We start from the raw sequence: 56122 nt of genomic DNA, 5'->3' as shown, positions 1-56122 counted from the left end.
GCGGCGTCACCGGCGAGGAAGACGCGGCGGTCGCGGAAACGGGTGGCGACGCGATTGTGGCCGCCGTTCAACCGCCGCAGCACGTGCGGCCCGGGACCGGCGGGCGCGGCGAGCGGCACGTCGACGCCCAGGACGCGGCGGACGCTCGCGCGCAACTCGTCGAGGCTCATCGGATCGTCGTTCTCCGGTCGGTCCCATTCCGCGGTGCTCACCAGAGGCGGATGCCCGGGGAAGGGCGCGTAGGAGAACGTCCCATGGTCGGTCCGGTGGGCCAGGAACGGCGGGACCGCGCCGTGGCCGGGGATGTCGAGGCCGCCGGTCGCCGGATCCACCCACTCCTCCGGAACGGTGGCGTGGGCCGTCCGCGTGGTCACTCGGTCATAGGTGATCCCGGGGAAGCCGATGCCGGCCAGCTTGCGGGTCGCGCTGTGCGCTCCGTCCGCGCCGACCAGGTACCGGGCCCGCACCTGGTAGGTCCCGTCCGGGCCTGCCACGTCGGCGGTGACCGTGTCGTCGTCCTGAGTCAGTCCGACGAGCCGGTGCTCGCGCCGGATGTCCACGCCGAGTTCGGCGGCGCGCTTCTCGAGCACCTGCACGAGGCGGTGCTGCGTCACCGGCAGGCCGTAGACCGAGTGGTCCTCCAGCACGCTCAGGTCCAGGGGCAGCGCGGCGAACATGAAGGCGGGGCTCGGCCGCGGCGGTCCCGGTTGCCCCGACAGCGGCTCGTACAGGCCGCGGTGGTCGACCATCCGTACCACCTGGCCGAGCAGCCCGTTCGCCTTCGGCTCCGTGCTGGGCTCCGGCAGGACCTCCAGCACCACCGGACGGACCCCGGCCAGACTCAGCTCACAGGCGGCCATGAGTCCGGTGGGACCGCCGCCGACGATGACGACGTCGATGGACATGGGAGTACTCCTTCACATGCGAAAACAGGGTACGGTACGTACCGTACCCTATATTTCCCATTGCGAAGCCGACGTTGGGAACAGTTCGGGTGCCTCAGGGCCTCTGCTGTTTCAGGGGCCCGGATCGCCGAGGTCGTGCGCCGGCCCCGGCTGGTTCGAGTTGTCAACGCGTTGCCCGGCTCCGTCCCCTCGTCGGACCGGCCAACGCGGTTCGCGCCAGATCGCGGAGCCAGACATGTGCGGGGTCGGTGTCATAGCGCTGATGCCATGACAGGAACACCAGGGCCGGCGGAAGGTCGACCGGCAGTGGGAGCAGGACCAGACCGAGATCCGCGGCCACCGAGCGCGTCGTGGATTCGGGGGCCGTGACGAGGAGGTCGGAGCCTCTCACGAACTCGAGCGCGGCCCCTTCGGTAGGTGCGGTCGCCACCACACGTCGGGTGAGGCCGAGCCGCTGGAGGGCGTCGTCGAGGGCGTTGCCGAGCCTTCCGCGCCGCGAGACGGTGATGTGCTCGGCGGCGGCGTACTGCGCGGCGGTGACGGTCTTGACACGGGTGAGCGGGTGGCCCCTCCGTACGACGACGACGTGATGGCTCTCAGCCACCCGATCGGCGCGAATCTCGGGCGCGGTCGGGCGGTCCGCGTTCGCGGCGAGGTCGACCTCGCCGCGACGCAGCTCGGGGGTGTCGATGCTCGATTCCGCGATGAAGCGCAGACGCACCCCCGGCGCCTGCTTGCGCACGGCTGCGAGAAGCGAGGGGCCGCTGAGGGCGACGAGTGCATCGTGCCAGCGGAGTGTGAAGGTGCGCTCGAGCGTCGTCAGGTCGAGTTCGCGGCTCGGCGCCAGCACGCCCTGGACTTGCCGCAGCAGGTCGTGCACCTGTTCCCGGACGGCGATCGCGTACGGCGTCGGAGTCATCGTGCGCCCTGTGCGCACCAGAATCTGGTCCCCCGTCGTGCGCCGGATCCGGCCGAGGCTTCGGCTCATCGCGGGGGCGGTGACGTGCAGGCGCTCGGCCGCTCCGGCCACGCTGCCTTCCTCCAGGAGGGCGTCGAGCGCTGCGAGCAGATTCAAATCCAATTGCATGAGAGTCATCCTAGGCATGCTTTACATGCACTTGAAGTTAATGGTGGGTCCTCCTACCTTCGAGATGCGGATGCGAAAGGCCCACGGTTTCCCGTAGTTCGGCCTCATCCCCCCTGCTCAGATGGGAGTACCGCCATGCCCGAGTCGATTCAGAACCCCGGTATTGCCGCAGCCGCCGGGTCCGCGTCCGACGCCGACCTGCTCGCGCAGACCGCGAACGCCGTACGCGCGGCGGGTTCGGCGCTGCGGGAGCGCTTCGGCGACGTGGCCCGCCATCGGACCCGCGAAGAGCTGATGCGTGCGCTCGCCGCCAACGACGCCGTCGCCCTCGACATCCTGCGCCCCCGCCTCGCACCCCTGCGCCCGGACGCCCGCTGGGTGGACGAGGAGCTCGACGGCGGGGCCCTGCCCCCAGGCGAATGGTGGGTCGTGGATCCGGCAGAAGGCAACGTCAACCACCTACACGGCCTGCCGGAGTGGGCGGTGACCGCCACCCTCGTACGCGAGAACCAGCCGGTGCTCACCGCGGTCCACCTGCCGTTGACCGGCGAGACCTGCACTGCGCTCGCCGGCGGCGGCGCCCATCTCGACGGCCGGCCGCTGCGCGTGTCCCAGACCACTGACCTCGGCCTGGGCCTCGTGGCCACGAGCCAGGCCAGGCCGGACGAGGACGAGAAGGTCGTGCGGCGCATCGGCTCCTCGATCACCGCGATGCTCCTCGACGCGCTCGTGGTGCGCGCCTCTGTGCCCGCCACCCTGCACCTGCTGAACGTGGCCGCGGGCCGGATCGACGCCTTCTGGCAGTTCGCCGGGGCCCGTGCGGACCTGCTTCCCGGAGCACTGCTCGTCGCCGAGGCCGGCGGACGGATCTCCGACGCCGAGGGCCGCCCCTGGACCCCGCAGAGCGAGAGCTTCCTGGCTGCCGCGCCCGGCGTGCATGCCGACGCCGTCGCCACGCTCTCCCGATGACCACCCACGACGACCACACGCACCAGAAGGACTGAAGCAGCATGACCAAGATCACCGTCCTCGGCAACGGCCGCGTCGGCGGCAGCCTGGCCACAGCCCTCACCCGGGCGGGGCACGAGGTGACCGTGGCGGACCGCTCGCCGGGTTCTGCCGCCGACGCTGCCCGGACAGCGCAGCTCGTCATCAACGCCACGCCGGGCGCCGGCTCGCTGGAGCGGCTCGGCGCGCTGCGCGAGGAGCTGCAGGGCAAGATCCTCGTGGATGTCTCCAACGCCACCGTCGACGGACCGGACGGACTGCCCGCCGACCTGCTCTACCCCGGATCAAGCCTCGCGGAGCAACTCCAAGATGCGCTTCCCGGCACGCGCGTCGTCAAGACGCTGAACACGATGCTCTACCCGGTGATGACCGCGCCCGCCACGCTCGCCCAGACGCCGACCGCGTTCCTCTCGGGCAAGGATCCGGAGGCCAAGCAGGTCGTCCGCGAGCTTCTCACGGACCTCGGCTGGCGCCAGGAGTGGATCACGGACCTCGGCGGGATCGAGACGGCGCGGGCTGCCGAGGCCGTGATCCTCTTCGTACCGCACGTGATCCGATCCAGCGGATTCGCGCCCTTCGCCATCTCGATCGCCCGTTGATGGCCCGACGCGCCTCTTCATGACGCAGGACCGTATGACATGGCGAGCCAGTAGACCTGAACAACGTCGTGCGAGGGCTGGAGAGCCTCCCGATGGAAGGTGTCGAGGTCGGCTGACGAACAGCCGGAATCCCTTGTCCTAATGCAACCGTGCTCAGTCGGCCTCGCTGTGCAGGGCGGCCGCCCGGGATCGGGCGGACGCCATGGCCTCGTGGTAGCGCGTCTCCCAATCGGGAGCGTCCGCCGGGATCTCGGCGACGACCTGACGGCCCAGCTCCCGCCCGCCGGCGACCTGCCGGACGAGCACGACGGTGACGCCGTCCCGCAGTTCCGTCGCGGGCTCCCAGTCCGGTCCCCGATCCGGGTCGGGCCGGCGGAACGCGGCGATGAGAAGCGCGGCCAGCAGGACCGCGAGCAGGAGTACGACGGGGAGCGCCAGCACGCGCATCATGAGCCTCCTAGCCGGTCGGGATCGCCACCCGGTCGTTCCCCGGGGCGTACACCGTGATGCCCTTGGGCAGCGCCTTCAGCTTCTCGATGTCGGCGCACGTCGGGCACTTGTTGTAACCGTCCTGGCGGGCCCGGTTGGCCTCCGCCTCCGCGCGGGCCTGCGCGACCTGCGCCTGCGACTCGGTCACCTTCGCGAACGCCGCCTGCGCGCTGTCCACGGCCTGCTGCACCGAGGCGGGCAGCGTGATGCGCGCCAGGTTGAAGTGCAGGTTGGTCAGGAAGGGGAACCCGAGGGTCTGCTGCAGATCCTGCTCCAGGCTCGTGTTGATCGCGTCCTGCACCTTGGCGATGTTGGCGTTGTTGCTCTGCGCCCTGAGAGACGTCTGCTGCTGCTTGCCGCCCGAGTTGTTCTGCACGAGCGCGCAGGAGGACACCAGCTCGGCACAGCGGAAGCTGTTCACCTGCGTGCGCAGGTCGTTCTCGATCACGGGCCGGATGATCTGGTCGAGGAACGCCGACCACCCCTGATCGCCGTCATAGGCGTAGCGGGCCTTCCCGTCCGCGCCGGTGAACTTCCGGGTGCCGAACTTGTCGTCGAACTTCCGCAGCGTCGCGTGGTCGAGGTTCAGCGTGAAGTAGAGCGTGCCCTCGATCCCCATGTTGACGCCGTCGCTGCTGGGCACCGTCACGACGTCCACGCCCGTACGGTCCCCGCGCCCCGCGTCGGAGGTGATCGTGTAGAACCGCTGCTGTGCGGGGTACTTGTGCATGTGCGACCACCACCCGATCCACGTCAGGCCCGACCCTGGGTCGATGACCTGGCGGATCTTGTTGTTGTCGAACATCCCGCCGTTGCGGACGACCGCCACCTCGCCCCCGGAGGTGCGCTCGAACGCCCCGAAGAAGCCGTTCAGCGTCGGCACCGCGACGACGAGGAGCACCACCGCTGCCACGATCGCCTTCGGACGGCTGACGCGTCCGGAGGGCCGCGGAATCTTTTTCGAACCGGCCACCGACACTCCTGCACAAAGCTGGAAACGGAATAAATGCGCAACTAAGACGTCCCGCCCCAGAACGCGGTTCCGAAAGGTGCCCTCCAGCCGCCGGCGGGCAGGGGTGAGCAGGTGACCGCTTGTGGCCTGAGTCGGCCCGATCTACCTCGGGGTGTCTTAGGTGATCAACGGCTGGTGCGTTGGGAATCTGGCTACGGCATGTAGATCGAGAGACAGGGGCGTCATGGCGGTCACAGTTACCCGTGATGGTTTCACGCTGTGGTACGAGGTGAAGGGCGACGGCCCGGCCGTCATCTTCCCGTCGAGGATGCGCAGCGAGCACGTCACGCTCGCGGACGCGCTGGCGACAAGTGGGTATCGGGTGGTGCGCTACAAGCCCCGGCAGGTCGTCGGCGTGATGGAACCCGAGAGCGAGGCAGGCGGCCCGTGGGAGCCGACGAACTGGGACCGCTTCCCTACGGACGTCGAGATCGCTGACTTGCACGCCATGGCGGTCGCCCCACGACTGACGGCCGCGCTGGCTGCGGCAGCCTGGTGAGGCATCCGGCGCGGCCGGCCGTCGCCCCCGCCGGGTCACCTGCGCCGCCGGGACGGTCACCGTACGGCCATCACCTCGCCGTCGTTCTTGACGCCGCAATGCGGAGCCGACCGCGAGTGCCTGTCGCCGCGTGAACACCCCACCCTGTGCCGCGGCCAGCTCCGCCAGTTCCTCTCGCACGGTCACAGCATCACCTTGGCCGGCGGGCTCCGGGGGCGGAGAAGCGGAGATGTGGACAACCATCAGCCGGGCGCTCCGCGCCCGCCCGACGCCACCCTGCCGTCGGCATTGTCGTCACTATCCCGTCGAAACGGGCAGTGTGGGGTCCACCTCGACGGCAATGAGTCAACGCCGACGGCAAGGTGACCACAGCGACGGCGAAGGTGGGGAGCAAAGCAGGAGCGGCTGCTCCCCTCAGTGTGGTCGGCGGCTTAGAGGATCTTGGTGCCGTACATCTCGCCTAGCGGGTCGGCCAGCAGTTCGATGCGGGCGCCGTCGGGGTCGCGGAAGTAGAGGGACGACTCGCTCTCGGCCTGGTACGGGACGCCGGCGGCGTCGAGCCTGTCGCGGAGGCGTTCCCAGGTGGGGCGGTCGACCGAAATGGCGAGGTGGTGCAGGCCGCCCAGCACCTCGGCGTACGGGCCGACGTCGAGGCCGGGGAAGTCGAAGAAGGCCAGCAGGTTGCCGTTGCCCAGGTCGAAGAAGAAATGGGTCGAGCCCTGGTAGTCGCGGTTCTCGATGACCTCCGTCAGCGGGAACCCCAGGATCTCCTGATAGAAGCGGACGGTCGCTTCGACGTCCGAAGACAGCAGCGCGACGTGGTGCACGCCGGACGCCGCACTGGCCGCCCGGTCGGCGTGCAGGTACGCCTCGCGGATCCGCGCCCGTTCCGCCTCGATCGCGGCCAGGTCGACCATCGTCCACCTCACACGTTGAGAACTTCCACCATCGAGCGATCTACCCGGAGCCGTCCACCGGACACACGCCTTCGGGGTGTCTGGTGGATCTTGTTCGTGGCGCCGCCGGACGAAGATCCATCGGACACCCCCTAAAATCCGGCGTATGCGGCGGACGAGCAGCACTGTGGTCGTGGTCGCGGGGGAGGGCGCGGACAAGGTCGTGTCCGGGCTCGCGGCCCTGCACAACGTACGCGCCCTCGTCGCGGGGGACCGTTCACCCGCCGAGCTGGCCCAGGCCATCTCCGGCGCCGGGACGACGTATGTCGTGCACGACGCCGATCCGCTCGCCGAGGTCCGCGACGCGTGGGTGGACTTCTTCGATCAGGCCGCTCCGCACGGCGGTCTCGAAGTCGCCATCGAGTCCACGGTCAGCGGGCTGGCCGCCGAGCGGCTGCTGCTACCGGACTACTACATGGTCCTCGATCCCCAGGCGATGTCGCCGACCCGGCGGCACTGGTGGCTGGGCGTGCTCGCGGGCGCGGCGCCGAGCCGGGTGGTCCCGGCCGACGCGTCCGTCGCCGCGGTGAGCGACGCGCTGGCGCATCTGTCCACGGGCCGCTGGTGGCCCGCGGATGTTCCCGGGTGGCTGCGCGGCCTCCCGAAGGCCGTCCCCGACCGAGTGGGCCTGCCGTCCTCGCCGCCGACGTGAAGGTCGTCCCCGACTGAGTGGGCCTGCCGTCCTCGCCGCCGACGTGACGGACGACGGCCGGGCCGGTCACTCGGCGGTGGCGCCGGCCGGCTCCCGCAGGCACGGGCGGAGGTCGCGGGGTGATCTGACGCCGCCGAGGAACACCGAGAGGGCGGCGACGAGGAGCCCACACAGGGTGGCGAGCAGGTGGCCGAGGGCCCAGATGGTGTGGTTGGAGATCACCGGCCAGACCACTCCGACGGCCAGCGCCGTGATGCCGGCGACGAGCCACCAGCCGCGCATGAGCAGCACCGCCGCGACGCAGCCCGCCACCATCATGTAGCTGACCCCCACGTCGGTGGTGTGGGCCAGCCGATGCGGCGCCCGTCCCGACTCGATCGCGTGGAGCTCCACCAGGGCGGTGAGCAGGGTGCCGAGGACGTGGCCGGAAATGCCGATGAGGATGATGCGCGGCGGGCCGTACCGTCGTTCGGCCCAGGCGACCACGGTGGCGAACACCAGGACGTACAGCGAGAGTCCCGCGCCGCGGTTCGCGACCCACAGGGCGCTGTCGGCGAGCACCGACATCGGGGTGTGGCGCAGGCGGGACAGGCTGGTGCTGTTCACGCGGGTGAGCACGTCGATCAGGCGCGGCGGGGTCGTCTGCTGCACGAGCGTGAACGCGGTGAAGATCGCGATGTAGGTGAACGTCGCCGGCGCCGACAGGATCCAGGCGTGCAGCCATCGCGTGTACGGGGACAGGCGGGCCACGGCCCGGCGCGGGCCGTCCCCCAGCAGGCTCAGCCAGCACAGGAAGTACCAGGCCAGCGCCAGGATGAGCGCGACCAAGAGGATCATCGGTGCCTCCCGCGTACGTCCGCCGGGCCGCCGTGCCGTCGGCGGAACCCGTCTCCCGGCCCCAGCGTCTCGCAGGTGCGCGCGCCGTCCCGGGAGCGGGGTCGGCGGCGGGCCGGGAGCGCGGCCACATGCGCGACATGCCGCAACCCTGTCACGATCACCCCCGATGATCTGCTGCAATCACATATGTGTCAGCAGCGTCCTATCGCCTCGTGCGCCGCGCGGGTCCCGCGCAGTCGCCGCCCCCGGTGCTCGACGAGCACCAGCGGCGGGTCGTCGCGCACGCCGGCGGGCCGCTGCTCGTGCTGGCCGGGCCGGGCACCGGCAAGACGACCACGATCGTCGAGACCGTCGTCGACCGTATCGAGAACCGCGGGGTCGACCCGGAGCGCGTGCTGGTCCTGACGTTCGGGCGCAAGGCGGCGGGGGAGCTGCGGGAGCGCATGACGGGCCGGCTGCGGCGCACCACCCGGACGCCGCTGGCGCTGACCTTCCACTCCTACGCGTTCGCGCTGCTGCGCCGCCAGGCCGCTCTGGACGGCGATGAGCCGCCGCGGCTGCTGTCCGGCCCGGAGCACCTCCTCGAGGTCCGCCGGCTGCTCGGCGGCGAGGTCGCCGACGGCGCGCGGGACTGGCCGGCGCGCCTGCACGAGACGCTGAAGACGCGGGGGTTCGCCGAGGAGCTGCGCGACTTCATCCTGCGTGCCGCCGAGCGCGGTCTCGGACCGCAGGACCTGGTCACCCTGGGGCGCGGCCACCACCGCGACGACTGGTACGCGTCCGGGCGGTTCCTGCACCGGTACGAGCAGCGCTTCGACGTCGACCCGATCATCGCCTACGACTACGCGGAGCTGGTCCGGGCCGCCGCCGGGCTGCTCACCGACGAGGACGTACGACGGCGGGAGCGCGCGGCGTACGACGTCATCCTGGTCGACGAGTACCAGGACACCGACCCGGCGCAGGAGTACCTCCTCCAGCAGCTGGCCGGGGGCGGGCGGGACCTCATCGTCGTCGGCGACCCCGACCAGTCGATCTACGGCTTCCGGGGCGCGGACGTACGCGGCATCCTGGAGTTCCCCCAGCGGTTCCGTACGGTGACGGGGGAGGAGGCGCCGGTCGTCTCGCTGCGGACCTGCCGCCGGATGGGCCCGATGATCCTGGAGGCGTCCCGCCGGGTGGCCGGCCGGCTGCCGCTCGGCGCGCTGGCCGGCGAGCACCGCGAGCTGCTGCCGGTCGAGGCGGCCGACGACGAGGCCGCGGACGCGCGTGCGGTCCGGGTCGTCGAGGCCGACAGCGCCAGCCAGGAGGCCGCGCTGGTCGCCGACGAGCTCCGCCGCGCCCACCTGCTGGAGAACATCCCCTGGTCGCGGATGGCGGTCCTCGTACGGTCCGCCGTACGCCAGGTGCCGCCGCTGCGCCGCGCCCTGGCCGCCGCCGGCGTGCCCGTCGTCGTGGCCGGTGACGAGGTGCCGCTGATCAACGAGCCCGGCGCGCGGCCGTTCATCGTGCTCCTGCGGGCGGCACTGCGGCCCGCGCTGCTCGACGAGGAGGCCGCCGAGGAGCTCGTGCTCGGCCCGTTGGGCGGCGCGGACGCCCTGGGCCTGCGCCGGCTCCGCCGCGCCCTGCGCGACCTGAGCTCCCTGTCCGGTGAGGACACCGGCGACGGGCTGCTCGTCCGGGCGCTGAACGACCCGCGCGAGCTGCTGCTCATCAACCCGAAGGTCCGTGAGCCGGCCGAGCGGGTCGCCCGGCTCATCGCCCTCGCCCGCGAGACCGTCCAGGGCGGCGGCGGGGCCGAGGACGTGCTGTGGGCGGTATGGCAGGAGAGCGGCCTCGCCGACCGGCTCCTCGAACAGAGCGTCCGGGGCGGTGCCCGGGGCGCGGCGGCCGACCGCGACCTCGACGCCGTGGTCGCGCTGTTCGACATGGCCGCGCGGTTCACCGACCGGCTGCCGCAGGCGGGCCCGGAGGTCTTCCTCGACGACCTGGCCTCGCAGGAGATCCCCGGCGACAGCCTGGCCGAGCAGGCGCCCCAGGGCGAGGCGGTGCGCATCCTCACCGCGCATCGCTCCAAAGGGCTCGAATGGGACCTCGTCATCGTCACGGGCGTGCAGGAGGGCGTCTGGCCCGACCTGCGACTGCGCGGCTCGCTGCTGGGCAGCGAGGAGCTCATCGAGGCCGCGACCGGCCTCGCCGACCCGGACAACACCGGGGCGTCGCTGGCCGCCAAGATGATGGAGGAGGAACGGCGGCTGTTCTACGTCGCGGTGACTCGGGCCCGGCACCGCCTCATCGTGACCGCCGTCGGCGGGGAGGACACCGAGGATCGGCCGTCGCGGTTCATGCGGGAGCTGGTCCCGGACGCCGCCGAGCACGCCCAGCTCGACGAGCGCACGCGCTGGCTGTCCCTGCGGGCCCTCGTCGCGGACCTGCGCTCCGCGGTCAGCGACCCGAAGACGCCCGCGCCGCTGCGCCGGGCCGCGGCCGGGCACCTGGCCCGCCTGGCGCGCGCCGGGGTGCAGGGCGCCGACCCGCGCGACTGGTACGCCCTGACGGAGTTGTCCGATCCCGGCCCCGCCTTCCGCGAGGACGAGAAGCTCGTGCTCTCGCCCTCGCAGGTCGACACGTTCGAGAAGTGCGGGCTGCGCTGGCTGCTCGCCTCCTGCGTGGGCGCGGAGGACGGCGGCGCGGGGGAGTTCGCGACGATGGGCCGGGTCATCCACGCGGTCGCCGAGCTCGTCGGCACCGACGAGAACGTGAACGACATCGACATCGCCAAGCGGCTCGACGAGATCTGGGACGACCTGGACTTCCGCAGCGTCTGGTACTCCGAGAAACAGCGGAGACAGGCCGAGGAGATGGTCGCCAAGTTCATGGCCTGGCACGAACGCGCCGACGCCCGTGAGATCGTCTCGATCGAGGAGCCGTTCAGCATCGACCTGGGCCGGGTCGAGATCCGCGGCCGGATCGACCGGGCCGAGCGCGACGGCGACGGCAACGCCTGGATCGTCGACATCAAGACATCCAGCGCCGCCGTACGCGACGACGACCTGGCCCGCCACCCGCAGCTCGGCGTGTACCAGCTGGCCGTCATGCTCGGCGCGTTCGCCGACAAGGGCCTGATCGAGCCGGGCGGGGCCGAGCTCATCCAGGTCGGCAAGGCGTCCTTCGCGGCCCGGGTGCGCGTCCAGACACAGCCGCCGCCGTCGGCCGACGAGGACCCGCAGTGGCCGCGCAAGCTCGTCGACCGCGTCGCCGAGGGCATGGCGAGCCCGGTCTTCGAGGCCCGCCGCGACGACCACTGCCGCTCCTGCCCCGTACGCGGCTCCTGCCCCGCGCACGATGACGGCGGCCAGGTGACGCCGTGACCGCCCCGTACGACCTCGGCGCCGCGACTCCGCGCCGTCGGGAGGCTGCGACCGGCCCGTTCGGCGGCGGTGCCGTGACCCGGCGTCGCCGGGGTGCCGTGGGCGGCCCGTTCGGCGGCGGTGCCGCGACTCCGCGCCGTGGAGATGCCGTGATCGCCCCGTACGACGCTGGTGCCGTGATCCGGCGTCGCCCGGGTGCCGTGGGCGGCCCGTTCGGCGGTGGTGCTGCGACCGGGTGTCACCGAAGTGTCGTGGCCGGTCCGTACGGTGGCGGTGCCACGATCCCGCACCGCCGGGTGCCGTGACCGGACCGAGGGGCGGGGGTGTGCGGTGATCAGTCCGCAGGAGCTGGCACACCGGCTCGGTGTGCCCGAGCCGACTCCTGACCAGGCCGCCGTCATCGAGGCGCCGCTCGGCCCGATGGCGGTCATCGCCGGGGCGGGGTCCGGCAAGAGCGAGACCATGGCGGCCCGCGTCGTCTGGCTGGTCGCCAACGGGCTCATCCGGCCCGAGCGCGTGCTCGGCCTGACGTTCACCCGCAAGGCCGCGGCCGAGCTCGCCGACCGCGTACGCCGTCGGCTCGACCAGCTGCGCGAGCACGAGGATCTCATCGACCCGCAGATCCTCGACGGCGAGCCCACCGTGTCGACCTACCACGCGTACGCCGCGCGGCTGTTCGGCGACCACGCGCTGCGCGCCGCGCTGGAGCCCACGATGCGGCTCGTCACCCCGGCGGTGGCCTGGCAGATCGCGGCGCGCGCCGTCGACGCGTACGACGGGCCGATGGACGCCGTCGAGTGGGGGCCCGACACCGTCACCAAGGCCGTCATCGGGCTGTCCGGGGAGTTGTCGGAGCACCTGCGCACCCCCGACGACGTACGGCGGCTGGGTGGCTGGCTGAACGAGCGATACGCCGAGGTCAAGAAGCCGACCAAGAAGCACCAGGGCTCGATCACGACCGCGCAGGCGGTGCGCGAGCAGCTTATGCCGCTGGTCGAGGCGTACCAGCGGGCCAAGGCCAAGCGGGAGGTGCTCGACCATGGCGACCAGATGGCGCTCGCCGCGCGGATCGCGGCCGAGCACCCCGAGGTCGGCCAGATCGAGCGGTCCCGCTACGCCGCCGTGCTGCTCGACGAGTACCAGGACACCAGCCACGCCCAGCTCGTGCTGCTGAAGTCGCTGTTCGGCGGCGGGCATCCGGTCACGGCCGTCGGCGACCCCTGCCAGTCGATCTACGGCTGGCGTGGCGCGAGCGCCGGTAACCTCCTCGGCTTCGTCCGCGACTTCCCGTACGGCGAGCGGCCCGCGCCGATGCGGCAGCTGTCGACCAGCTTCCGCAACGGCGAACGGGTCCTCGACTCGGCCGCCCGAATCCAGGGCGAGTTGCGCGAGGAGGCCAAGGACGTGCCCCGGCTGTGGCCGGGTCCGGCACAGCAGGCGCGCGGGCGCGTCGAGTGCGGGCTGCTCGACACCGTCGAGGACGAGGCCGAGCGGCTGGCCGACCGCATCGTCCGCCTGCTGCGACAGCCGAAGGACCTCGCCCCGGACGGCGACGCCTGGGAGAAGACGAGCCGGCACGGGCCCGGTCTCCAGCCGTCCGACATCGCCGTCCTGGCCCGCAAGCGCGCGCAGTTCCCGCTGATCCGGGCGGCGCTGGAGGCCCGTGGCGTCCCCGTCGAGGTCGTCGGCCTCGGCGGGCTGCTCACCGTGCCGGAGGTGCAGGACGTCGTCGCCACCCTCAAGGTCGTGCACGACCCGACGGCCGGAGCGTCCCTGGCCCGCCTGCTCACCGGCCCGCGCTGGCGCCTCGGCCCGCACGACCTGGTCGCTCTCGGCCGCCGCTCCCGCGAACTCGCCCGCGAGGGCGCCCGCGACCTGGATCCCGATGCCGGGTCGCCACTGGACGCCGGGAACGGCGACCAGACGAGGGCGGAAGACGGCGCGTTGGGCGACCGCTCACAGCGCTCGGAGTTCGACACCGCCGACCCGCTCCGGCAGGTGGTCCAGGAGCTGAATGACGAGAACGGCAGCCTCGTCGACGCCCTCGACGACCCCGGCCCGGCCGAGAAGTACAGCGACGAGGGGTACGCCCGGCTCGAACGTCTCCGCGACGAGCTGCGGGTGCTGCGCCGCCACGTCGGCCTGCCACTGCCCGACCTGGTCACCGAGGTCGAGCGCACCCTCGGCCTCGACATCGAGGTCGCCTCCCGGCCCGGTCTGGACCCGGTGACCGCCCGCGCCGACCTCGACGCGTTCGTCGACGCCGCCGCGTCCTTCGCCGGCGACGCGGAGGATCCGACGCTCGGGGCGTTCCTCGCCTACCTGAAGGCCGCCGAGTCCGAGGAGTTCGGCCTGGAGGCGGGCCGCGTGGGCGAGACCAACAGCGTCAAGCTCCTGACCGTGCACGCCGCCAAGGGCCTGGAGTGGGACGTCGTCGCCATCCCCGGCCTCGTCTGGAGCCCGACGAAGGACGGTGCGCCCGGCGCCGGATCGGTCTTCCCCGCCCGGCCGCAGAACTCCTCCCGGTGGACCACGAACGCCCGCGTCCTGCCGTACCCGCTCCGCGGCGACCGCGCGGACCTGCCGCCGCTGAACGGCCTGCAGAAGGACGACGTCGAGGAGTTCAACGCCGCCACCGCCGACCGTGACCTGCGCGAGGAGCGCCGCCTCGGGTACGTCGCGGTGACCCGCGCTCGGCACCTGCTGATCGCGACGGGGTACCGCTGGGGCACCGCGAGCCGCCCGCTGCAGCCCTCGCCTTTCCTGGAGGAGATCCGGGAGGCGTGCGAGGCCGGCGCGGGCCAGGTCGGCTACTGGGCCGACGAACCGGTCGGCGAGGAGAACCCGCTGCTCGCCGAGCAGGACACCGCCTCATGGCCCGCCCTTCCAGAGGGGGAGCGGTACGACGCGGTCGCCGAGGGCGCCCGGATGGTCGACGACGCGATCCACGGCCGACTCCGCCTGGGCTACCTCCCGCTCGCGCCGCGCGACCGCCGCCGCGCCTCCGCGTGGGCCCGAGACGTGGAGCTCCTGCTGGCCGAGCGCGACCGGGCACGCGGCGTCGACGGTCTCGCCGTCGAGCTGCCCGCCCACCTGTCGGTGTCGTCGCTGGTCACGCTGGCCCGCGACCCGGCGGCGCTGGCCCGCCAGATCCGCCGGCCGCTGCCCCGGCCTCCGGCCCCGTACGCCCGGCGCGGCACCGCCTTCCACCGCTGGCTGGAGTCCCGCTGGGGCCAGCAGCGGCTGCTGGACCTCGACGACCTGCCCGGCGCCTCCGACGAGGGCGCGAGCGCCGACACCGAACTCGACACGCTGCAGGCCGCGTTCGAGCGCAGCGCCTGGGCCGACCGGGAGCCGCACGACGTGGAGGTGCCGTTCGAGACCATGGTCGGCGACCGGCTGATCCGGGGCCGGATGGACGCGGTGTTCCGCACGGACGACGGCGGCTACGAGGTCGTCGACTGGAAGACCGGCCGCCCGCCCACCGGCGAGGAGGCCCGAGTCGTGTCCGTGCAGCTCGCGGCCTACCGCATCGCCTGGGCACAGCTCGCGGACGTCCCGGTCGACAAGGTCAGCGCCGCGTTCCACTACGTCGCCGCGGACCGGACGATCCGCCCCGCAGACCTCCTCGACGCCGCCGGTCTCGCCGCCCTCCTGGAGAAGATCCCCACGGCCTGACGAGATCTCTTCCGTCCCACCTGTAGTCCGGGGTGACTCGCCGGACATAGGCGGGTGCGAGGCGATCCGACGCCGTGTGGAGGGAAGTGGTGATGGATCCGCATGACAGATTCGCCAGGGTTTACGACGAGCACTATCCGGCGGCCGCCGACGGCACCAGCGCTGGACGGTCGTCGCCGCGATGGTGCTGGTCCTGGCGGGCGCGGGAGCCGCCGCCGACGCCACCGGTCTCATCCCCACCGGTGTCGTTCAGCATCTCCGGAAGGGTAGCGGGGGGAACCTCCACGCGTACTCGGGCAAGGCCAGGATGCGCGCCGAGACCCGTACCGCCGACGGCGACATCGTCCAGTACTGGGACGCGCCGAACCGAAGCGGCGGCAGGTGCACCTACCTGCGGGTCGTGCCGCATGCCGGTTCACACGAGAAGGAGGACGGGGGCGTCGGATGCGCCATGCCCGACGACACGCCAGACAAGGACAAGACGCCGTGGGACCGCGTCGCGTTCTTCTCGTTCGAACCGGCCTTCGCCGATCGGATGCCCACCCGCGTCGTCGAGGCGGCGCCGACGGGCCGTCAGCGGAGGACGGGGCGCATGGCGTAGACCCGGTTCGGCTTGTTGTAGCCGAAGAAGACCCGGGTGCCGCGACCGGCGGGCGCGACGGCGAGGCCCTCGCTCTCACCGGTCAGCGGGATGTCGATCGTGTCCAGGATCCGGCCCCGCCGGTTCAACACGGTGATCTTGTTGTTCGTGTAGTAGAGGATCTTGTCACCGGCCATCTCGAGGCCCTGCGGCACGCCCTGATACGGCAGGTTGAAGGTCGATCGGACCCGGCCGTTCAAGTCGGTGAAGGCGAACACGAACGGTCCCTGGTCGCCCGGTCCCGCGTGGACGAGCAGGCCGTCGCGCCGTGGGTCGACGGCGACGAGCCCGGAGTTGCCCAGCGACGCGAAGTCGATCGTGCGGACGATCTTCGGGTCGCGGGCCGCGATGTTCACGACGTTGACCTTGGTGGGGTTGGTGCCGCCGCCGGTGGCGACGTACAGCATCCCGTCGGCGGGGCGGAAGCTGAGCTCCGCTGCGTGGCCGACGGCCAGCGGCCGGGTCTCCTTCAACTTGGTCCCGGAGCGGTCGTACTCCCGGATGACACCGTTGCCGCCGCCGACGTCGAACCCGACGTAGAAGCGGCCGCGCCGGTAGGCGAGCCCCTGAATGTTGCCGCTGTCGGGCACGTTGAAGACGAGGTCGAACGCGTACGCGCGGGCGGACGCCGGGCCGGCCTCGGCCACGAGCGCCGCGGCGCCGGCCAGCCCGACGCCTCCGGCGCTCGTGAGCAGCCTCCGGCGGGTCATGGATCGTTCGGGTCGCATGCTCCTCCTGTCCTTCGCCTGTCCCCCGATATCACGACGAGGCGCTTTATAACACTCTCATCTGATTAGTTAACAGATCTTGTAACAGAAGGCTCCTCGTCGTCAAGATCCACCAGACACCCCCTCAGGGCACGGTCCTGCCTCCAACGAACGGCAGCAGGCGCTCCGTCTCCTGCTCCAAGGCGGCCCGGTCGGTCGCGGACAGGGGGCGGAACGGAGTGAGGTGAAGGGTCGCGCCTTCGAGGGACCAGGTTCCGTGCACATGGCCGTCCACGAGGAAGGTGGGCCGTACTTGTGCCCGGCCGGGCATCACGCGCTTTCGGTCCTCGTGGCTGATGATGCGGGTCCGGTCGGCGTGGCCGAGCAGGGCGTTGTCGAAGGCGGGTAGCAGTCGCACGGGGGCGGGCGTGTCGGGGTCGGGTAGTTCGGCGTCTGGCAAGTCGATCAGTTCTCTGCCGTCGGGGTCGCGGTAGTGGCGCAGTTCGGCGCGCATGTCGGAGACGATCTCGCCGAGGCGGGTCAGCCCGGACCAGGCCTGCACGTCCATGATTCCGGCTGGGCCGAACGCTGCCAGATAGCGGCGGATGAGGTCCTTGGCGGTCGCCGGGGCCATGGGCCGGCCGAGCCAGGTCTCGGCGGGCGTGACGGAGACGGCCGATCGGGTGCCCCAGGAGCCCCATGTGCCGGTGGCCGGGCTGTGGATGAGGGGAGTTCTGAGCTCGACCTCTCCGGCGAGGATGCGCCCGTCGCGGCCTGGGTGGCGTTCGGCCAGCCGTCGGGCCAGCTCCTTTCGTGGTGTCGTCCCGCCCGCCAGCAGCTCGAGCCCGGTGGCGACCAGCGAGGCGGTGTCCAGGCCCGCGCTGTTGCGGGCAAAGTAGGCCGAGCGGGCGGTGCGGTCGAGCACGGGCTGCAGTAGCGGCCGCATCCGGCGGAAGTCGTCGGCCGCGGCGAGGTGCTGGGTGCTGCGGAGCAGGCCGGAGCGGACCACCTTCCGGTCTTGCAGCAGTGTGGTGAGCTGGGAGTGGGTGAAGCCGTGGATCCTGCTCCACAGCCCGACGTAGGGCCAGTTGGGCTCTTGCGCCTGCAGCGCGACCAGGTGCCCGATCACGTCCAGAGGGGTGTGATCGGTGCGGGCCAGCAGGAACTGCCGGCTCAGCAGGGCCCGGTTCAGGGCCCTGCTCGAGAGAGTCGTCATGACAGCCGCACCGAGACATTGCCCCGGTAGGAGCCCTGGAGCAGGGACAAGAACGCCTGCGGCACGTCTTCGACCTCGCCCTTGACGACCGTCTGCGGGTAGACGAAGCGGCCCTCGCCCAACCAGGTGCTGAAGTGTTCCCGCCAGGCGACGATCTGGTCGGGAGTGTGGTAGCAGGAGAACGGCAGCAGCTCGATGCCCCTGGCCCGGGCCGCGGCGTGGTCGGGCTCGGGGAAGCGCTCCGCCGCATCGCCGAGCTGGCTGGACAGCGAGCCGCACAGCGCGAAGCGGGCGCCGGTCCTGGCCGCCTGCAGCGCGGCCTGATACTGCTCGCCGCCCACGACGTCGAAGAACACTGAGATGCCTTCGGGCGCGAGCTCTCGGAGCCGGTCGGCCGCCGAGCCGTCGTGATAGTCGAAGGCGGCGTCGTAGCCGAGCTCGTTCACCAGATAGTCGACCTTGGCCGGGCTGCCGGCGCTGCCGATCACCCGCGCCGCGCCCAGGCACTTGGCGATCTGCCCGGCCAGCGAGCCCACCCCGCCCGCCGCACCGGAGACGAACACCACGTCGCCCTCGCCGACACCGGCCACGTCGGCCATCCCGTAGTAGGCGGTCGGCCCCTGACCGAGGTAGTAACCGGGATCCGCGATGGGATCGAGCTTGGTGTACTGGGCGGCCGGACCCGCCGAGTACTCGCTCCAGCCGGTCATCGACTGGACCAGGTCGCCGACCGCGAGCTCGGGGCTGTCGGACCGGACGACGGTGCCGATGGCGGCCACGCCCACCCGCTGGCCCGGCTGCCAGGACGGTACCGGGAGGGTGCAGTCCACACGCATCAACTCCAGGTAGGTCGCGGCGAGCCCTACCTGGTCGGTCCGCATCACAACCTCGCCGTCCACCTCGGTGGTGGCGACAGTGAAGTGGTCGAGCGTGGGGGTGCCGACGATCTGTGCGGTCAGCTGGATCTCACGGTTGATCATTTCTTAGTCCTTATGCCGGGAGGGCTGTTGAATCGACTCTAAGGAGGCTTCCGGCCAGTTCTTGACCGGAAGTCGGGCGAGGATGGCGGTATGGCGAACACCAGCTCCCGGACCCTCCGACTGCTCTCCCTGCTGCAGACCCACCGCCACTGGTCCGGCCTGGAATTGGCTGACCGGCTCGAGGTATCCGAGCGGACCCTGCGCCGCGACATCGACCGGCTGCGGGAGCTCGGCTATCCGGTCAGCGCGGCCCGGGGGACCGACGGCGGCTACCAGCTCGCGCCCGGCGCCGTCCTGCCGCCGCTGCTGCTGGACGACGAGGAGGCGGTGGCCCTCGCGGTGGGCATCGGCGACGCGGCGCAGAGCGGGATCGCCGGGATGCAGGAGGCGGCGCTGCGTGCGCTCACCAAGGTGATTCGGGTCCTACCGCCCCGGCTGCGGGCCAGGGTGGACGCCCTGCGGGAGACGACCCTCTCCGTCGCCGCGTCCGGGCCGGTCGTCGCGGCGGAGGTGCTCACCGCAGTCGCCCAGGCTTGCCGCGACCAGGAGCGGCTGCGCTTCTGCTACACCGCCAGAGGCTCCGCCCCCACCGAGCGCGAGGTCGAGCCGCACCGTGTGGTCGCCCTCGGCGGCCGCTGGTATCTCGTCGCCTACGACCTGACCCGGCACGACTGGCGCAGCTTCCGCCTCGACCGGCTGACCGGGCCGACCGGGACCGGCACACGATTTCGGCCGCGTCCGCTCCCGGCCGAGGATGCCGCGGCCTTCGTCCAGGCAGCCGGCGGAGCCCCGGCGTCGTACACGGTCGAGGCGCTCGTGCACGCCCCCGCGACCCGGGTACGGCAGGCGGTCGGCCAGTGGGGCACGATCGAACCGCTCGACCACGACACCTGCCGGATCACCATGACCTCGAACTCTTTCGACTGGCCGACCCAGGCGCTGGGCAATGTGGGCGCCGAGTTCGAGGTGCTGGGGCCGCCGGAGTTCGCCGCGCACGTCCAGGAGTGGGGCACCCGCTTCATCCGGGCCACCAGCGCACCCGACAGGCCGTCCCGGCCGTAGCCAGATCGCGAGCCCTCGGCAGTCGGCCTTCATCCCCCAGCACAGCGCGCCGGCCGCCGGCAGGGTTCGGCCGGAACGGACATCACAGATCGAAGCCGTCCGCCTCGTCGAGACGGCGGCGGAGGTCCTCGTCGAGTTCGAGGTCGGCCGCTGCCAGGGCATCGTCGAGCTGTTCGACGGAGCTGACGCCGATGACCGGGATGATCGGCGGGTCCCCGCCCATGAGCCAGGCCAGCACCACCTGGTTGACCGTGGCCCCGGTCTTGTCCGCCACCTCCTGGAGCGCGGCGAGCCGCGCCGGCGTCCCCGGGTGGTCGTACGACGGGTGCAGCGGCCGGTCCGGACGGGTGTAGGTGCCGCTCAGCAGCGGGCTGTAGGCCCACAGGCTCATGTCCGGCTCGCTGCGGACATAGTCGAGCGTCTCCGCGTCGACGTTCCCGAACAAGTGGAAGTCCGGGTCGGCGGCGTCGAGGCGGGGTCGCAGGTACGAGTGGCGGAGCTGGAGGCAGGTGTAGCCGGGGCGGTCCTGGTTCCGCGCCGTCGACCGGGCCCGCTCGACCTTCCACAGGGCGTGGTTGCTGGCCCCGAGCACGCCGACCTTGCCCTCCTCGACGAGCGACGCGAAGGCGTCGACGGTCTCATCGAGCGGTACGGTCCGGTCCTCGACGTGGGCCCAGTACACGTCGACGTGGTCGGTGCCCAGCCGGCGCAGGCTTTCCTCGATCGCCGACCGGATCGCCGCCGGCGAGAGTCCTTCGCCGCTCTCCCGCCAGCTCGTGCCGGGGACGGTCGGCTGCGCCCCGACCTTCGTGCTGATCACCACCTGGTCGCGGGCGCCGCGGTCGGCCAGCCATCGGCCGAGCACCGTCTCGCTCTCCCCGCCCGCGCCGCCCTCCTCCCAGAAGGCGTAGTTGTCGGCGGTGTCGATCAGTGTGCCGCCGGCCTCGACGAAACGGTCTAGGAGGGCGAACGCCGTCTTCTCGTCGGTCCGGGTGCCGAACAACATGGCGCCGAGGCACAGGGCGCTGACGCCGGTGCCGTCGGCGAGCGTGAGTCGTCGCATCGTCGTGTCCTCTCAAGGAGTCGTCGGGGGGACGCGTCCGACTCTGCATTCTGGAGCGCACTCCAGGTCAAGTAGGGAGCACCTGGAGCTTGACCTGGAGTGCGCTCCAGGTCAAGTAGGGAGCACCTGGAGCTTGACCTGGAGTGCGCTCCAGGTGTGATCATCGGTCCGTGACGTTCTACTCACCGGCGCAGGCGTCGGAGAAGACCGGCTTCAGCATCGACACGCTTCGCTACTACGAGAAGATCGGCCTGCTCGACCGGATCGACCGTACGGCCGCGGGCCGTCGCCGCTTCAGCAGCGACGACGTGGGTTTCCTCGGCGTCCTGCGCTGCCTGCGCGACACGGGCATGCCGATCGTGGAGATGCGGCGGTACGCCGAACTCGCGCGGGGCGGCGCGGAGACGGTCGGCGAGCGCGTCGCCGTGCTGGAGACCCACGACGAGCGCATCGACCGGCAGATTGAAGCGCTCCGCGCCCAGCAGCAGCACCTCCGCGACAAGATCCGCTATTACCGGGAGTCCTTCGACGTGGATTGACCGCGCCACCGGGCCCGTCCGCGCCACCGGGCCCGTCCGCGCCACCGGCCCGCCGTCCGTGTCACCGGCCCGCCGTCCGTGTCACCGGCCTCCGTCCGCGCGTTCGAGCGTCACCGTGCCGAGACCGCCGCTGCCGTCGTACGACCAGACCCCGAGTGCGATCGTGTTGACGCCGTTCGTCCGGAGCACGCCGGGCGGGAGGACGAAGTCGTGCTGCGGGCCGAGGTCGGCGACGTACTGGCCGAGGTTCCAGCCGTTGACGAAGATCAGCGCGCGGGCGGCCTGGCCTCCGGTGAACCGTAGGACGAGTGGCGTGTCCTGGCCCTTGGGCAGCGAGAGCCGCACCCGCGTCCGATACCAGGCGATCCCCGGCCCGTGCGCCCCACTGGGTGACGTCGCCCGCGGCCACGTACGGTCGGCGAAGGAGGGGAGCGTCCAGCCCGCCCGCTCGCCGTGCAGGCCGCCGTTGTTCAGCGGGCCGCGCACCTCGTCGTTCCCGCCGCCCTGGATCCGCCACGCGACGGCCGCGCCGGACCCGGTCAGGGCGGCCGACAGCAGGCCGCGCGGGTTCTTCTGAGCGTCGTTGCTTCCGCCGTCCTCGTTGTGGCCCATGTTCCGGACCAGGACGGAGACGACGTTGTGCGCGCCCAGCGCCTCCGGCGGGAAGGTGAAGTCCCGGCTGGAGTTCTGCCCGCCCGTCCCGGTCGACACCGTGCTGAGGAGCGTCCCGTTGAGCCACGCCGACCAGACCCCGGCCTTGCCGGTCCCGGCGGTCAGGGAGATGCCCGCCGCGGTGCCGTCGAAGTGCCCGCGGTACCAGACGTCGCCGTGGTGGAAGCCGTAGTCGTCGGCGTACAGGACGGGGAGCGTCTTCGGCTGCGTCGGATTGTCCGTCGCCTGGTGGTCGGCGGCCGCCCAACCCGAGTCGTCGAACCCGGGAGCGGCCTCGAGAGTGTCCTCGTGGAACCGCCACGAGTCCAGGGCGGGCAGGCTCACGGCGCGCGGCCCGGGCACCGTGGCCAGCAGCGACCCGGACGCCGTACGGGAGGCGCGCACCGGCCGGCCGTTCCACAGAACCGTGCGCACGCCGGGACCCGCGAACACCTCGAGCGGACCCGCCTGCTCGGTCTCGCCCGTGAGCCGCAGTGTCGCGCCGTCGAGCTCGGCCGTCTTCACGAGGTACGGCCCGCGTACGAGGACCTTCCCGCCGGGCCGCCAGAACGTCGACGCGGTGTCGTCGTCGGCCAGCAGCAGGTCGAGCGGGGCACGCCCGCCGCCGCTGATCCGCACCCGGGCGAGCCCGTCGTGCGTGTAGTTCAGCCGCAGGTCGGACCCGGACCACGTCGCCTGCACGTCGCCCGCCAGGACGTCGACGCGCGGCTGCGAGGCGTACCGCAGGACGGTCTCGCCCGCCTCTCCCTTACGGCCGTGCAGCAGCGCGACGTCCCGGTCGCCGAGATCCTCGTGGGTCATGATCTCGGACGTGGAGTAGACGAGGCGCTGATGGTCCATCGTGTACCCGGCGGTCAGGATCTTGTAGTCCGGCCCGTTCACGTGGATCGCCGTGCCCGGCTGCTGCGGCACCGTGTACGTCCCGTCGGAGGTCTCGACGCGCAGGGTGGTCGCCTCGTCGGTGGTCTGCTTGATGTCCTCGTGCCGGAGGAAGTAGAACGTCGTGCCGTCGTCGGGATTGCGGTCGGCGTCCACGTGGACCGCCGCTCCGGAGTGCTCCGGCTGACCGGGCAGGTCGTCGGTCTTGCGCAACGGCTCGACGGACTGCACGAAGTACCCCTGCTGCTTGAGCACCGGGATCTTGGCGGTGAGCCGCCGCGACTCGTCGAACGCCGCGCCGTAGTCGTACGAGGTGTAGACGACGTTCGGGTCGGCCTGCCAGCCCCAGTTCGTCCCGCCGTACAGCATGTAGAGGTTCTGCAGCGTGAAGTGGTTGTCGATGTTGTTCCCGTACGTGATGCGCTCGAACGACGGGCCGAACTTCGTCCGGTTCTCCTCGTACGACCCGCCGCCCCACGGCTGGAACCAGCCGCCCTGGAACTCCGCCCAGAACAGCGGCCGATTCGGCCCCGTGAAGCTCCGCATGAACGAGTAGTCGGTCACCGACGTGCCGGGGTAGGTGTCAGAGGCGTACAGGTCGGGCGCGCCCGCTCCGGAGGCCCACTTGCCCTGGCGTTTCTTGTCGTTATGGAAGATCGGGACCGTGATGCCGTCCGCCCTGGCCTGCTCGGCGAGCTGCGTCATGTACGCCGCGTCCGAGCCGTCGTACTCGTTCTCGACCTGGTAGAGGATGACGGACCCGGTCCCGTTCGTCAGCTGGTGCCGGGCGATGATCGGGTCGATGTGCGCGAGCCACTCGCGGTAGGCCGCCGTGTAGTCCGCGGCGGCGCTGCGCGCCCGGCCCTTCTGCGTCAGCAGCCACCCCGGGTACCCGCCGGCGTCCAGCTCCCCGTTGATGTACGGACCCGGCCGGGCGATGACGTACAACCCGGCCTGTTCGGCCATCCGCAGCAGCCGGTCCACGTCGCGGACGCCCGTGAAGTCGTAACGCCCCGGGGCGGGGGAGTTGTAGGCCCAGCTGAAGTAGAGGGAGACGGTGTTGAACCCGGACGCCTTGATCTTCTGCAGCATGTCCCGCCACAGCTCCGGGCTCGGCAGCCGGAAGTAGTGGAACTCCCCGGACCAGATGTACTGCCGCTTCCCGTCGATCAGCAGGGAGTAGTGGTCGTAGGTGATCGTGTGCCGGGTCGGCGTCGCGGTCGCGCTCGCCGTCGTGCTCGCTGGAGCCGGGCCGGACACGGACGCACGGGTCGCCGCCGAGCCTGCGGTCGTCGACGTCGCGCCGGCCGCCGTCGCCGAGAGGATCGTGGTCAGGAGGGCGGTCAGGGCGGCCAGAAGCGGCAGGGGTCTTCCGCGCATCGTGGTTTCTCCGCGGGTCGGGGGCTGGCTCGGAACCTAGATCGGAAAACCTTTTCCGTCAACGGTCGGGAGACGGCCACCGACGGCCGCCACGAACTCATCACCGCTTTCACCGCATGACCGCGCGGGAAAGATCCCGGGGGTATGTCAATTTCCGCATGGCGCCGGCGTTGAGTAGATCATTATTGACCTGTGAACGAATGGTCACTTCCTGGATACGTCACCCTTCGGGAGCTGGGACGAGGCGGTTTCGGCCGTGTCGTGCTCGCTCGGCATGAGGCCTCGGGCACGCATGTCGCCATCAAGTACCTGACCGTTACGGACGAGCGCTTCCGCATGGAGTTCCGAGAGGAAGCGCAAATCCTGCGCGGTCTCGACGACCCGAACGTGGTCCGCCTCTTCGAGTACGCCGAGGGGCCACAGGGGGCGGCGATCGTCATGGAGGCGATCGACGGGGTGTCGCTCAGGGCGCTGCTCGACGAGGGCGGCACGCTGGAACCGGAGGCCGCCCTGGCGGTGCTGAAGGGATCGCTGCTCGGCCTCTGGGCTGCGCACGACGTGGGTGTCGTCCACCGCGACTACAAACCCGCCAACGTCATGGTCGGCGGTGACGGCCACAGCAAGTTGATCGACTTCGGCATCGCGGTGCGCTCTGGCGTGGCAGGCCAGATCATCGGCACCCCGGCGTACATGGCACCGGAGCAGTGGTCCGGGGCACCCGCCTCGCCCTCCACCGATGTGTACGCCGCCACGTGCGTCTTCTTCGAATGCGTGATGGGCCGCAAGCCGTACCCGGGCGATACGACCGAGGCCTATCGCGCCCAGCACACGAGCGGCGAGATTCCCGCTGATCAGGCACCGCCGCCGATCCAGGCGCTGATCTACCGAGGCCTGGCCAAAGACCCGGCCGACCGGCCGCCGAGCGCGCTGAAGTTCGCCGAAGAGCTGGCTATGGCGGCGGCCGCCGAGTACGGGCCCGAATGGGAGTCCAACGGTTGGAGGCGGCTGGCCGAGGCCGCGGCCGGCCTCGCCGCGCTGTTCCCGTTCGCGGCTCTCGTCGCGGGTACGACCCCGGGCGCGGCCGGCCATGCGGGCGGCGCCGCAGCGGGCAAGGCCGCCGCGGCGGGGAAGGCCGGTGCAGCAGGCAAGGCCGCTGCGGCGGGTAAGGCCGGTGCGGCCGGCGGACGCGGCGCGCTCACCAAGGTCCTCGGCACGAACGCCGGGATGAAGGCGGCCGCCATCGCCACCGGCGTCGTGGTGGCAGGCTCGGTGACGACCGCCGCCATCGTTCTGAGCCAGCCGAAGAAGACGAAGACCGCCGCCGCCGCGCCCATCCGGGTCGAGCTGGCCTCCTACAACCGCCCCGTCACCGGCCTCGACCTGAGCGACGCGCGCTACGCCCACGTCAGCGGCGTCCGGGACGCCGCCGTGCAGCGCAAGATCGATCAGGGGCTGTTCGCTCCACTCGACTGGGCCATCACGGCGATGCGGCAGGCGTCCGCCCAGCATAAACCGCCGTGTACGAAGCCGACCGTCCTGCGCGCACGACCCGAGGTCGGGATGAGCGGGCCGCGCCTGGCATCGGTCCAGTACGCGCTGCCGATAACGTTCTGCGCCCCCCTCGACTTCCAGATGCCCCGGGTCAACGCCACCGTCGACCTGCGCACGGGGAAGGCGCTGACCGCCGACGACGTGTTCCGGCCCGAGACGCTCACCTCGAGCGGGCTGGCGACGCTGCTGAAGCGGGTGACTCCCCATGTCACCGACCAGGGTCTGTATCAGGTATGTGTTCAGCCGCCCCTGCGGCGCGAGGACTTCTACCCGGGTGCGCCGGTCTTTTCGTCACAGCCCCATCCGGCGCGCGTCTCGGCGTTCTTCACGGCCAAGGGAATGGTCCTCAGCTGGTCGCATGTGGGAAGCGAATGCCCCTACTACGGGATCACCTTGGCGTACTCCGAGGTGCGGGACCTGCTCACCCCACAGATCGCCGCGGTACTCCCCGGGTAGCCGCTCGGCCGCGGCGGTCGTATCGGTCGTGATCAGGCGCTCGGTGCCCGGCCGAAGGCGATCAGGTGTGAACTCGCAGGAAGGAGAGCGGGGTCGGAGTCGGCGATCCGCGCCGCCGCGACCGCGGACGCGACGTGCGCCGATCCGGTGAGGGACTCCCCGGTGTGGATGGTGATCCCCCTGAGGGCCGCCCATGCCGGGCCTTCCACCCCGAAGAGGCCGACGTCGGTGAAACCGGCCTCGGTCACCTCGGCCTGAAGCTCGTCAGCCGTGTGAAAGTAGGCGGTCGTGAAGCCGAGCTCGCGGCTGTGACATCCGGAGTCGAGCGACTGCCGGATGATCGAAGCGGTGCTCGGCGTGAGGCGAGCGGCCGCCGCCAGGTCGATCAGTGCCGCGTGCCTGCTGATCGCGGCCGCCGCCACCAGCGCGCCGGGTCGCAGGACCCGCCGTGCCTCCCGCAGCGCCTGGACGCGGTCGGCCCGCCGTACGAGGTGGTAGAGCGGACCGAGCAGGAGGACGACGTCGTAGGACCCGTCCTCGGCGCGCAGGGCGCGGGCGTCCCCGAGTTCGGTGGTGCAGTCGCACGCGGCGCGCGCCTGCCGCAGGTGCCGTTCGACCGGGTCGACCAGGCGGACGTCGTAGCCGTCGGCCACCAGCCAGCGCGCGTGGGTCCCCGGGCCACCGCCGACATCGAGCACCGAGGCCGGGGGAACGGGCAGATGCCGCCGGAGCAGCTCCTGCGTCCGGATGAACTCCAGCTCGCCCTGCCCTGTCGAGGACAGGCGGGCGGATTCGTCGTACGCCGATGCGTAGAAGTCGACGATCTCCGGCGCGACTTGATGTCCCTCCATATCTGGATACTGATGACCGCAGGCCTCGATCGCACGCGAATTATCGATCGCGCGAAGAGCCCGGAAGCTGCCACCCTGCGGACATGGATCGGGCGGAGGCACTGCTCATTGGAGGGCGCTCCGGCGCCGGGAAGACGACGATCGGGTGGGAGGTCTCGGCCCGGCTGCGGGCCGCGGCGGTCTCTCATGCGATCCTCGAGGGCGACTTCATGGGGCAGGTGCACCCGGCCCCAGAGGGAGATCCGGACCGTTCGTGGATCACCGCGCGCAACCTGGCGGCGGTCTGGGCCAACTTCGCCGAGCTCGGCTACCGCCGTCTCATCTACACGAACACGCTGAGCGTTCTTCCGGAGGCGGCGGGCATGTTCCAGCGCGCCATGGGAGCGGACGTGCGAATCGTACGGGTCCTGCTCACCGCCTCCGACGCCACGGCCGGTGAGCGATTGACAGGCCGGGAACTCGGCTCCGAGCTGGCGGAGGGGCTGAGGGCCAGCGCTCACAAGGCGCGGCTGCTCGACTCGCGAGTTCCTCCGGACACCGTGCGCGTCACGACCGACGGGCGGACCGTGACGGACATCGCCAGCGAGGTCGTCGCGGCCACCGGCTGGACCGGCGACCCCGCCGCCGACGCGTTGTGACGCCGCTGATCGCGGCCGGCGGGCGCCTTTCCCGGCGCTCCCGGCCGCGCGGGAAATGAGGTGCGTCGGCAGGGGAGACTTCGGTAGAACGGCGGGCATGCCGATGCTCGTCGCGCCCGCCGAGCGGGTCCACGCCTCCTTCCTCGCCGCGATGGCCGAGTTCCGTGCCGAGGGGCGCGGCGGCCCGGACGATGAGAGCATGGTCGGCCGCGAGATCCGGGAGTTCGGCGGTAGGTGGGAGACGCCCACGGGATTCGCGGAGTACGCACGGGCGCTCCGCGAGCAGGCGCTGGAGGACGCGCCGAGGCCGTCCGGTTTCGTGCCGTGCACGACGCTGTGGTGGGTCGACGGCGCGGAGTACCTCGGGCGGCTGGCGATCCGGCACCGGCTCACGCCGTATCTGCGCGAGATAGGCGGCCACATCGGATACGACGTTCGCCGGTCGGCCCGCCGGCGCGGGCACGCGACGCGGATGCTGCGGGCCGCGCTCCCGGTCGCCTGCGACCTCGGCATCGAGTCCGCGCTGATCACCTGTGACGAGGACAACGTCCCGTCGCGCAAGGTGATCGAGAAGAACGGCGGTGTGCTCGAGGACCAGCGGGGCGACGTGCTGCGGTTCTGGGTGCCGACGCGTCACGGTGCGGGCGACCGCCCGCGGGCCGAGGGTCAGGAGGCCCCCGGCTCGGCGGTGTAGGCGGCGATCGTCCGGGCTGCCGCGGCACGCGCCTCGGCCTCGTCGGCGCCCGCCGCGATGTACGCCTCGCACCACTTCTCGCTGCTGAGCGTCATGAACCGCCGGCCCTCCTCGGAACCGGCCCACGCCATGGCCTCCTGCGGGTCGACGGCCCGCCCGGCCGACAGGTGAAGCGTCAGTCCGATCAGGCCCATTTCCCAGCCGATGCCGACCGCGCCGGGGCCGAACTGCTCCCAGTGGTCGCCGACGTGCGAGGTGTGCTCCAGTTCGAAGCGCGTCCCGCCGTCGGACTCGGTCGTCAGGCGGGCCTCGATCCAGCTGACCTGCCCGCCGTACTCCCACGTCGCGGCGAAGCTCTTGGGCGGGTCGCAGCGCTCGATGGTGCCGCCCGCGTTGCCCTCCAGCTGGTAGCGGCCGCCGACGCGCAGGTCGCCCGAGACGGGCAGGAACCAGCGGGGGATGCGCTCGGGATTCGTGCAGGCGTCCCACACGTCGTCGAGGGTGGCGTCGTAGGTCTGGCCGATGACGACGGTGCGCGCTTCGCCGGCCTCGAGCGTGCGGCTGCCGACCTTCCGGCGGACCGAGTTGATCTGATGGGTGACGTCGATCATGGTGATTCGTCCTTCTCCTCGGAGTCGCGGAGGCGGCGCTCGCGCTTGCCGCGGGCCAGTTCGGTCGCGAGCGCGTCGAGCGGCGGTGCCCAGAACCGCCGGAACCGGTCGAGCCAGGCGTCGACCTCCTGGAGGGGGCCGGAGCTGACCGTGTAGAGGCGGCGGGCGCCGTCCGGGCGCACGGTGGCGAAGCCGGCGTCGCGCAGCACCTTGAGGTGCTGGGAGACGGCCGGCTGGGAGATGCCGAACTCCTCCTGGATCGCCGCGCAGACCGCACCGGAGGTCATCTCGCCGTCGGCGAGCAACTCGAGGATCCTGCGGCGCACCGGGTCGCCCAGCACATCGAACGCGTGCATCCGTGCACGATATCGGCGAAGGCTTATATAAGTCAACCCCTATATTCCCAGGTGCGAGGGGCCCGGGCTTCGGGTGCATCGGGAAGTCGTGGTGGGAGATGCTCCACGCGTACGCCCCGGCGAGATGGCCGAGCCGGTGCAGCGGGGCCCCGATCGTCCCGAAAGCGGCCGGAGTGTTGGAGTGGATCAGCGGAATCCGGTTGTAGATCGAGTCCGCGATGTCCTGGTGACCCCGGTGGCCCGGCCCGTTCCGGATGAGCGTTTCACCGAGATGGCGGGTCACATTACCGCCTACTTGATCAAGAGATTATCGGGCTATTCCTCATGCCGATCGTGGGGTATCAGAGCGCTGCCGTATCTGCGGTCACCCAAGAATTCCGATTCGTTCGGGATACGAGTAGATGTAAGGAAGTGCGTTGAAATCTCGCGGGAGTAAAGGGGCTTCAGGCTGGTTTGTCAGGGGGCGACTCTGGCTGTTTTCGGCCGCGATAGTCAGTGGCCTATCACTGCTTTATCGGCCGGCGCTGGCCAACGCCGAGCAGCCCTTCAAGGCCCCTCCTGACGGTCGGCTGGTACCCAGCGTGAAAGTCCTCAATGGCCTCGAATGTCTGCCTCACCGCCTTCACCGTCGTCACCACCATCTCTTTCACTGCCATCGCCACCTGTTCTGCCTGGACGGCTCCTGCTTCCGCGGTTTTCGAGGACCAGAAGGACCGGAAGGGGAGAAAGGAGAACAAGGAGAACAAGGCCCTATAGGGCCGCAGGGAGAACCGGGAGCTAGAGGTCTGCAGGGGGAACCGGGGGAGCTAGGTCCACAAGGAGAGCGGGGGGCGAAGGGAGATACCGGCGCGACCGGCGCCACTGGCGCGACTGGTGCGACGGGTCCCACGGGTCCGACTGGTGGTAATGGTCCGACGGGGTCCTCCGGCGCGACTGGAGCCATCGGCGCCACAGGTCCCACGGGTCCGACCGGTGGTATTGGCCCGACGGGGCCGACTGGCGCCACCGGTGCGACCGGCGCGACTGGAAGCACAGGTCCTACGGGTCCGACCGGTGGTACTGGTCCGACGGGGTCCTCCGGCGCCGCTGGCGAGCCCGGCGCGACCGGCGCCACAGGTCCTACTGGTCCCACGGGCCCCACAGGTCCGACCGGTCCAACTGGTGCTACCGGTCCTACCGGTGCGACGGCGCCGTCCGTGTGCGTCGCTACGGCGGCGGCTCAGGGCCAGACGAAGGCAGTCGTGGCCGTTCGTAACGGGAAGGTGTTCGGTCAAACGGTCAACGAGGCGACGACTCCACCTACGCCCACGCCGCTCACCGACTTCACCTCGGCTTTCGGCGCCGTGACGGTGGACTGTGCGTCGGTCGCGATCCAGGGCAACGCGAACGTGTTCGTCACCATCCGAACGAACACCAATCAGCTGCTAGAGGTCGGATGCACGCTGAACAACTTCCCGACCAGCTGTGGCGGCACGGTGACCAACCTCGGGACGATCCCCATGGCCGTTCAGGAGCAGGCGGATTTCCTCCGTCGGCTCAAGGCGAGACCGGCGGCCATTCCAGTTCCGGTCAAACCGTCGTCCACTGGACGTCGAGGTGCTCAGGGCGAGAAACACCCGACGGTCGACCAGCAGGCTGCGCGTAAGGAAGACGGGAATCATCCATATCTTCCACATCGGTAACCGTCTCGTCTTTGGCCTGGATTCCGCATGCAGGCCAAAGACGCGCGGCGGCCGTCAGGCCGTGTTCAGGGTCAGCGGCAGGTCTCGTCGTCGACGTACTCGAAGGCCGGTTTCGGGTGCATCAGGAAGTCATGGTGGGAGATGTTCCACGCGTATGCGCCGGCGAGGGCGAAGGCCACGACGTCGCCGAGGGCGATCCGATCCACCGGGACCTGCCGGGCGAACACGTCCTTCGGCGTGCACAGCTGCCCGACCAGCGTCACCGCGCCGGTCGCGACCGGCCCACAGCTTGCGATCGGCCTGTCGCCCGTGAGTCGCCCGCCGCTCGGGTCCGGCCCGCCGTGCGTGACCGGCCCGCCGTGCGTGACCGGCCCGCCGTGCGTGACCGGCCCGCCGCTCGGGTCCGGCCCGTCGCCCGCGTCCGGCCTACCGAGCGCGACCGGCCCACCAGCCGCCGCCGGTTCGCCGTTTACGACCGGCTCACCGCCCGCGTCCGGCCCGCCGCCCGCGAGCCGCCCACCGCCCGTGACCTGCCCGCCGTCCGCGGGCAGTACCGCGAACGGCTGGTCGTGGCCTTTCGTCACCGGGGTGCGCAGGTGATGCGTGCCGCCGCGCAGCACCGCGTACCACTCGCCGTGCGACCGTTTCACGTCGAGCACGTCCGTGACGTACCACCCGCAATACGCGGTCAGCGCGCGGCCCGGTTCGATCCGCAGCGTCTCCTCGGGGCGTCGCAGTGCCGCCAGGCCCGCGCCGTATTCCGCCCAGTCGAAGCGGGCGCCGGGGTTCCGGTAGTCAACGGCCATGCCGCCGCCCAGGTTGACCTCCTTGGGACCGTCCATCCAGGTCCGGGCCCAGCCGAGGATCTGGGCGGCGACCTCCAGCAGCGGCCCGGCCTCCAGCCCGGACGCCAGGTGCGCGTGCAGGCCGCGCAGGCGCAGCCAGGGCGCGTGCTCCAGGATGTCCAGGCAGGCGCCGAGCGCTTCGGGTTCCATGCCGAACGGGCCGCTCATCCGCAGGGCGGCCCCGCTGATCGCGACCGGCAGGTTGACGCGCAGCAGCACGTCCGTCTCCGCGCGCAGGGCGGCGAGGCGCCCCAGCTCGTGCGGGCTCTCGACATGGAGCCGGTCGACGCCCGCGTCGGTCGCGGACACGAGCTCCTCGTCCGTCTTGCCCGGGCCGCCGAACGCCAGGCGCGCGCCGGGCAGGGCCGCCCGCACGTGGGCGAGTTCGCCGCCGGAGGAGACCTCGACGCCGTCCATGTACGGGGCGAGCGCGGTGAGGATGCGCGCGTCGGGGTTGGCCTTCGCCGCGTAGAAGATCTCGACCGGGATCGCCGCGCGCACCGACGCCGCGTGGGCCCGCAGCGCCCCCAGGTCGTACACGTAGGCGGGCAGCCCCGCCGACAGGGCACGCCCGCCGACCGCCTCCGGCAGCGGCAGGCCGGTCATCGCCGGCTCCTCGGCGGGCGGGCCCAGCGACGGTCGTGCCGGTTGCCCGGTTCCGCAATGGTCATGTCGGCTCCTCGGCGAGCGGGCTCGGCGACGGTCGTGCCGGTTGCTTGGGGGCGGCGACGGTCGTGCCGGTTGCTTGGGGGCGGCGACGGTCGTGCCGGTTGCTTGGGGGCGGTGATGGGCGTGCCGGTGGCTTGGGGTCGGTGAGGGCCGTGCCGGTTCTTCGGGCCCGGTGACGGTCAGGTCGGTTCCTCGCGGTCGGTGACGGTCATGTCGGGATCTCGGCGAGCGGGTTGGGTACGGAGACGTAGGTCGCCTGCCGGTCGGGGTCGCGGGCCCACCGGGTGCGCAGGTTGGCCTTTGCCGGCAGCGGAACACCGGCCAGGAGCGCCCGCAGGCGGGCCGCGCCGTCCGTTCCCGGCGGTGTTTCGTCGGCGCAGCGGGCGACGTGCCGCCGTACCACCCGCCACAGCGCGGGTTCCAGCGACGGGGACAGGTCCGCGAGGGCGGCCGCGACCTCGGCCAGGTGGTTGACGAACAGGCAGTACACGACGCGGTTCCAGCCGTGTTCGGCATCGTACGTCAGGGCGCGGGCGACGGGGCCGGGCAGGCCGGCGAGGAACGCCGCCCACGGCTCGGGCACGAGCTTGGTGCCCTCCAGATCGCGGAAGACCGCCCGGATCGGCATGCCGTCGCCGTCGACCGCGACGAGGACGTTCTGCAGGTGGGGTTCGAGGACGACGCCGTGCCTCAGGTAGGCGTGCAGGACCGGGGGCGCCACGTGCCGTACGTAGGAGTCCCACCAGGCCAGCAGCCGGTCGGGCGACACGTCGTCCCCGAGGAGCGTCGCGACGGCAGCAGGGCTGTCGCCGTCGGGGTCGGCGATGGCGGCGGCCAGCAGCGGGGTGCCGGGCAGGCCGCGCACGCCCTCCCGGACGATGACGCCGAGCCCTTCCCGTAGGCGGGTGCCGCCGACGGACACCGTCCGGTAGCCGGGTTCGGTGAGCAGTTCGCAGGCGAGTCCGTCGAACACCGGCCGCAGCGCCCGCGTCAGCGCCACCGCACCGGACAGCTCGTACCAGGCGTTCTTGCGCACGCAGTTGGTGATGCGCACGTCGAGGCTGAACTTCAGGAACGCGTCCGGGACGTACACGGTCCGTACGGACGAGGTCGGCACCGCCTCCGGGCCGTACGGCCCGAGGTCGACGATCGCGTCGGACTCCGGCCGGAGCAGCGCGAGCTGCCAGGGGTGCGCCGGGAGGACGCGGTAGCCGGCGCGGACGGGCGGGCCCAGCCGGTCCAGGAGGGAGACGTCGCCCTCCTCGGCGACGGTGTCCTCCCGTACGGCGAGCCAGTGCAGCGGGAACCGGGCTCCGGTCTCGGGGGCGTACGCCGGCCAGTCGGCGCCCTGCCGCGACTTGGGGGAGGGATGGAAGCGGTGCCCGGCCATCAGAGACTGCTCCGACCGCAGGAAGGGGTCGGCGTCGCCCGGTCTCCGCTGCCGGGCGATTAGCTCCATGGCGTCGTGGCTGGCCGCCACCTGCGCGGCGAACTCCGGGTTCGCCGTCCCCGTCGTGAGCTCCAGCTCCCCGGCGATCAGGTCGGTGAGCCGCCGCCAGTCCACGGGCACCCAGCCGTCGCGCCGCTCCTCGATCGGGCCGGCCAGGCGGGGGCTCATCAGCGGGGGCCGGCGCAGGCGGGCGCGCAGGGTGACGCCGACGCGGGGCAGCCGGGCGGTGAGGTGCGCCTCGCCGACCCCGACCTGGTGCTCGGGCGCGCACAGCTCACGGACCGCGCAGTTGAGCAGGGCGAGGGCGGTGGCTTCGTTCGCGTTGATCCGTCGGGTCGCCGGATCGGAAGGGTCGGGGGTGGTGGCTTCGTTCGTGTCGATCCGTCGGGTCGCCGGGCCGGAAGGGTCGGGGGTGGTGGCTTCGTTCGTGTCGATCCGTCGGGCCGCCGGGCCGGAAGGGTCGGGGGTGGTGGCTTCGTTCGCGTCGTTCCGTCGGGTCGCCGGATCGGAAGAGTCGGAAGCGGTGGTCTCGTCCGCGTCGGCCTGCCGGGTCGCCGGGTCGGGCGAGCGGGGAGAGGCGGGGAGCGGGGCGAGCGATGTCACGTGGCGGACCTTTTCGCGTTGAGGTAGTTCGGCCCGGGCGGGCCGTAGTGCTTGTTGATGTCCTGGGCACCGGTGCGGTCCTTGCCGACGAGGGTCCCGGCGGTGATCATCGCCTTGACGGGCAGCCGGTCCGCGTCGAGCGTGCGCGCCCGCAGGAAGCCGGTGTCGTCGTACGCGTCGAGCGCCGCGCCGAGCCGCTCGCGGACGAGACCGAGGCCCGTGTCCAGGTCGAGGAGGCCGCGCTCGGCGAGGCCGAAGGCGAGCGCACCGGCGCACAGGTGCACGGTGATCGTGACGAAGACGCGGGCCAGGGCCTCCGGATCGGAGGTGAGCAGGCGCGGGTCGGCGAACTCCTCCGGGCCCGGGGCATGGCCCAGCGCGCGAGCGAGCCGGCCCAGGTCGATGAGCGCCCCGTCGTTGTCCTTGATGATCAGGTGCGGCGGGTCGCCGGGCACGATCGAGACGTTCTGCTGGTGGGCCTCCAGCGCGATGCCGTACCGCGTGGCGAGGAGAACGTTCCAGTCGAACAGCACGCCCAGGTACGCCCCGAAGAACCCGGCGACGTCGCCGGTCAGCTCCTCGATGACGTACGGGCCCTCCGGCGTCCGGGCGAGCAGCGCCGCGACCGGGACACCGTCGGCGGGCAGCCGCCGCACCAGGTATCCGCGCAGCGGGTCGTCGTCCGCGTGGCCGTACGTCTGCTCGTCGGCGAGCAGGATCGGAGCCTTCTCCCGCTCGGCAACGGCGCGCAGCACCCGCTCGACGAGCGCGCCGTCGGAGAGCGTGCCCGGCATGATCACCCGCCGGTTGCGCAGCCCGAGCGTGCTGATCGGCAGCGGGAGCTTCAGGTGCTCGTGGGCGTCCACCGCCACCGTGCGCATCGACAGCGTCGGGCGGACCGTGACGGCCGGCCCCGGCACGGTCGGGACCAGGCGGGCGGTCAGCGGATGGACGGGGAACACGTCGTGTCCCGCGGGCAGCCCCAGGTCGCCGGCGTCGGGCCACCACGCGGGCCGGTCGCCGTGCCGTTCCGAGCGGGCCACGGCGGTCCACGAGAGCCGGAACGACGGCCCGAACTCCGGCGCGTAGGCCAGCAGGTCGCGCTCGTCCAGGCCGAGACGGCACCGGGCGGTCGGATAGACCGGGTGATCGAGGGCCGCGGCGAGCGCGTCGTACCGGGTGATCCCGGCCGGGCGCGTGCGTACCGCCTCGTGCAGGCGCAGGGCCCGCAGCGTCTCCCGGCACTCGCGCTCGAACGCCGCGACGTCGTCGCGCGGATCGGCCAGCGCGCGTACGACGCCGAGCACCTCCTCCAGCCCGACGGCGTCGTCCACGACGCGCTCCGCGAGGAACCCGGGATACCGCCCCCACCGGCCCGGATCCCCCGGCGCCGCCGCGCGCAGCGCGACGGACCGGCCGCCGGGCAGAGTCAGCCGGTCGCCGTCGGCACGGCGGGCCATCCCGCCGTAGTCCTCGCGCAGCAGGGCGTCCAGCACTCGTGCCGCGAGATGGCCCTCCTCGGGAGAACGTCCCGCTGCGACGACACGGCTCGGCGCGGACGGGTGGCTCATGCGTCGATCTCCCAGCGATGCCGCGCGCGGAACCGCCGGATCGCGGCGTCGACACGGGCGGCGTCCGGGCCGACGGCGCGGATCGTACCGAGATAGTCCCGGTTGGTGCGGCTCCGCGCGATGACATCACCGGCCGCGTGGACCGGCCAGTAGGCCACCCGCACGCCGTCCTCCTCGAAGTCCTGCCGTTCGGGCGCCGCGGTGAGCGTGCCGGACCGGTCCGCGATCACGGAGTCGACCGCCGCGTGCCCGGTGGCGGCCGGCGGCTCGGGCGTCGGTTCGCCCAGGTGGGCACGGAGCACCCATTCGAAGACCGGCACGCCGAGCAGCTCGCCGAGCAGGAAGTCGCAGTGGTCGCCGATGATCCGGTAGTTCACCTCGACGATCCGCGCCCGGCCCTCCTGAGCGACGTACTCGGTGTGGCAGGCGCCGAAGCCGATCCCGAGTCGATGGAGCGCGTCCAGGACCTGGCCGGCGTACGGCGGCGGCGCCCACTCGAGGCGTTCCTCGATGAAGTGCGGCGGCGGCGACAGGGTCGTACGGAACCCGCCGAGGACCCTGCCGTTCAGCGTCTCCAGGGTGTGCAGGTCCCCCGGGAGGTACTCCTCGGCGACGAGTGCGCCCGGCCGCCGGTCCCAGATCTCGCGGCAGCGTACGGCGAGCTCGGCCGCGTCCCGGACGAGGAAGACGTCCTCGCTGGCGACACCCTCGCGCGGCTTGACCACCAGCGGGTACGGGGCGTCGGCGAGGGCGGGGGACTCCTGGCCGGGCAGGAGCTCGACGGCGAAGACGCCGCCCAGCGCGCGGCGCATGAGCGCCTTGTTCTTGGTGCGGAGCGCGGCACGCCAGTCCTTGCCCGGCAGCCCGAAGTACTCGGCGGCCAAGGCGGTGGGCGCCTGCAGGTGGTCGCTGTTGGAGAAGATCGCGGCCGGGGCCTCGCGCCGGGAGATGGCGTCGATGACGGCCCGGAAGTCGGTGACGTCGCACCGCACCGTCTCCTCCGGCCAGGGCCGGTCCGTGAGCAGGGTGACGTCGAGGCCGAGCGAGGCCGCCGCGGGCAGGAAGCCGTGAGTGACGGAGTCGGTCCGCTTGCCCGCCACGATGTAGAGCCGCACGAGTCTCCCGAACGGTGAGGTTAGGCTTACCTAAGTCGATCGAGTGACCATAGTGGCGCGGCCGGCCGCCGGGCGCAACAAGCCGCCCCCGCGCGTGTCGGCCTCCGGCGCAACGGCCGTCGGTCGTCCCCTCGCCAGGCGGGTCGCTTCGGGGTGCCGTACGCTCGCTCTCGATGACTCCTGTGCTGCGTGTGGAAGACGTGCGCTTCGTCCGGGATCACCGGGCGCTGCTCGACGACGTGTCGCTCACCGTCCACGAGGGCGAGCACTGGGCCCTCCTCGGCGCCAACGGCGCGGGGAAGTCCACGCTGCTCAGCCTCGTCGGCGCCTACCAGCATCCGACGAGTGGGCAGGTGGAGATCCTCGGCCACCGGCTCGGCCGGATCGACGTCCGCGAGCTGCGCGCCTGGATCGGCCACGTCAACCCGCACCACCCGCTCCGGTCCGCGCGCACGGTCCACGAGGTCGTCCTGACCGGCGCGACCGGTTCCATCGAGCTCGTGCCGCACTGGAAGCCCACGCCGGAGCAGTTCGACCGCGCGGACGAGCTGATCGACCTGCTCGGTCTCACCGCCCGCCGTGACGCCCGCTGGCCGACGCTCTCGCACGGTGAACGCGGGCGCACCCTGATCGCTCGGGCCCTCATGCCCCAGCCGAGCCTGCTCCTCCTCGACGAACCGGCCACCGGCCTCGACGTCGCCGCCCGCGAGCAGCTCCTGACCTCCATCGACCAGCTCCGCCGCGCGCAGCCGTCGCTGACCAGCGTCCTCGTCACCCACCACCTCGAGGAACTGCCCGCCAGCACCACCCATGCGATCCTCCTGCGGCAGGGGCGGGTGTTGGCCTCCGGACCCGCCGACGACGTGCTGACCACCGACCGGATCAGCGCGTGCTTCGACCACCCGATCACCATCGACAGGTCCGGCGGACGCTGGACCGCGAGGGCGGTGTGATGAACCTGCTCACCCGGTGGCTCGGCCCCGAGGTCCTCGGCGCGGACCTGATCCGTCGTTACGGGGAGCCGCACCGCCGCTACCACACCGCCGAGCACCTCACTGAGGTCCTCGACCGGATCGACGAGCTGGCCGGCGAGGCCGGCGATGCCGACGTCGTACGCCTCGCGGCGTGGTTCCACGACGCCGTCTACCAGCCCCTGCACGCCGACAACGAGGAGCGCAGCGCCGTACTCGCCGAGCGCATGCTCGCCGACACCGACCTGCCGGCCGAGACAGTGGCCGAGGTCGCCCGGCTGGTCCGGATGACCGCGGCGCACGATCCCGAGCCCGGGGACCGCAACGGCGCCGTCCTGAACGACGCCGACCTGGCGATCCTGGCCGCAGACCCGGAGCGCTACGCCGCGTACGCCGCGGCCGTGCGCGAGGAGTACGCCGCCATCCCAGACGAGGCGTTCCGGCAGGGCCGCGCCGACGTGCTGCGCGCCCTGCTCGACGCGCCCGCGCTGTTCCGTACGGCGCCGGGCCGCGAGCGCTGGGAGGCCGCCGCCCGCCACAACCTCAAAACCGAACTCATGCTGCTGGCGGCTCGCTAACTCTCAGAAGGACACGATGACCGACACCTCCTGGTTGGGGCCGTCCATCGACGTCCGGCCCGTGCTCGCCGAGCAGCAGGTCGCGTTCATCGACCACCTTCTATATCCCAAGCAGCACGTCAGCATCGATCCCGAGACCCAGGGCGGACAGCCGGTCATCACCGGTACCCGGGTCCCTTTCGACGTCGTCGCAGAACTCATGGAAGACGGCATCCCCCCAGAGAAAATCTCCGACTACTACCCTGGCGTCACCGCGGACGCCGCTCGTGACGCGGCATCCTTCGCGCTCTACGTTGACAGCTACGGCACGGGATCGCGTTCTGCGTGATGTGGATCCTCATCGACGAGAACGTCCCCGTACAGATGCTGGAAACGCTTACGTGGACACTTCCCGGGCACAAGATACGGCACGCCAGCGAGATCAAGTGGGCGGGAAAGAAGGATCTCGCGCTTCTCCCCGATGCGGCAAAGAAGGGCTTTTGCGCCTTCCTTACCAGGGACGCGCGTCAATTGGAGGATCCGTCGGAGACCGATGCCATCAAGAAGTCGGGGATGCATCACATCCGGTTTCAGTCAGGGACAGAGAGGTATGGCAGGGCTGGGCCTGGCAATGGGGGCTGTGGTCGCCGCCATGCCGCTGATAGTCGGTGAACTCGACGAGGCGGACAGTCAGCGCCTGGTCCACATCAAGGGTCTGAACCCGGGAAGCAAGCACCGATACGACCTGGTCGACCCGTGCCGGTCACACCCACGGTACTGACCACGATAACGGCGATTGACCGGCGTCGCGCCGGCCTGCTCGACGCGCCCACGCTGTTCCGAGCGGCGCCTGGGGTCGCCTATAAAGACATCTTCGTCTGTTAGGTTGTGGCTCGTGACACCTGAGGAGATGCTGCGCCTGGGGATCGAACGCAACAAGCAGGGCGATCTCTCCGAGGCGGAGAGGCTTTTCGGCGCAGCCGCCGAGGCGGGGAACGTCGAGGCGATGAACTGGTACGGCGTCCTGCTGGGCAAGCGGGATGACTCCGCGGGAGCCGAGGAGTGGTATCGCAAGGCCGCCGCCACGGGGGACGTCCTCGGCGCCTACAACGTCGCCTACACCTTGGGGCAGCGCGGGGACCATGCCGAGGCCGAGGAGTGGTATCGCAAGGCCGCCGATGGTGGCGACGAGGACGCGGTGTGGGGACTGGCCCGCACGCTGTCGGACCTGGGCAGGCCGAACGAGGCCGAGGGCCTCTACCACAGGGCGGCCAGGAGCGGGAACGTGCTCGCGATGAACCGCTACGGACGCTCGATGGAACGTCAGGGAGACGCGGAGAGGGCCGAGCACTGGTATCGCAAGGCGGCCGACGAAGGGAACGTCGACGCCATGTTCAACCTCGGGCTCCTGCTGCGGAAGGGAGGGGACGCGGCTAAGGCGGCGCAGTGGTTCCAGAAGGCCGCCGACACGGGCGACGAGCAGGCGCGAACCGAGCTCGCCCGCACGCGGGAGGCTCTGGAGCAGCGTTCTGCCCCGTCCGCTCCCGCCGGGTCCGCCCCCGTCATCACCTTCGACACGTCCGGGTTCGAGTCGCACGAGGAAGGCCGATGGTTCGACCCGAAAACGCGTGACGCCGTCGTGCTGAACGTCCGGGATGCGCTGCCACCCACCCCGGTCTGGCTTGAGGACCTGGATACGCTCCGCCGTGAACTGGCGCGCGCGCACGCCGCGACGGGGGACGGGCGGGGAAGCCGATCGCCGCGGCTGGTGGAGGCGGACGTCGTCTCCCTGGACGGGGTACGAACCCTGTACTCGCTCGTCGCCGAGCCCCTGCCTTCCTCTCCCACCGGACGGCTCTTCCGAGCGTCGTTCGTGCTGGCCAAGGCGTCTCGTACGGTGATCCTGCGGGGGCAGTTCGAGGAGTGGGACATCAGTGGCATACGTGAGACGACGGTGCTGATCCGGCGTGGCATCGCCACCGGCCGGATGCCGCATCCCTACGCCCCGGAACTCCCCTACGAGCCCAGCGACGCGTCCGAGTGGGATTCCCTGATTCCGAGCCACCCGCTGACGAAGGCGCGGGAATGGGTACGGAGCGTCATCGCGTCCGCGGTGGTCGACCGTGACTTCGCGGCGCTGGACGACTTCCGCGTCGCCTGACATGGGCGAGGTTCCGCCGGTCTGGCGAGTCGGGGACGTCATCGCGGACCAGTACGAGGTGACGCACGTCCACTCCAGCGGTGGGATGGGCCTGGTCTACCGGGTTCGGCACCTGCGATGGGACACGGACCTGGCGGTGAAGTGCCCCCGGCCCGAGATGTTCCGCTCCCCGGGAGGGCGGAACCTGTTCGTCACGGAGGCTGAGACCTGGGTGTCGCTGGGCCTGCACCCGAACGTGTGCTCCTGCCACTATGTGCGCGTGCTCGGCGGCATCCCACGAGTCTTCGCCGAATACGTCCCCGGCGGCAGCCTCCGGGACCGCATCGACGATCACAGCCTCTACACCGGTGACGATCGCCGGGCTCAGATCCGGATCCTGGACCTGGCGATCCAGACCGCATGGGGGCTGCAGCACGCACACGACCGTGGCCTGGTCCACCAGGACGTGAAGCCGGCCAACGTCCTCATCGACGATGACGGGACCGCGAAGGTCACCGACTTCGGGCTCGCCCGCGCCCGCACCGTGGCTGCGGGCACGGGCACGGGCGACGGACCGGCCCGCGCCGGTGCCAGCGTGCTCGTGTCGACAGGCGGGATGACCAGGGCGTACGCGTCGCCGGAGCAGGCCGAAGGGCTGCCGTTGAACCGGCGCACCGACGTCTACAGTTTCGCGGTCTCGGTGCTGGAGATGTTCACCGGCGGAGTGACCTGGATGATGGGGTCCGTCGCCGGTGAGGCGCTCGCCGCCTACCGGGCTGAGGGACCGGGGGAGTCAGGCCCGCCGCCGATGTGCGAGGGCGTCGCGGAGCTGCTCGAACGCTGCCTCGCGCAGCGGCCGGAGGATCGCCCCCGTTCGATGGCCGACGTCGCCACCGAGCTGCGGGCCCTCTACCGCCGGATCGCCGGTCACGACCACCCGCGCCCGGAACCACACCCCGCCGACCTGCGGGCGGGCGAGCTCAACAACCGCGCGTTGTCGCTGCTCGACCTCGGGCGGCCGGCCGAGGCCGAGGAGTCGTTCGCGGCGGCGTTGGCCGCCGACCCGCGACACCCCGAGGCCATCTACAACCTGGGCGTACTCCGATGGCGGCGCGGCGCCATCACCGACGAGGACCTCGTCGCCGACCTCGAGGCGGTCCACGCCGACACGGGTCGCTCCCGGCTGGATCTGCTCACCGAGGTTCGTCGCGAACGTGGCGAAACCCCGTCGGGTGGGCCCGAGATCCGCCGAATCCCCTGGTACGTCTACGAGCAGTGGGCGGAGTCGCGGCGGGGCGAGCGTGTTCGCCGGTCGCCGCCCGGCATTGAGATCCGTCTCACCCCTGACGGGCGACTGGCGCTGACGGCCTGCGACGGGACGGTGCGGCTGTGGGAGGTCGCGACCGGCCGATGCCTGCTGGAGCCGGCGGGGGCGACCCATGCCGTCGACATCAGCGCCGACGGTCGCTACGCGGCCGGCGTCGGCTCGGACCAGCTCGTCCGGCTCTGGGATCTGGGGAACGGCCGCGGCCTTCGGACCTTCACACCGCACTATCGCTCGGGCGGCACGGTCGTGCGGTCGCTGCGCCTGGCGCTGGACGCGGGCAGCGTCGCCGCGGGAACCAGCGACGGCACGGTCGTGGTGTGGGCCGTCGGCAACGGCCAGGCCCGGCACGTCGTCGAGGGCTATCTGAGGGGACCGGTCGAGGTGAGCTCCGACGGCGGCCTCATGCTCTTCCGCACCCAGGAGGGGATCGCCTGCGTGCCGGAGGCGGCCGCCGGCCACGACCGGCGGGTTCTGCCGGCCAACGATCAGCTGGACGTCCCGATCCACCTCGCCGCCGACCGGAGAACCGCCGCCACCGCCCACGTCGGGGAGGTTCGCGTGTGGGACGTGGAGAGCGGCGAGTGCGTCCGCGCCATCGCCTGCTCGGCGGAAAGCCTCGCGCTGAGCGACGATTCGCGGCTGCTGCTCACCGGGGGACGCGACGGCGTGGTCCGGCTGTGGGAGGTCGCGACCGGTCGGTGCCTGCGCAGCTACCGTGGCCACTCGGGCAGGGTGGCGGCCGTCGTGCTGCCGCCCGGCGGCGGCCGGGCGTTGTCGGCGGGTGAGGACGGCACGGCGCGGTGGTGGCGGCTGCCCGCCCCCTACACCGCACCGCCCCGGCTCAGTCGGCCACGCCGGCACGCCGAGCTCACCGATTCCCAGCGCAGGGTGACGGCGATGGTCGGCGAGGCCGAACGGGCCAGGGCCACAGGGCGCCTGAACGAGGCCCTCGACGTCCTGACCCGGGCGCGCGCGACACAGGGCCACGAGCGGACGCCGGAGGTTCTGGCGGCGTGGCGGGCCTTGGGGCGCGAACGCGGTGTCGTCCGCACCGCGCTGCGCGCCGGCTGGTCGCCGCGGATCGTCGCGTCCCATGACGCCGCCGTCGTCGGCCTCGCCTGCTCGGCCGACGGGACGGCGCTGGCGGTCAGACTGGGCGACCGCACCGGCCACGTCCTCGACGCCGGCACCGGCGAGAGCCACCTGATCATCGGCGATCTGCCGAACTCGTGGGGACCGGTCGAGCTGACCCCCGATGGACGGCGCCTGCTGCTGGCGAACCCGGACGGCTCCCTCGACGTGTGGTCGGTCACGACGGGCGACCGCCTCGCCTCGCTCCGGCTCACGCTCGGCGCCGGCTCGGCGCGCTTCACGGCGGATGGACGGCTGGCCCTGGTCAGGGGCGGCGACCACACCGTCCGGCTGTGGGACATGGAATCCGGCGAGTGCCTGAGATCCCTCGACGCCGACCACGACATGACCACCACGCTGTGGCTCGATCCGGATGGCCGCCTCGCCGCGACGAGCGGCTCCGACAACGCCATCCGGCTGTGGGACCTCGATGACCGGCGGTGCCTGCGGGTGTTCCGCGGGCACACGCACGCGATCCACGCGCTCCAGGCGAGCGCCGACCGGCGGTTCCTGCTCTCGACCGGCTGGTACGACGACCGGACGATCCGCGTCTGGGACACCGCGACGGGCGAGTGCGTCCGGGTGCTGGAATCCCCCGGCGGCAACGCGAGGGCGGCCCGGCCGACCGGCGACGGCCGCTTCGTCGTCTCGTGCGGGGACGATTCCGCCATCCGCGTGTGGGGGGTCACCGGTGGCCGATGCCTCCGCGCGCTCACCGGGCACACCGGGAGCGTCAACGACGTCGTGCTGGGCCCCGGCGGGAACGTCGCGTTCTCCGCCGGAGCCGACGGGACCGTCCGGGCGTGGGAGTTCGACTGGGACCTGGCCGTTCGCGGACCCTCCGGTGCCGGCCCGAAGACCGATTCCGACGGAAAGGGAGGCGGCCATGCCGTTGTTCCGTAAGCACGACGAGGCCGCGACCGACTCTGCCGCTGCCCCGGTCCCGAGCGTGCCGGGGATGGGACCGCTCATCCGGACCATCCTCGACATGACCGCGAACCCGCAGTTCGATACCGCCGCGGCGAAAGATCATCATGGGGCCGAGGCCGGCGACGCCGATGCCATGATCCGCCAGGGTGCGGGCCTCCTCGCGGAGGGGCGCACCGCCGAGGCCGTGGAGTCGTTCCGCCGCGCCGCCGACGCGGGCAGTGCGGTCGCGATGCACAACCTCGCCGTGCTCGCGGTGAAGGCGGGCGATCAGGAGGAGTCGCGGACGTGGCATCGGCAGGCCGCCGAGCGCGGCTATGCGCCCTCCATGGTCGCCGTGGCGTTCGCCGCGGTCGACAGGGACGACCTGCCTGAGGCCGAGAAGTGGCTCGGCGCCGCCGCGGATCAGGGCGATCCGACGGGCATGCTCGTGCTGGGCACGCTCCTGCTGCAGAGCGGCCGCACGGCCGAGGCCGAGCGGTGGCTTCGGCGTGCCGCCGACGCCGGCGATGCGAGCGCCATGTACAACCTCGCCCAGCTCACGGAGGCGGGCGGGCGTCTAGCGGAGGCGGAGCAGTGGTATCGCAGGGCCGCCGAGGCGGACAACCCCCAGGCGATGAACAACCTCGGCAACATCCTCTCCGACACCGGCCGCGCCGCCGACGCGCTTGAGTGGTACCGCCGTTCGGCCGAGGCCGGTGAGCCCATGGGGATGCTCAACCTCGGTGGAATGCTGGAGAACAGCGACCCTCGCCAGGCCGCCCAGTGGTACCGGCGCGCCGCAGACGCGGGTCTTTCCAGGGCCGGGGAGCGGCTGCGACGGCTCCAAGCACGCTGACCGGGCGGGCGCATGGCGAATCGGAGCACCGGTTTCCTGCTCGCGATCGAATTGGCCCGGCTGGAGGCCATGGCGGGCGGCTCGACGAAGATCGAGGCCGGGCATCTGCTGATGGGTCTGACGAAGCTGTGCCGCGCCGACATCGGCGAGGTTCTCCAGCGGCCGGGCACCGTGGCGCAACGCTCGGATCTTCGGGCCGTGGAAGAGGAGTCCCAGCGGCTGCGCCGGCGGTTCGCCACGGCCGGCGTGGACCCGGACCGGCTGCGCCGCCGGCTTCGCGCCGTCCATGTGGTGGGGCCGCGGCTGACCTCGCCCACCGACCTCCGGCTCGGCCGTACGGTGCTCCGCCGCGCGGACGATCTGGCAGGCCAGGACATCGTCGATGCCGTCGCGTTGCTGCGGGCGGTACTCGAGAACCTCACGTCCCCCAGCGAACAGGTTCTGGCCCACCTGGGCATCGACGATCCGCTCGCCGCCTTCTTCCCACGGCCTGGGCGGCGAGAGACGCCGTTCCTCGATGAGTACGGCCGGGACCTGACCGAACTGGCCCGCGCGGGCAGGCTTCCCCCATTGATCGGGCGGCGCGCGGAGCTGCGCGCCCTGGCCCGGGTGCTCGTGCGGCGGCACAAGACCAATGCGGTGTTGGTCGGCGAGGCCGGGGTGGGAAAGACCGGGATCGTCGAGGGGCTCGCACGGCGACTCGCCGCGCCCGACGCCCCCGCCGATCTGGCCGGAAGCCGAATCGTCGAACTGTCGATGACCACGCTGCTCGCCGGGGCCGGTTACCGGGGCGAGTTCGAGGAACGGGTCCAGGCGGTGCTGAGAGAGGCCGGCGAGAACCCGGAGCTGATTCTGTTCATCGACGAGCTTCACACGGTGCTCGGCGCCGGTGGCCGCGCCGCAAGTGACGCCGCCAACATTCTCAAGCCCGCGCTCGGCCGGGGCGAGATTCGCTGCATCGGTGCCACGACGCCCGGCGAGCATCGCCGTCACATCGAGAGCGACCCCGCGCTGGACCGCCGGTTCCAGGTGATCTGGGTGGAGGAACCGACACGCGCCGAGGCCGTGGAGATTCTCGCCGGGCTGCGGGAACGGCTCGCCGATCACCACGGAGTGGAGATCGCGCGGGAAGGCGTCGAGGCCGCAGTCGACCTCGCCATCCGGTTCCTCCCGGACCTACGGCTTCCGGACAAGGCCATCGATCTGCTGGATGAGGCGTGCGCGGCGGCCCGGATCCGTACTCTGAGCCCGGGAGCCCCTCCGGCTACAGAGGTAGACAGCGCCGCACTCGCCGCCGTCGTCGCCGAACGCGTCCGGCTTCCGGTGGAGCGGGTCGCGGCGAGCGAGGCGAAGCGGCTGCTCACGCTGGAGGAACGGCTGCGGCGGCGGGTGATCGGCCAGGACGAGGCGGTGGAGGTCGTCGCCGAGGCGGTCCGGACCTCCCGTGCGGGACTCGGCGATCCGCGGCGGCCGATCGGGGTGTTCCTCTTTGCGGGGCCGACCGGCACGGGCAAGACCGAGCTGGCCAAGGCGCTTGCGGCACTGCTCTTCGATGACGAGCGGCGGCTGATCCGCATCGACATGTCGGAGTACAAGGAGCGGCACGCGATTTCGCGACTGCTCGGAGCACCGCCCGGTTATCTCGGGCACGATCGGGAGGGGCAGCTCAGCGGCCCTCTCCGAAACCACCCGCACAGCGTCGTGCTCTTCGATGAGGTGGAGAAGGCCCATGAGGAGGTGCTCGACCTCTTCCTGCAGATCTTCGACGAGGGGTCGCTCACCGACGCGCGGGGCCGCCGCGTCTCGTTCACCGATGCGGTGGTCATCCTCACCTCCAACCTCGGCGCCATGCCCGTAGCGGCGCACAGAGCGATCGGGTTCGGAGCGGCGGGTGCGGAGGATCGGGCGCCTGCAACGGGCGACGATCCCACCGAACGGGTCATGGCGGCGCTGCGCACCACCTTGCGGCCCGAGCTGCTCGGCCGCATCGGGCGGGTCGTCGTCTTCAAGCCACTGCCCCCGGCGGCGGTGCGGCGGATCGTCGACACACTCGTGGACCGCGTCCAGGAACGTCTCGCCGATCGGGCGATCACAATCGTCCTGACCGGCGAGGCCTATGAGTTCCTGCTCTGGCACGCCGACACCGCGCGGTCGGGCGCCCGGGCGTTGGAGCAAACCGTCGAGCGGCTGCTCGTCCAGCCGCTCGGCAGAGCGTTGCTGGCCGGGCGGCTCACCGACGACACGACGGTGCGGGTCGGGGCCGCAGGCGATGCCCTCACCTTCGCACCCGTCGACGGGCCGAAAGGAGCGACGCCATCATGACGCGACCCGCGACCGTGACGCTGAGGGTGGTGAAGGGACGGAAGGAAGGGACCGAGCACGTCTTCGCCGAGCGCACCACATGTGTGCTCGGACGCGCGGCCGACTGCGACCCCCGGCTGCCCGACGACGAGCACCATCGGACGGTTTCCCGGCACCACTGCCTCCTCGACATCAACCCGCCCGATGCGCGCGTCCGCGACCTCGGCAGTCTCAATGGGACCTATGTCAACGGCACGAAGATCGGCCAGCGTCAGGCGCATCAGACACCCACGGAGGGGATGGCGGAAAGCCATCCCGAACACGACCTGACCGACGGCGACGAGATCCGCATCGGCGAGACCGTTTTCCGCGTCGCGATCGACGCTCCCGCCCGGGACGGCGGAACCCGTCGGCTCGCCCGGTGCGCCCAGTGCGGCCGCAAGGTGGACGACGAGGTCGGGGAACGCGCCGGAGAATACGTGTGCGCCGCGTGTCAGTCCGACCCGTCCGCAGTGCTCCGCGTGCTGCTGGAGGTCGCGCGCAACGGTCGCACCGACCTCGCCGTCATCAGCGATTACGAGCCGCTCCGCGAGCTCGGCCGGGGTGGAATGGGCGCCGTCCATCTCGCGAGGCACCGGAGGACGGGCGAGGAGGTGGCGCTGAAGGTGATGCTGCCCAAGGTGGCGGCGAGCACGGACGCGTGTGCACGCTTCCTCCGAGAGATCGGGCTCACCCGGGCACTGCGGCATCCGAACATCGTGAGCCTGCGCGATTCCGGCTTCGCGGATGGGACGTTCTTCTTCACCCTGGAGTACTGCCCCGGTGGCGGGCTGGACGGGATGGTGCGCCGCCGGGGTGGCAGGCTGCCGGTCGAGGAGGCCGTTCCGATCTTCCTCCAGGCCCTGGACGGTCTCGCCCACGCGCACGAGCAGGGTGTCGTCCATCGTGACCTCAGCCCCTCCAACATCCTGTTGAGCGAGAACGAGGTCGGCTCACCGGTCGCCAAGGTGGCGGACTTCGGTCTCGCGAAGGCCTTCGACCAGGCAGGGTTGAGCGGCCTCACCCGCACCGGCACGGCCGCGGGCAAGCCGTGGTACATCCCGCGTCAGCAGGTGATCAACTTCCGCGCTGCCTCTCCCGCAGTGGACACCTGGGCGCTCGCCGCGTGCCTGTACCAGGTCATCAGCGGGCACTGGCCTCGGGAGTTCCCGCGCGGCAAGGATCCCTGGCGGGTCGTCCTGGAAACGCCGGCGACCCCGATCCGCCGACACGATCCTGGCATTCCGCGGGCACTCGCCGAGGTCATCGACCACGCGCTCCAGGAACGGCCCGCGATCGGCTTCCAAACCGCCGCCGAGCTGCGCGACGCCCTGAGCTCGTAACCCCAGGTGCTGCGGCTCGAGGCTCGGCGTGACACCCGGGGGAGGCCGCCGCCCGCCACGACCTCGAGACCTCATGCTGCTGGGCCGCGCCTGACCTGCGACTTCCGGAGGCGCAGCCCCGCCCCGATGAGGCGGGCCACCAGCTCCTGGGAGCCGATCGGCGTCGCGCCAAGGTCGATCGCGGCGTCGTACACCTCCGCCGGCACGTCGTAGTGATCCCGGTCGAACGCCCGGCGCGGCACGCCCAGCCGATCGGCGAACGCGTGCAGCTCGTCGTACGACGCGTCGCTGACCATGTGCGACCAGAGGCGACCACGCGCGGGCCAGAGGGGGCGATCGATGTAGACGGTCACCGGACTAGAGTGCCAGAGGACCTTTTCCCTGCGAGAAAGCTGCTCATGGACGTACGTGCTTACATCGATGCGAATGCGAGCGGGTTCTTCGACGCGCTGAAGGAGTGGCTGGCGATTCCGTCGATCTCCGGAGACCCGGAGCGGCGCGACGACGTACGGCGCTCCGCCGAGTGGCTGGCCGAGCACCTTCGCGACACCGGCTTCCCGACCGTGGAGATCTGGGAGACCGGGGGCCTGCCTACGGTGTTCGCCGAGTGGCCCGCCGAGGACGCCGGCGCGCCCACGGTCGTCGTGTACGGCCACCATGACGTGCAGCCGGTCGAGCCCCTCGCGGAGTGGGAGACCGCGCCGTTCTCCCCGGTGGAGAAGGGCGAGCAGCTGATCGGCCGGGGCGCGTCCGACGACAAGGGGCAGGTCCTCTTCCACACGCTCGGGCTGAGGGCGAACCTCGCGGCGAGTGGCCGTACCGCCCCGCCCGTCACGGTCAAGATGCTGATCGAGGGCGAGGAGGAGTCCGGCTCCCCGCACTTCGCCGACCTGCTGAAGGCGAAGAAGGACCGCCTGGCCTGCGACGCGATCGTCATCAGCGACACCACGATGTGGTCCGCGGACGTCCCGTCGATGTGCACCGGCATGCGCGGCCTCAGCGAGGTGGAGGTCTCGCTGTACGGCCCGTCGATCGACCTGCACTCCGGCTCCTTCGGCGGCGCGGTGCCGAACCCGCTGCACGCCATGACGGCGCTGCTCGCCGGCCTGCACGACGAGGGAGAGCGCGTGACCCTCGACGGCTTCTACGACGGCATCGTGGAGCTCACCGAGGAGGAGCGGGCGCTGTTCGCCAAGCTTCCGTTCGACGAGCAGGAGTGGCTCGCGACGGCGGGCGGGTCCGGCGCCGCGTACGGCGAGGAGGGCTTCACCACCCTGGAGCGCATCTGGGCCCGGCCTACCGCCGAGATCAACGGCATGTGGGGCGGCCACACCGGCCCCGGCGGCAAGACGATCGTGCCCCGCGAGGCGCACGCCAAGCTGTCCTTCCGGCTCGTCGGCGGGCAGGACCCGCGCCAGGTGCACGAGGCGTTCCGCGCGTACGTCGCCGAGCACACCCCGCCGGGCGTCCGCGCGGAGGTCCGCGTTCCGGGCCCGGGCGTGCGGCCGTGCTTCTCGCCGATCGACTCGCCCGGCGTGCTGGCGGCCAAGCGGGCGATGGAGAAGGCGTTCGCCACGGAGGTGCTGTTCACCCGCGAGGGCGGCAGCGGCCCGGAGGCCGACCTCGCCGACATCCTGGAAGCGCCGCTCGTGTTCGTCGCCGTCGGGCTGGACGACGACCGCATCCACGCGCCCAACGAGAAGGTCGAGATGCCGCTGCTGCTCAAGGGCGCGGAGGCCGCCGCGTACCTCTGGGACGAGTTCGCCACCAACCTCTGAGAGAGGGCCCGCTGTGACCGCACCGCTGGAAGCACTCGACTGGCTGGCGCTCTCCCGCAGCACGCTCGACCGCGTGGGGGAGCGCCGCCGCGACGATCCCTGGCTGGCCGCCGCATGGGCCGACCCGAGGACTCGCGTCCTGGTCGTCGAGCGCGGTACCGCGCTGGTCCGGCCGGGGCCCGCCCTGGTCCTCCTCGGCCCGGGGGAGGCCCCGGAGGGGGAGCGGTACCTGCTCGGGGCCGACGCGGACGGGGTCGCCCACTTCGCGGTGTCCGCCCCGCTGCCCGCGATCGAGGGCTCCGACCCCGCCGACCTGCGTCGCGTGGGGGCCGCGCTCAGCGACCGGGACGCCGGGCTGCTCACCCAGGCCGTCGCCCTGCAGAACTGGCACGCGACCCACACGCACTGCCCGCGCTGCGGGGCCCTTACGAGGCTCGCCTCGGCGGGCCACACCCGGATCTGCACGGTCGACGGATCCGAGCACTTCCCGCGTACGGACCCCGCCGTGATCATGCTGGTGCAGGACGGCGAACGGATCCTGCTCGCGAGCGGCACCCGGTGGCCGGCGGACCGCGTGTCGATCCTCGCCGGGTTCGTCGAGCCCGGCGAGTCGCTGGAGCAGGCGGTCGCCCGCGAGGTTCAGGAGGAGGTCGGCGTCGTCGTGCGCGACTGCCGCTACCTCGGCAGCCAGCCCTGGCCGCTGCCCCGCAGCCTGATGATCGGTTTCTTCGCGACGGCCGACCCCGGGCAGGAGATCCACATCGACGAGGACGAGATCAGCGGCGCCCGCTGGTACACCCGCGAGGAGCTGAAGGCCGCGACGGAGTCGGAGGAGATCCGTCTGCCCGGCCGGGTCTCGATCGCCCGTCAGCTCATCGAGCGCTGGTACGGCGGACGACTTCCCGGCGACTGGTGACCCACCGCTGTAGAGATCGAGGGACGGAAATCGTGAACCATCAGGACGACGCCGCGCTCGGAGACTGGATCACCACGCCCGTCACCGCGGAGCTCCTGCGCGGCGCGCTCGAGGTGGAGCGCACCGAGCACGGCGTGCTGCCACACCGGCTGCCCGCCCGGGCCCGCGCGCAGGGCGCCGACGGGCAGCTCGCCATGGCGGAGGCCCAGCCCTCCGGCGTACGGGTGGTGTTCCGCACCCGGGCCACCGTCGTCGAGCTGGACGCGCTCCGCACCAAGATGGCCTACGAGGGCGCCCCGCCACGTCCGGACGGCGTGTACGACCTGCTCGTCGACGGCCGCCTGGCGGGCCGGGCCGGTGTGACCGGCGGCAACGTCATGATGGTGGACATGGTCACCAGGTCCGCGGAGACCCGGCCCGGCCCGGTCGGCACCGTCCGGTTCACCGATCTGCCCGACCGGCTGAAGGACGTCGAGATCTGGCTGCCGTACAACGAGATCACCCAGCTGGTCGCCCTGCGCACCGACGCCCCCGTCGAGACCCTGCCGCAGGGCAGCCGCAGGGTATGGCTGCACCACGGCAGTTCGATCAGCCACGGCTCCGACGCCGAGAGCCCCACCACGACCTGGCCGGCGCTGGCCGCCTCCCTCGGCGACGCGGAGCTCATCAACCTGGGCTTCGGCGGCAGCGCCCTGCTCGACCCGTTCACCGCCCGCGCCATGCGCGATGTCTCCGCGGACCTGATCAGCGTCAAGCTCGGCATCAACCTGGTCAACACCGACCTGATGCGCCTGCGCGCGTTCACCCCGGCCGTGCACGGCTTCCTCGACACCATCCGCGAAGGCCACCCCAACACGCCTCTGCTCGTGGTCTCGCCGGTCCTCTGCCCCATCCACGAGGACACCCCCGGCCCCACCCTCCCGGACTTCAGCAGCCTCAGCGAGGGAAGGCTGCAGCTGCGGGCCGGCGGCGACCCCGCGGAGGTCGCGGCAGGCAAACTGACCCTGGGCGTCATCCGTGAGGAGCTCTCCCGCATCGTGAAGCAACGGGCGGCCGACGACCCTCACCTGCACTACCTCGACGGCCGCGAACTCTACGGCGAGGCGGACTCCGCCGAGCTGCCGCTGCCCGACCAGCTCCACCCGGACGCCGCCACGCACCACCGAATGGGCGAACGCTTCGCCGACCTGGCCTTCGGCGCAGGCGGGCCATTCGCCCCCCAGCGCACCTGAACCACACGCGTCGACCTGCCCGGCCGCACATGGCGACTCGCGCCCGGCGAGGCGCGAGCGCCGCCGCATGCGCTCCGGCCGCCGATCGGTCTAGATGAGGCCGCGCATCTCGTTCATGGAGAAGCAGCGCAACGTCTCGGTCTCGGCGAAGCCGCGACCAGCGACGAAGACCGCGAACTTGGCGGCGACCTCATCGTCGGGTGCCTCGATGAGGACGACCTGGTCGTACCGCCCCATGCTCAGGTAGGCGCCCAGGACCTTCCCGCCCGTCTCCTCGAAACTCTTGGTGACCTCGGTGACCCGGTCGGGCAGCGTCGCCACCTCACGGCGTCCCAGGTCCGTCCACTTACAGAGCAGCATGTACGTAGCCATGACGATGATCCCCCGATCAATGCCTCATCAGGTCACATTCCCGCCCCCAACGCCGTCAACCCGCTGGCGTAGCAGCAGGTCAGCGAGATCCGGAATAACGCCTGAATATCGCCAACGAGTAAGGGTCCACTGTTTCGTGGCGTACCCTCAGGCGGGAATTCCCGCGTGATGAAACAGCGCGGAACGAGGGCGGCCGCCTCGGACGGAAAGAGAGTCTGACCGGACGAGCGCAGAGCCGATGCCCCGCCCCTGGTGATCAGGCCGTACGGCCAGTGGGCTGAGCACCTGAACCTCGACCAGCCGCCGCGGAGCATCAAGCATTCTGCGGGTGAACATCACGTGCCCGGCGACCTCGCCTGCGCGTTCCGCGACGAGCGAGAATCCCTCGTTCGATTCGACAGTCGCCCGTAGCGCGCCGACCAGTTCGGCCACCGTCTTTCCGTGGTCGCCGAACGCGTGCAGATGAAGGTCACGCACGGCTTCTCGGTCGCCTGGCTGCTCTATGCGGATGGTCACGCCCCGCAGCGTAGATATGCGCTCCGCGGCATGCACGCCATTTTCTTCCTAGGACGTGGCCTATTCGGACGGGATGGTCCGCGCGGCTTGTACGGCGCGGCGCAGCCGGCCGTCGGCGGCCAGCTCGCCGAACAGGTAGATCTCGGTCCTGATGGTGCCGCCCTTGCGCAGCTCCGCGATCAGCCGGTATCGGGCGGCGACGTGGTCGCCGTCCACCAGTGCCTGCTCCACCTCGACGCGGAGACCGGCGGCCCGTTTGCGGGCCGGGCCGATGTGGTCCAGCAGCTGTTTCCGGTCCAGCGGCACACCGTCGTTGACCAGCACGTAGTCCGGCGTGTGGTAGCGGTCGAGCACGGTCGCCGGATCCTCGTCGCCCAGCCCTGCCTCCTGCGGGTAGCGGGCCAGATAGCCGGTCAGATCGGTACGGGGTGTCATCGGATCTCCCTCCGTCGGCCTTATCTTTGACACGGTGTCTACTTTAACGTCGGACGGTAGATTGGACAACGTGTCAGAGAAAACCGGTGAGCGGCGCCGACGACGACGTTCGGACGCCGAGCGCAGTGCCGCCGCCGTGCTCGACGCCGCCGTCCAGGTGCTCGGCCGGCATCCGGACGCCAAGGTGGAGCAGGTCGCAGAGGCGGCCGGTGTCACCCGCCAGACCGTGTACGCCCACTACCCGTCCCGGCCGCTGCTGGTCGCCGCGGTCGTCGACCGCATCACCGCCGAAGCCGTCGCCGCCCTCGACGCCGCCGATGCGGCCGGCGGTACCGTCACCGATGCGCTGCTGGGCTGGCTGGACGTCGCCTGGCGGCTGTTTGACCAGTACCCGCTGCTCCTGCACTCCTCGGTGACCGCCATTGGCGAGGCCGACTCCGATCGCCTGCATCTCCCGGTCGTCGAGCGACTGGAACGGCTGATCAGGAGCGGCCAGGACGCCGGCGAGTTCGACCGTGCCCTCGACCCGGCCTGGCTGGTCTCTGCGACCGTCGCGCTCGGTCACGCGGCGGGCGGCGAGGTCGCCGCGGGCCGCATGACCACCGAGCGGACGGCGGCGGCGCTCCGCCAGAGCATCCTCCGCGTGTACGGCGTCCGCGTGCGCTGATCGGCGCCGCCTCCCCGCTGCCCAACGCCGCCGCCTCCCCGCGCCCAACACTGCGGCCTCCGCGCTGCCCAACACCGCCGCTTCCGCGCAAACCGGCAGGTCGCGCGTCGTGTGTCCGATGCGCCGCCCGCTCGCCAAATCATCCCCACATAGGAAGACGTGTGCCCTGACCTCTTGACGACCCCACGCAGTTGGGCGTAAACACATGGAAACACAGACGAAACGGCGGTGAACCAACACGTGATCGTCACGCTGACGCTCAACCCGAGCCTGGACCGCACGATCGAGGTAGACCGCCTCGTCACCGGTGCGGTGATCCGTGCCACCTCCGTACGGCTCGACCCGGGCGGCAAGGGGGTCAACGTCTCCCGCGCGCTGCTCGCGAACGACGTGCCGACGGTCGCGGTCGTGACCGCGGGCGGGGCGGACGGAGACCAGCTCGTCCACCTGCTGGAAACCGACGGCATACCGCTCCGCGCGGTGCCGGTGGGCGGCCGGACCCGTTCGAACGTGACGATCGTCGAGCCCGACGGCGTCGTCACCAAACTGAACGAACCGGGCGAGCCCCTGTCCCGGGCGGAGCTGGACGCCGTCGCCGACATGGTGCTCGCCGCGACCGAAGGCGCGAGTTGGGTGGTGACGTGCGGCAGCCTGCCGCCGGACGTTCCCACCGAGATCTACGCCCGGTTGTGTGAGTTCTTCACCGCCGCCGGGGTGCGGGTCGCCGTCGACACCAGCGGCCCCGCTCTCCTCGCGGCGCTGGAGGCGAAGCCCGTTCTCGTCAAACCCAACCGTGAGGAGCTGGCCGAGGCCGTCGGGCGCCCGGTCGGCAGCCTGGGTGACGTCATCGAGGCGGCGGAGGAGCTGCGCGATCGCGGCGCCCGGACCGTGCTCGCGAGCCTCGGCGCGGACGGCGCCGTGCTCGTCGAAGAGGAAGGAGTGACGATCGGCGAGGCGCCGGTCGCCGCGCCGCGGAGCACCGTGGGCGCGGGCGACGCGCTGCTCGCCGGATTCCTTGCCGCCGGAGCTCGGGGGGCCCCGGCGCTCGCCGAAGGGCTGGCGTGGGGGGCCGCCGCCGTGTGCCTGCCCGCCAGCCGGATGCCGCGCCCCGAGGACATCCGGCGCGACATCGTCCGCATCCATACGCGTCCGGACCTCGGCCGGTCGCTCATCGCCTGATCGACGTTACGCAGATCTCGATTCATTAGGAGGCCCTCATGGCCACTGCGTACACCCCCGCCGTCACCGGAACCGGCGTCAAGGCCCATATCCAGCGCCTGGGCGGTTATCTGGCCGGGATGGTGATGCCCAA

At 71.6% G+C, this 56122-nt stretch carries 52 protein-coding genes (1 of these 52 cut by a window edge); 29 read left to right on the top strand and 23 right to left on the bottom strand.

Annotation, left to right across the window (positions count from 1 at the left end):
* Together AB0I04_RS46885 and AB0I04_RS46880 are read right to left on the bottom strand one after the other, a co-directional pair.
* Window positions 1-905 carry the 5' portion of an FAD-dependent monooxygenase gene (locus AB0I04_RS46885; protein ID WP_360900421.1) on the bottom strand. It extends 694 nt beyond the left edge of the window, so only the first 905 of its 1599 coding nucleotides appear in the window; the start codon lies at window positions 903-905; the stop codon falls past the left edge of the window.
* A gap of 163 nt (window positions 906-1068) precedes the next feature.
* On the bottom strand, window positions 1069-1992 hold the full coding sequence (locus AB0I04_RS46880; protein ID WP_360900418.1) for a LysR family transcriptional regulator: 924 nt from the start codon (window positions 1990-1992) through the stop codon (window positions 1069-1071).
* 135 nt (window positions 1993-2127) lie between these two features.
* On the opposite strand from AB0I04_RS46880, the gene AB0I04_RS46875 reads away from it, so the two are divergent.
* Both AB0I04_RS46875 and AB0I04_RS46870 read left to right on the top strand, forming a co-directional pair.
* Window positions 2128-2961, top strand: coding sequence for a 3'(2'),5'-bisphosphate nucleotidase CysQ (locus tag AB0I04_RS46875; protein ID WP_360900415.1), 834 nt, complete (start codon window positions 2128-2130; stop codon window positions 2959-2961).
* 41 nt (window positions 2962-3002) lie between these two features.
* Window positions 3003-3599, top strand: a complete 597-nt coding sequence (locus AB0I04_RS46870; protein WP_360900412.1) for an NAD(P)-binding domain-containing protein — start codon at window positions 3003-3005, stop codon at window positions 3597-3599.
* A gap of 153 nt (window positions 3600-3752) precedes the next feature.
* On the opposite strand, the gene AB0I04_RS46865 is transcribed toward AB0I04_RS46870, so the two are convergent.
* Together AB0I04_RS46865 and AB0I04_RS46860 are read right to left on the bottom strand one after the other, a co-directional pair.
* Entirely contained in the window at window positions 3753-4049 is a 297-nt protein-coding gene (locus tag AB0I04_RS46865) for a hypothetical protein (RefSeq protein WP_360900409.1), read from the bottom strand.
* Window positions 4050-4056: 7 nt separating this feature from the next.
* Entirely contained in the window at window positions 4057-5061 is a 1005-nt protein-coding gene (locus AB0I04_RS46860) for an SPFH domain-containing protein (RefSeq protein WP_360900406.1), read from the bottom strand.
* 223 nt (window positions 5062-5284) lie between these two features.
* On the opposite strand from AB0I04_RS46860, the gene AB0I04_RS46855 reads away from it, so the two are divergent.
* The gene (locus AB0I04_RS46855) at window positions 5285-5599 is read left to right on the top strand and encodes a hypothetical protein (RefSeq protein ID WP_360900403.1); all 315 of its coding nucleotides are present in this window, start codon (window positions 5285-5287) and stop codon (window positions 5597-5599) included.
* A 431-nt stretch (window positions 5600-6030) separates the two neighbouring features.
* Here the strand turns inward: AB0I04_RS46855 and AB0I04_RS46850 are convergent, their stop codons facing one another.
* On the bottom strand, window positions 6031-6516 hold the full coding sequence (locus tag AB0I04_RS46850) for a VOC family protein (RefSeq protein WP_360900400.1): 486 nt from the start codon (window positions 6514-6516) through the stop codon (window positions 6031-6033).
* A 145-nt stretch (window positions 6517-6661) separates the two neighbouring features.
* Here AB0I04_RS46850 and AB0I04_RS46845 point away from each other — a divergent pair, with 145 nt between their 5' ends.
* Window positions 6662-7207, top strand: coding sequence for a hypothetical protein (locus tag AB0I04_RS46845; RefSeq protein WP_360900397.1), 546 nt, complete (start codon window positions 6662-6664; stop codon window positions 7205-7207).
* A 66-nt stretch (window positions 7208-7273) separates the two neighbouring features.
* On the opposite strand, the gene AB0I04_RS46840 is transcribed toward AB0I04_RS46845, so the two are convergent.
* Window positions 7274-8044: a rhomboid-like protein gene (locus tag AB0I04_RS46840; protein ID WP_360900394.1), complete on the bottom strand. Its 771-nt coding sequence runs from the start codon at window positions 8042-8044 to the stop codon at window positions 7274-7276.
* Window positions 8045-8232: 188 nt separating this feature from the next.
* On the opposite strand from AB0I04_RS46840, the gene AB0I04_RS46835 reads away from it, so the two are divergent.
* From AB0I04_RS46835 to AB0I04_RS46820, 4 genes are all read left to right on the top strand, one after another.
* Window positions 8233-11412: an ATP-dependent DNA helicase gene (locus tag AB0I04_RS46835; protein ID WP_360900391.1), complete on the top strand. Its 3180-nt coding sequence runs from the start codon at window positions 8233-8235 to the stop codon at window positions 11410-11412.
* A complete protein-coding gene (locus AB0I04_RS46830; RefSeq protein WP_360900388.1) occupies window positions 11409-11717 on the top strand; it encodes a hypothetical protein in 309 nt (102 codons plus the stop codon). The genes AB0I04_RS46835 and AB0I04_RS46830 overlap by 4 nt, the downstream gene beginning before the upstream one ends.
* Before the next feature lie 25 nt (window positions 11718-11742).
* Complete coding sequence (locus AB0I04_RS46825; RefSeq protein WP_360900385.1) at window positions 11743-15090, top strand: ATP-dependent DNA helicase; 3348 nt, start codon at window positions 11743-11745, stop codon at window positions 15088-15090.
* 181 nt (window positions 15091-15271) lie between these two features.
* Window positions 15272-15691 (top strand): hypothetical protein, encoded by a 420-nt coding sequence (locus AB0I04_RS46820; protein WP_360900382.1) that lies wholly within the window; start codon window positions 15272-15274, stop codon window positions 15689-15691.
* Here the strand turns inward: AB0I04_RS46820 and AB0I04_RS46815 are convergent.
* The 3 genes from AB0I04_RS46815 to AB0I04_RS46805 form a co-directional block, all read right to left on the bottom strand.
* Window positions 15664-16458: a hypothetical protein gene (locus tag AB0I04_RS46815; protein WP_360900380.1), complete on the bottom strand. Its 795-nt coding sequence runs from the start codon at window positions 16456-16458 to the stop codon at window positions 15664-15666. The two genes, AB0I04_RS46820 and AB0I04_RS46815, sit on opposite strands and share 28 nt — an antisense overlap.
* Window positions 16459-16582: 124 nt before the next feature.
* Entirely contained in the window at window positions 16583-17653 is a 1071-nt protein-coding gene (locus tag AB0I04_RS46810; RefSeq protein ID WP_360900377.1) for a winged helix DNA-binding domain-containing protein, read from the bottom strand.
* Complete coding sequence (locus AB0I04_RS46805; RefSeq protein WP_360900374.1) at window positions 17650-18633, bottom strand: NADP-dependent oxidoreductase; 984 nt, start codon at window positions 18631-18633, stop codon at window positions 17650-17652. Before AB0I04_RS46805 ends, AB0I04_RS46810 begins: the two co-directional genes overlap by 4 nt.
* Before the next feature lie 90 nt (window positions 18634-18723).
* Between AB0I04_RS46805 and AB0I04_RS46800 the strand changes: the two genes are divergently transcribed.
* On the top strand, window positions 18724-19695 hold the full coding sequence (locus AB0I04_RS46800; RefSeq protein ID WP_360900371.1) for a YafY family protein: 972 nt from the start codon (window positions 18724-18726) through the stop codon (window positions 19693-19695).
* An 82-nt stretch (window positions 19696-19777) separates the two neighbouring features.
* On the opposite strand, the gene AB0I04_RS46795 is transcribed toward AB0I04_RS46800, so the two are convergent.
* Window positions 19778-20758, bottom strand: a complete 981-nt coding sequence (locus AB0I04_RS46795) for an aldo/keto reductase (protein WP_360900368.1) — start codon at window positions 20756-20758, stop codon at window positions 19778-19780.
* Between the two features lie 170 nt (window positions 20759-20928).
* Between AB0I04_RS46795 and AB0I04_RS46790 the strand changes: the two genes are divergently transcribed.
* Entirely contained in the window at window positions 20929-21297 is a 369-nt protein-coding gene (locus AB0I04_RS46790; RefSeq protein WP_360900365.1) for a MerR family transcriptional regulator, read from the top strand.
* A gap of 81 nt (window positions 21298-21378) precedes the next feature.
* On the opposite strand, the gene AB0I04_RS46785 is transcribed toward AB0I04_RS46790, so the two are convergent.
* Window positions 21379-24228 (bottom strand): beta-galactosidase, encoded by a 2850-nt coding sequence (locus AB0I04_RS46785; protein WP_360900362.1) that lies wholly within the window; start codon window positions 24226-24228, stop codon window positions 21379-21381.
* Window positions 24229-24420: 192 nt separating this feature from the next.
* On the opposite strand from AB0I04_RS46785, the gene AB0I04_RS46780 reads away from it, so the two are divergent.
* Window positions 24421-26235: a serine/threonine-protein kinase gene (locus AB0I04_RS46780; RefSeq protein ID WP_360900359.1), complete on the top strand. Its 1815-nt coding sequence runs from the start codon at window positions 24421-24423 to the stop codon at window positions 26233-26235.
* Between the two features lie 32 nt (window positions 26236-26267).
* On the opposite strand, the gene AB0I04_RS46775 is transcribed toward AB0I04_RS46780, so the two are convergent.
* Complete coding sequence (locus tag AB0I04_RS46775) at window positions 26268-27086, bottom strand: class I SAM-dependent methyltransferase (protein WP_360900356.1); 819 nt, start codon at window positions 27084-27086, stop codon at window positions 26268-26270.
* An 83-nt stretch (window positions 27087-27169) separates the two neighbouring features.
* Here AB0I04_RS46775 and AB0I04_RS46770 point away from each other — a divergent pair, with 83 nt between their 5' ends.
* Complete coding sequence (locus AB0I04_RS46770) at window positions 27170-27724, top strand: AAA family ATPase (RefSeq protein ID WP_360900353.1); 555 nt, start codon at window positions 27170-27172, stop codon at window positions 27722-27724.
* 97 nt (window positions 27725-27821) lie between these two features.
* On the top strand, window positions 27822-28418 hold the full coding sequence (locus AB0I04_RS46765; RefSeq protein WP_360900350.1) for a GNAT family N-acetyltransferase: 597 nt from the start codon (window positions 27822-27824) through the stop codon (window positions 28416-28418).
* On the opposite strand, the gene AB0I04_RS46760 is transcribed toward AB0I04_RS46765, so the two are convergent.
* From AB0I04_RS46760 to AB0I04_RS46750, 3 genes are all read right to left on the bottom strand, one after another.
* Window positions 28391-29029, bottom strand: coding sequence for an SRPBCC family protein (locus AB0I04_RS46760; protein WP_360900347.1), 639 nt, complete (start codon window positions 29027-29029; stop codon window positions 28391-28393). The genes AB0I04_RS46765 and AB0I04_RS46760 overlap by 28 nt on opposite strands.
* The gene (locus AB0I04_RS46755) at window positions 29026-29385 is read right to left on the bottom strand and encodes a metalloregulator ArsR/SmtB family transcription factor (protein WP_360900344.1); all 360 of its coding nucleotides are present in this window, start codon (window positions 29383-29385) and stop codon (window positions 29026-29028) included. The genes AB0I04_RS46760 and AB0I04_RS46755 overlap by 4 nt, the downstream gene beginning before the upstream one ends.
* A 503-nt stretch (window positions 29386-29888) precedes the next feature.
* The gene (locus AB0I04_RS46750) at window positions 29889-30131 is read right to left on the bottom strand and encodes a hypothetical protein (RefSeq protein ID WP_360900341.1); all 243 of its coding nucleotides are present in this window, start codon (window positions 30129-30131) and stop codon (window positions 29889-29891) included.
* 495 nt (window positions 30132-30626) lie between these two features.
* On the opposite strand from AB0I04_RS46750, the gene AB0I04_RS46745 reads away from it, so the two are divergent.
* Window positions 30627-31067, top strand: coding sequence for a hypothetical protein (locus AB0I04_RS46745; protein WP_360900338.1), 441 nt, complete (start codon window positions 30627-30629; stop codon window positions 31065-31067).
* 71 nt (window positions 31068-31138) lie between these two features.
* On the opposite strand, the gene AB0I04_RS46740 is transcribed toward AB0I04_RS46745, so the two are convergent.
* The 4 genes from AB0I04_RS46740 to AB0I04_RS46725 form a co-directional block, all read right to left on the bottom strand.
* Window positions 31139-32518, bottom strand: a complete 1380-nt coding sequence (locus tag AB0I04_RS46740; RefSeq protein ID WP_360900335.1) for an alanine racemase — start codon at window positions 32516-32518, stop codon at window positions 31139-31141.
* A 271-nt stretch (window positions 32519-32789) separates the two neighbouring features.
* Complete coding sequence (locus AB0I04_RS46735) at window positions 32790-34634, bottom strand: IucA/IucC family protein (protein ID WP_360900332.1); 1845 nt, start codon at window positions 34632-34634, stop codon at window positions 32790-32792.
* Window positions 34631-36205, bottom strand: a complete 1575-nt coding sequence (locus tag AB0I04_RS46730) for an IucA/IucC family protein (protein ID WP_360900329.1) — start codon at window positions 36203-36205, stop codon at window positions 34631-34633. The genes AB0I04_RS46735 and AB0I04_RS46730 overlap by 4 nt, the downstream gene beginning before the upstream one ends.
* Complete coding sequence (locus AB0I04_RS46725) at window positions 36202-37320, bottom strand: siderophore biosynthesis protein (RefSeq protein ID WP_360900326.1); 1119 nt, start codon at window positions 37318-37320, stop codon at window positions 36202-36204. Before AB0I04_RS46725 ends, AB0I04_RS46730 begins: the two co-directional genes overlap by 4 nt.
* A gap of 173 nt (window positions 37321-37493) precedes the next feature.
* Here AB0I04_RS46725 and AB0I04_RS46720 point away from each other — a divergent pair, with 173 nt between their 5' ends.
* The 10 genes from AB0I04_RS46720 (at window position 37494) to AB0I04_RS46675 (ending at window position 48894) form a co-directional block, all read left to right on the top strand.
* Window positions 37494-38273, top strand: coding sequence for an ATP-binding cassette domain-containing protein (locus AB0I04_RS46720; RefSeq protein ID WP_360900323.1), 780 nt, complete (start codon window positions 37494-37496; stop codon window positions 38271-38273).
* Window positions 38273-38869 (top strand): metal-dependent phosphohydrolase, encoded by a 597-nt coding sequence (locus AB0I04_RS46715; RefSeq protein WP_360900320.1) that lies wholly within the window; start codon window positions 38273-38275, stop codon window positions 38867-38869. Before AB0I04_RS46720 ends, AB0I04_RS46715 begins: the two co-directional genes overlap by 1 nt.
* A 16-nt stretch (window positions 38870-38885) precedes the next feature.
* Window positions 38886-39197: a DUF433 domain-containing protein gene (locus AB0I04_RS46710; RefSeq protein ID WP_360900317.1), complete on the top strand. Its 312-nt coding sequence runs from the start codon at window positions 38886-38888 to the stop codon at window positions 39195-39197.
* A complete protein-coding gene (locus tag AB0I04_RS46705) occupies window positions 39197-39520 on the top strand; it encodes a hypothetical protein (RefSeq protein WP_360900314.1) in 324 nt (107 codons plus the stop codon). The genes AB0I04_RS46710 and AB0I04_RS46705 overlap by 1 nt, the downstream gene beginning before the upstream one ends.
* Window positions 39459-39629, top strand: a complete 171-nt coding sequence (locus AB0I04_RS46700; RefSeq protein WP_360900433.1) for a hypothetical protein — start codon at window positions 39459-39461, stop codon at window positions 39627-39629. The genes AB0I04_RS46705 and AB0I04_RS46700 overlap by 62 nt, the downstream gene beginning before the upstream one ends.
* Window positions 39630-39743: 114 nt before the next feature.
* Window positions 39744-41009, top strand: a complete 1266-nt coding sequence (locus tag AB0I04_RS46695) for a tetratricopeptide repeat protein (protein WP_360900311.1) — start codon at window positions 39744-39746, stop codon at window positions 41007-41009.
* 1 nt (window position 41010) lies between these two features.
* Window positions 41011-44349, top strand: coding sequence for a serine/threonine-protein kinase (locus AB0I04_RS46690; protein WP_360900308.1), 3339 nt, complete (start codon window positions 41011-41013; stop codon window positions 44347-44349).
* Entirely contained in the window at window positions 44333-45211 is an 879-nt protein-coding gene (locus tag AB0I04_RS46685; protein ID WP_360900305.1) for a tetratricopeptide repeat protein, read from the top strand. Before AB0I04_RS46690 ends, AB0I04_RS46685 begins: the two co-directional genes overlap by 17 nt.
* A 12-nt stretch (window positions 45212-45223) precedes the next feature.
* A complete protein-coding gene (locus tag AB0I04_RS46680; protein WP_360900302.1) occupies window positions 45224-47533 on the top strand; it encodes an ATP-dependent Clp protease ATP-binding subunit in 2310 nt (769 codons plus the stop codon).
* Entirely contained in the window at window positions 47530-48894 is a 1365-nt protein-coding gene (locus AB0I04_RS46675; RefSeq protein WP_360900299.1) for a protein kinase, read from the top strand. The genes AB0I04_RS46680 and AB0I04_RS46675 overlap by 4 nt, the downstream gene beginning before the upstream one ends.
* A gap of 71 nt (window positions 48895-48965) precedes the next feature.
* Here the strand turns inward: AB0I04_RS46675 and AB0I04_RS46670 are convergent, their stop codons facing one another.
* Window positions 48966-49247, bottom strand: coding sequence for a DUF4031 domain-containing protein (locus AB0I04_RS46670; RefSeq protein WP_360900296.1), 282 nt, complete (start codon window positions 49245-49247; stop codon window positions 48966-48968).
* A gap of 45 nt (window positions 49248-49292) precedes the next feature.
* Between AB0I04_RS46670 and AB0I04_RS46665 the strand changes: the two genes are divergently transcribed.
* Genes AB0I04_RS46665 through AB0I04_RS46655 form a run of 3 tightly spaced genes read left to right on the top strand, consistent with a single transcriptional unit; the run spans window position 49293 to window position 52820 of the window.
* Window positions 49293-50672 carry a dipeptidase gene (locus AB0I04_RS46665; RefSeq protein WP_360900293.1) on the top strand — a complete coding sequence of 460 codons (1380 nt, stop codon included), beginning with the start codon at window positions 49293-49295 and terminating at the stop codon, window positions 50670-50672.
* 13 nt (window positions 50673-50685) lie between these two features.
* Window positions 50686-51588 (top strand): NAD(+) diphosphatase, encoded by a 903-nt coding sequence (nudC, locus tag AB0I04_RS46660; RefSeq protein ID WP_360900290.1) that lies wholly within the window; start codon window positions 50686-50688, stop codon window positions 51586-51588.
* A 32-nt stretch (window positions 51589-51620) separates the two neighbouring features.
* Complete coding sequence (locus AB0I04_RS46655) at window positions 51621-52820, top strand: SGNH/GDSL hydrolase family protein (protein ID WP_360900287.1); 1200 nt, start codon at window positions 51621-51623, stop codon at window positions 52818-52820.
* 90 nt (window positions 52821-52910) lie between these two features.
* Here the strand turns inward: AB0I04_RS46655 and AB0I04_RS46650 are convergent, their stop codons facing one another.
* The 3 genes from AB0I04_RS46650 to AB0I04_RS46640 form a co-directional block, all read right to left on the bottom strand.
* Window positions 52911-53192, bottom strand: coding sequence for a GYD domain-containing protein (locus AB0I04_RS46650; protein WP_360900284.1), 282 nt, complete (start codon window positions 53190-53192; stop codon window positions 52911-52913).
* A gap of 147 nt (window positions 53193-53339) precedes the next feature.
* On the bottom strand, window positions 53340-53708 hold the full coding sequence (locus AB0I04_RS46645) for an N-acetyltransferase (protein WP_360900281.1): 369 nt from the start codon (window positions 53706-53708) through the stop codon (window positions 53340-53342).
* 60 nt (window positions 53709-53768) lie between these two features.
* A complete protein-coding gene (locus AB0I04_RS46640) occupies window positions 53769-54143 on the bottom strand; it encodes a nuclear transport factor 2 family protein (protein WP_360900278.1) in 375 nt (124 codons plus the stop codon).
* Window positions 54144-54213: 70 nt separating this feature from the next.
* Here AB0I04_RS46640 and AB0I04_RS46635 point away from each other — a divergent pair, with 70 nt between their 5' ends.
* A complete protein-coding gene (locus AB0I04_RS46635) occupies window positions 54214-54810 on the top strand; it encodes a TetR/AcrR family transcriptional regulator (RefSeq protein ID WP_360900275.1) in 597 nt (198 codons plus the stop codon).
* A gap of 228 nt (window positions 54811-55038) precedes the next feature.
* A complete protein-coding gene (gene pfkB / locus AB0I04_RS46630) occupies window positions 55039-55989 on the top strand; it encodes a 1-phosphofructokinase (RefSeq protein ID WP_360900272.1) in 951 nt (316 codons plus the stop codon).
* Window positions 55990-56122 lie beyond the last annotated feature (133 nt).

The organism is Actinoallomurus sp. NPDC050550 (assembly GCF_040655075.1).
Lineage (GTDB): Bacteria > Actinomycetota > Actinomycetes > Streptosporangiales > Streptosporangiaceae > Actinoallomurus.
Note: the sequence above shows the minus strand (reverse complement) of the source record. Positions and strands in the feature narration are given on the sequence as shown.

Excerpts from the sequence above, each read along its gene's own strand:
- AB0I04_RS46880 (WP_360900418.1), bottom strand. The coding sequence starts at position 1,992 with ATGCAATTGGATTTGAATCTGCTCGCAGCGCTCGACGCCCTCCTGGAG.
- AB0I04_RS46875 (WP_360900415.1), top strand. The coding sequence starts at position 2,128 with ATGCCCGAGTCGATTCAGAACCCCGGTATTGCCGCAGCCGCCGGGTCC.
- AB0I04_RS46870 (WP_360900412.1), top strand. The coding sequence starts at position 3,003 with ATGACCAAGATCACCGTCCTCGGCAACGGCCGCGTCGGCGGCAGCCTG.
- AB0I04_RS46865 (WP_360900409.1), bottom strand. The coding sequence starts at position 4,049 with ATGATGCGCGTGCTGGCGCTCCCCGTCGTACTCCTGCTCGCGGTCCTG.
- AB0I04_RS46855 (WP_360900403.1), top strand. The coding sequence starts at position 5,285 with ATGGCGGTCACAGTTACCCGTGATGGTTTCACGCTGTGGTACGAGGTG.
- AB0I04_RS46850 (WP_360900400.1), bottom strand. The coding sequence starts at position 6,516 with ATGGTCGACCTGGCCGCGATCGAGGCGGAACGGGCGCGGATCCGCGAG.
- AB0I04_RS46845 (WP_360900397.1), top strand. The coding sequence starts at position 6,662 with ATGCGGCGGACGAGCAGCACTGTGGTCGTGGTCGCGGGGGAGGGCGCG.
- AB0I04_RS46840 (WP_360900394.1), bottom strand. The coding sequence starts at position 8,044 with ATGATCCTCTTGGTCGCGCTCATCCTGGCGCTGGCCTGGTACTTCCTG.
- AB0I04_RS46820 (WP_360900382.1), top strand. The coding sequence starts at position 15,272 with ATGGTGCTGGTCCTGGCGGGCGCGGGAGCCGCCGCCGACGCCACCGGT.
- AB0I04_RS46815 (WP_360900380.1), bottom strand. The coding sequence starts at position 16,458 with ATGCGACCCGAACGATCCATGACCCGCCGGAGGCTGCTCACGAGCGCC.
- AB0I04_RS46810 (WP_360900377.1), bottom strand. The coding sequence starts at position 17,653 with ATGACGACTCTCTCGAGCAGGGCCCTGAACCGGGCCCTGCTGAGCCGG.
- AB0I04_RS46805 (WP_360900374.1), bottom strand. The coding sequence starts at position 18,633 with ATGATCAACCGTGAGATCCAGCTGACCGCACAGATCGTCGGCACCCCC.
- AB0I04_RS46800 (WP_360900371.1), top strand. The coding sequence starts at position 18,724 with ATGGCGAACACCAGCTCCCGGACCCTCCGACTGCTCTCCCTGCTGCAG.
- AB0I04_RS46795 (WP_360900368.1), bottom strand. The coding sequence starts at position 20,758 with ATGCGACGACTCACGCTCGCCGACGGCACCGGCGTCAGCGCCCTGTGC.
- AB0I04_RS46785 (WP_360900362.1), bottom strand. The coding sequence starts at position 24,228 with ATGCGCGGAAGACCCCTGCCGCTTCTGGCCGCCCTGACCGCCCTCCTG.
- AB0I04_RS46775 (WP_360900356.1), bottom strand. The coding sequence starts at position 27,086 with ATGGAGGGACATCAAGTCGCGCCGGAGATCGTCGACTTCTACGCATCG.
- AB0I04_RS46770 (WP_360900353.1), top strand. The coding sequence starts at position 27,170 with ATGGATCGGGCGGAGGCACTGCTCATTGGAGGGCGCTCCGGCGCCGGG.
- AB0I04_RS46765 (WP_360900350.1), top strand. The coding sequence starts at position 27,822 with ATGCCGATGCTCGTCGCGCCCGCCGAGCGGGTCCACGCCTCCTTCCTC.
- AB0I04_RS46760 (WP_360900347.1), bottom strand. The coding sequence starts at position 29,029 with ATGATCGACGTCACCCATCAGATCAACTCGGTCCGCCGGAAGGTCGGC.
- AB0I04_RS46755 (WP_360900344.1), bottom strand. The coding sequence starts at position 29,385 with ATGCACGCGTTCGATGTGCTGGGCGACCCGGTGCGCCGCAGGATCCTC.
- AB0I04_RS46740 (WP_360900335.1), bottom strand. The coding sequence starts at position 32,518 with ATGACCGGCCTGCCGCTGCCGGAGGCGGTCGGCGGGCGTGCCCTGTCG.
- AB0I04_RS46730 (WP_360900329.1), bottom strand. The coding sequence starts at position 36,205 with ATGAGCCACCCGTCCGCGCCGAGCCGTGTCGTCGCAGCGGGACGTTCT.
- AB0I04_RS46720 (WP_360900323.1), top strand. The coding sequence starts at position 37,494 with ATGACTCCTGTGCTGCGTGTGGAAGACGTGCGCTTCGTCCGGGATCAC.
- AB0I04_RS46715 (WP_360900320.1), top strand. The coding sequence starts at position 38,273 with ATGAACCTGCTCACCCGGTGGCTCGGCCCCGAGGTCCTCGGCGCGGAC.
- AB0I04_RS46710 (WP_360900317.1), top strand. The coding sequence starts at position 38,886 with ATGACCGACACCTCCTGGTTGGGGCCGTCCATCGACGTCCGGCCCGTG.
- AB0I04_RS46705 (WP_360900314.1), top strand. The coding sequence starts at position 39,197 with ATGTGGATCCTCATCGACGAGAACGTCCCCGTACAGATGCTGGAAACG.
- AB0I04_RS46700 (WP_360900433.1), top strand. The coding sequence starts at position 39,459 with ATGGCAGGGCTGGGCCTGGCAATGGGGGCTGTGGTCGCCGCCATGCCG.
- AB0I04_RS46690 (WP_360900308.1), top strand. The coding sequence starts at position 41,011 with ATGGGCGAGGTTCCGCCGGTCTGGCGAGTCGGGGACGTCATCGCGGAC.
- AB0I04_RS46685 (WP_360900305.1), top strand. The coding sequence starts at position 44,333 with ATGCCGTTGTTCCGTAAGCACGACGAGGCCGCGACCGACTCTGCCGCT.
- AB0I04_RS46680 (WP_360900302.1), top strand. The coding sequence starts at position 45,224 with ATGGCGAATCGGAGCACCGGTTTCCTGCTCGCGATCGAATTGGCCCGG.
- AB0I04_RS46675 (WP_360900299.1), top strand. The coding sequence starts at position 47,530 with ATGACGCGACCCGCGACCGTGACGCTGAGGGTGGTGAAGGGACGGAAG.
- AB0I04_RS46665 (WP_360900293.1), top strand. The coding sequence starts at position 49,293 with ATGGACGTACGTGCTTACATCGATGCGAATGCGAGCGGGTTCTTCGAC.
- AB0I04_RS46650 (WP_360900284.1), bottom strand. The coding sequence starts at position 53,192 with ATGGCTACGTACATGCTGCTCTGTAAGTGGACGGACCTGGGACGCCGT.
- AB0I04_RS46640 (WP_360900278.1), bottom strand. The coding sequence starts at position 54,143 with ATGACACCCCGTACCGATCTGACCGGCTATCTGGCCCGCTACCCGCAG.